The sequence below is a fragment of the Rhodoblastus sp. 17X3 genome (genome assembly GCF_030056575.1).
Lineage (GTDB): Bacteria > Pseudomonadota > Alphaproteobacteria > Rhizobiales > Beijerinckiaceae > Rhodoblastus.
The window spans coordinates 1-56,742 of sequence record NZ_JASHHX010000012.1; the positions used below are offsets into that span (position 1 = coordinate 1).

General features: G+C 61.8%; 55 protein-coding genes, 1 pseudogene and 1 riboswitch (1 of these 57 only partly in view). Of the genes and pseudogenes, 42 read left to right on the forward strand and 14 right to left on the reverse strand.

Translation table 11 applies throughout. The features are described from left to right. Positions 1–101 precede the first annotated feature (101 nt). On the reverse strand, positions 102–902 hold the full coding sequence (locus QM467_RS12105) for a sulfite exporter TauE/SafE family protein (RefSeq protein ID WP_283366588.1): 801 nt from the start codon (positions 900–902) through the stop codon (positions 102–104). Between the two features lie 291 nt (positions 903–1,193). Here QM467_RS12105 and QM467_RS12110 point away from each other — a divergent pair, with 291 nt between their 5' ends. From QM467_RS12110 to QM467_RS12140, 7 genes are all read left to right on the forward strand, one after another. Continuing rightward, the gene (locus QM467_RS12110) at positions 1,194–2,522 is read left to right on the forward strand and encodes an OmpP1/FadL family transporter (RefSeq protein WP_283366589.1); all 1,329 of its coding nucleotides are present in this window, start codon (positions 1,194–1,196) and stop codon (positions 2,520–2,522) included. A 183-nt stretch (positions 2,523–2,705) separates the two neighbouring features. Continuing rightward, positions 2,706–3,167: a HyaD/HybD family hydrogenase maturation endopeptidase gene (locus QM467_RS12115; protein WP_283366590.1), complete on the forward strand. Its 462-nt coding sequence runs from the start codon at positions 2,706–2,708 to the stop codon at positions 3,165–3,167. 23 nt (positions 3,168–3,190) lie between these two features. Then, complete coding sequence (locus QM467_RS12120; protein ID WP_283366591.1) at positions 3,191–3,583, forward strand: hydrogenase expression/formation C-terminal domain-containing protein; 393 nt, start codon at positions 3,191–3,193, stop codon at positions 3,581–3,583. After that, on the forward strand, positions 3,580–4,653 hold the full coding sequence (locus QM467_RS12125; RefSeq protein ID WP_283366592.1) for a hydrogenase small subunit: 1,074 nt from the start codon (positions 3,580–3,582) through the stop codon (positions 4,651–4,653). The genes QM467_RS12120 and QM467_RS12125 overlap by 4 nt, the downstream gene beginning before the upstream one ends. A 3-nt stretch (positions 4,654–4,656) precedes the next feature. After that, positions 4,657–5,316: a hypothetical protein gene (locus tag QM467_RS12130; protein ID WP_283366593.1), complete on the forward strand. Its 660-nt coding sequence runs from the start codon at positions 4,657–4,659 to the stop codon at positions 5,314–5,316. Then, positions 5,313–6,620: a (Fe-S)-binding protein gene (locus QM467_RS12135; protein WP_283366594.1), complete on the forward strand. Its 1,308-nt coding sequence runs from the start codon at positions 5,313–5,315 to the stop codon at positions 6,618–6,620. Before QM467_RS12130 ends, QM467_RS12135 begins: the two co-directional genes overlap by 4 nt. 51 nt (positions 6,621–6,671) lie before the next feature. Next, complete coding sequence (locus tag QM467_RS12140; RefSeq protein ID WP_283366595.1) at positions 6,672–8,411, forward strand: nickel-dependent hydrogenase large subunit; 1,740 nt, start codon at positions 6,672–6,674, stop codon at positions 8,409–8,411. A gap of 116 nt (positions 8,412–8,527) precedes the next feature. On the opposite strand, the gene QM467_RS12145 is transcribed toward QM467_RS12140, so the two are convergent. The 4 genes from QM467_RS12145 to QM467_RS12160 all read right to left on the reverse strand — a co-directional run bounded on the left by QM467_RS12145 (position 8,528) and on the right by QM467_RS12160 (position 10,781). Continuing rightward, positions 8,528–8,839 carry a TusE/DsrC/DsvC family sulfur relay protein gene (locus tag QM467_RS12145; protein ID WP_283366596.1) on the reverse strand — a complete coding sequence of 104 codons (312 nt, stop codon included), beginning with the start codon at positions 8,837–8,839 and terminating at the stop codon, positions 8,528–8,530. 246 nt (positions 8,840–9,085) lie between these two features. Then, positions 9,086–9,382 carry a HypC/HybG/HupF family hydrogenase formation chaperone gene (locus tag QM467_RS12150; protein ID WP_283366597.1) on the reverse strand — a complete coding sequence of 99 codons (297 nt, stop codon included), beginning with the start codon at positions 9,380–9,382 and terminating at the stop codon, positions 9,086–9,088. Positions 9,383–9,564: 182 nt separating this feature from the next. Continuing rightward, positions 9,565–10,188: a class I SAM-dependent methyltransferase gene (locus QM467_RS12155; RefSeq protein WP_283366598.1), complete on the reverse strand. Its 624-nt coding sequence runs from the start codon at positions 10,186–10,188 to the stop codon at positions 9,565–9,567. Positions 10,189–10,307: 119 nt separating this feature from the next. Next, complete coding sequence (locus QM467_RS12160) at positions 10,308–10,781, reverse strand: methyltransferase family protein (protein WP_283366599.1); 474 nt, start codon at positions 10,779–10,781, stop codon at positions 10,308–10,310. 242 nt (positions 10,782–11,023) lie between these two features. Here QM467_RS12160 and QM467_RS12165 point away from each other — a divergent pair, with 242 nt between their 5' ends. Next, complete coding sequence (locus QM467_RS12165) at positions 11,024–11,509, forward strand: copper chaperone PCu(A)C (RefSeq protein ID WP_283366600.1); 486 nt, start codon at positions 11,024–11,026, stop codon at positions 11,507–11,509. A gap of 225 nt (positions 11,510–11,734) precedes the next feature. Beyond that, positions 11,735–12,772 carry a class I SAM-dependent methyltransferase gene (locus QM467_RS12170; protein ID WP_283366601.1) on the forward strand — a complete coding sequence of 346 codons (1,038 nt, stop codon included), beginning with the start codon at positions 11,735–11,737 and terminating at the stop codon, positions 12,770–12,772. On the opposite strand, the gene QM467_RS12175 is transcribed toward QM467_RS12170, so the two are convergent. After that, positions 12,760–12,996, reverse strand: coding sequence for a hypothetical protein (locus QM467_RS12175; protein WP_283366602.1), 237 nt, complete (start codon positions 12,994–12,996; stop codon positions 12,760–12,762). The two genes, QM467_RS12170 and QM467_RS12175, sit on opposite strands and share 13 nt — an antisense overlap. 122 nt (positions 12,997–13,118) lie before the next feature. Between QM467_RS12175 and QM467_RS12180 the strand changes: the two genes are divergently transcribed. The 4 genes from QM467_RS12180 to trhA all read left to right on the forward strand — a co-directional run bounded on the left by QM467_RS12180 (position 13,119) and on the right by trhA (position 15,806). Further along, entirely contained in the window at positions 13,119–13,319 is a 201-nt protein-coding gene (locus QM467_RS12180; protein ID WP_283366603.1) for a hypothetical protein, read from the forward strand. A 366-nt stretch (positions 13,320–13,685) separates the two neighbouring features. Then, positions 13,686–14,390 (forward strand): GTP cyclohydrolase I, encoded by a 705-nt coding sequence (folE, locus tag QM467_RS12185; RefSeq protein ID WP_283366604.1) that lies wholly within the window; start codon positions 13,686–13,688, stop codon positions 14,388–14,390. A gap of 7 nt (positions 14,391–14,397) precedes the next feature. Beyond that, complete coding sequence (locus QM467_RS12190; RefSeq protein ID WP_283366605.1) at positions 14,398–14,826, forward strand: BLUF domain-containing protein; 429 nt, start codon at positions 14,398–14,400, stop codon at positions 14,824–14,826. A 308-nt stretch (positions 14,827–15,134) separates the two neighbouring features. Beyond that, positions 15,135–15,806 (forward strand): PAQR family membrane homeostasis protein TrhA, encoded by a 672-nt coding sequence (trhA, locus tag QM467_RS12195; RefSeq protein WP_283366606.1) that lies wholly within the window; start codon positions 15,135–15,137, stop codon positions 15,804–15,806. 54 nt (positions 15,807–15,860) lie between these two features. On the opposite strand, the gene QM467_RS12200 is transcribed toward trhA, so the two are convergent. Beyond that, entirely contained in the window at positions 15,861–16,886 is a 1,026-nt protein-coding gene (locus QM467_RS12200) for a bile acid:sodium symporter family protein (RefSeq protein ID WP_283366705.1), read from the reverse strand. Between the two features lie 115 nt (positions 16,887–17,001). On the opposite strand from QM467_RS12200, the gene QM467_RS12205 reads away from it, so the two are divergent. Beyond that, positions 17,002–17,886, forward strand: a complete 885-nt coding sequence (locus QM467_RS12205; protein ID WP_283366607.1) for a LysR family transcriptional regulator — start codon at positions 17,002–17,004, stop codon at positions 17,884–17,886. A gap of 131 nt (positions 17,887–18,017) precedes the next feature. Here the strand turns inward: QM467_RS12205 and QM467_RS12210 are convergent, their stop codons facing one another. The 3 genes from QM467_RS12210 to QM467_RS12220 form a co-directional block, all read right to left on the reverse strand. Continuing rightward, positions 18,018–20,690, reverse strand: coding sequence for a glycosyltransferase (locus tag QM467_RS12210; protein ID WP_283366608.1), 2,673 nt, complete (start codon positions 20,688–20,690; stop codon positions 18,018–18,020). Positions 20,691–21,096: 406 nt separating this feature from the next. Further along, positions 21,097–22,578 carry an HlyD family type I secretion periplasmic adaptor subunit gene (locus tag QM467_RS12215; protein ID WP_283366609.1) on the reverse strand — a complete coding sequence of 494 codons (1,482 nt, stop codon included), beginning with the start codon at positions 22,576–22,578 and terminating at the stop codon, positions 21,097–21,099. Next, a complete protein-coding gene (locus QM467_RS12220; protein WP_283366610.1) occupies positions 22,575–24,740 on the reverse strand; it encodes a type I secretion system permease/ATPase in 2,166 nt (721 codons plus the stop codon). The genes QM467_RS12215 and QM467_RS12220 overlap by 4 nt, the downstream gene beginning before the upstream one ends. 344 nt (positions 24,741–25,084) lie before the next feature. On the opposite strand from QM467_RS12220, the gene QM467_RS12225 reads away from it, so the two are divergent. From QM467_RS12225 to atzF, 8 genes are all read left to right on the forward strand, one after another. Next, entirely contained in the window at positions 25,085–26,767 is a 1,683-nt protein-coding gene (locus QM467_RS12225) for a SulP family inorganic anion transporter (RefSeq protein ID WP_283366611.1), read from the forward strand. A gap of 182 nt (positions 26,768–26,949) precedes the next feature. Continuing rightward, positions 26,950–27,060, forward strand: a riboswitch (guanidine-I (ykkC/yxkD leader). 77 nt (positions 27,061–27,137) lie between these two features. After that, on the forward strand, positions 27,138–28,208 hold the full coding sequence (locus QM467_RS12230; protein WP_283366612.1) for a putative urea ABC transporter substrate-binding protein: 1,071 nt from the start codon (positions 27,138–27,140) through the stop codon (positions 28,206–28,208). Between the two features lie 30 nt (positions 28,209–28,238). Continuing rightward, positions 28,239–29,057, forward strand: a complete 819-nt coding sequence (locus QM467_RS12235; protein ID WP_283366613.1) for an ABC transporter permease — start codon at positions 28,239–28,241, stop codon at positions 29,055–29,057. Continuing rightward, positions 29,054–29,869 carry an ABC transporter ATP-binding protein gene (locus tag QM467_RS12240; protein WP_283366614.1) on the forward strand — a complete coding sequence of 272 codons (816 nt, stop codon included), beginning with the start codon at positions 29,054–29,056 and terminating at the stop codon, positions 29,867–29,869. Before QM467_RS12235 ends, QM467_RS12240 begins: the two co-directional genes overlap by 4 nt. 9 nt (positions 29,870–29,878) lie before the next feature. Next, entirely contained in the window at positions 29,879–30,694 is an 816-nt protein-coding gene (locus tag QM467_RS12245; RefSeq protein WP_283366615.1) for an urea amidolyase associated protein UAAP1, read from the forward strand. A gap of 11 nt (positions 30,695–30,705) precedes the next feature. Beyond that, the gene (locus QM467_RS12250; protein WP_283366616.1) at positions 30,706–31,359 is read left to right on the forward strand and encodes an urea amidolyase associated protein UAAP2; all 654 of its coding nucleotides are present in this window, start codon (positions 30,706–30,708) and stop codon (positions 31,357–31,359) included. 144 nt (positions 31,360–31,503) lie between these two features. Further along, positions 31,504–35,049, forward strand: a complete 3,546-nt coding sequence (gene uca / locus QM467_RS12255) for an urea carboxylase (RefSeq protein ID WP_283366617.1) — start codon at positions 31,504–31,506, stop codon at positions 35,047–35,049. Then, on the forward strand, positions 35,049–36,851 hold the full coding sequence (gene atzF, locus QM467_RS12260; RefSeq protein WP_283366618.1) for an allophanate hydrolase: 1,803 nt from the start codon (positions 35,049–35,051) through the stop codon (positions 36,849–36,851). The genes uca and atzF overlap by 1 nt, the downstream gene beginning before the upstream one ends. 11 nt (positions 36,852–36,862) lie before the next feature. On the opposite strand, the gene QM467_RS12265 is transcribed toward atzF, so the two are convergent. Continuing rightward, a complete protein-coding gene (locus QM467_RS12265) occupies positions 36,863–38,002 on the reverse strand; it encodes an AI-2E family transporter (RefSeq protein WP_283366619.1) in 1,140 nt (379 codons plus the stop codon). 253 nt (positions 38,003–38,255) lie between these two features. On the opposite strand from QM467_RS12265, the gene QM467_RS12270 reads away from it, so the two are divergent. Continuing rightward, positions 38,256–38,492 (forward strand): hypothetical protein, encoded by a 237-nt coding sequence (locus QM467_RS12270; protein WP_283366620.1) that lies wholly within the window; start codon positions 38,256–38,258, stop codon positions 38,490–38,492. Positions 38,493–38,548: 56 nt separating this feature from the next. On the opposite strand, the pseudogene QM467_RS12275 reads toward QM467_RS12270, so the two are convergent. After that, a pseudogene (locus QM467_RS12275) lies at positions 38,549–38,998 on the reverse strand (transglutaminase-like domain-containing protein); the annotation flags it as partial. Positions 38,999–39,248: 250 nt separating this feature from the next. Here QM467_RS12275 and QM467_RS12280 point away from each other — a divergent pair. The 9 genes from QM467_RS12280 (at position 39,249) to QM467_RS12320 (ending at position 45,578) form a co-directional block, all read left to right on the forward strand. Beyond that, positions 39,249–39,461: a cold-shock protein gene (locus QM467_RS12280; protein WP_283366621.1), complete on the forward strand. Its 213-nt coding sequence runs from the start codon at positions 39,249–39,251 to the stop codon at positions 39,459–39,461. A 261-nt stretch (positions 39,462–39,722) separates the two neighbouring features. Next, positions 39,723–39,857 (forward strand): hypothetical protein, encoded by a 135-nt coding sequence (locus QM467_RS12285; protein ID WP_283366622.1) that lies wholly within the window; start codon positions 39,723–39,725, stop codon positions 39,855–39,857. A 10-nt stretch (positions 39,858–39,867) separates the two neighbouring features. Beyond that, on the forward strand, positions 39,868–40,131 hold the full coding sequence (locus QM467_RS12290) for a hypothetical protein (RefSeq protein WP_283366623.1): 264 nt from the start codon (positions 39,868–39,870) through the stop codon (positions 40,129–40,131). Positions 40,132–40,136: 5 nt separating this feature from the next. Then, positions 40,137–40,367, forward strand: coding sequence for a hypothetical protein (locus tag QM467_RS12295; RefSeq protein ID WP_283366624.1), 231 nt, complete (start codon positions 40,137–40,139; stop codon positions 40,365–40,367). Between the two features lie 404 nt (positions 40,368–40,771). Continuing rightward, on the forward strand, positions 40,772–41,344 hold the full coding sequence (locus tag QM467_RS12300) for a retropepsin-like aspartic protease family protein (protein ID WP_283366625.1): 573 nt from the start codon (positions 40,772–40,774) through the stop codon (positions 41,342–41,344). After that, on the forward strand, positions 41,341–42,249 hold the full coding sequence (locus QM467_RS12305) for a J domain-containing protein (protein WP_283366626.1): 909 nt from the start codon (positions 41,341–41,343) through the stop codon (positions 42,247–42,249). Before QM467_RS12300 ends, QM467_RS12305 begins: the two co-directional genes overlap by 4 nt. Positions 42,250–43,249: 1,000 nt before the next feature. Next, on the forward strand, positions 43,250–44,050 hold the full coding sequence (locus QM467_RS12310; RefSeq protein WP_342395125.1) for a metalloprotease: 801 nt from the start codon (positions 43,250–43,252) through the stop codon (positions 44,048–44,050). A 174-nt stretch (positions 44,051–44,224) separates the two neighbouring features. Further along, a complete protein-coding gene (locus QM467_RS12315; protein ID WP_283366627.1) occupies positions 44,225–44,794 on the forward strand; it encodes a tetratricopeptide repeat protein in 570 nt (189 codons plus the stop codon). Between the two features lie 73 nt (positions 44,795–44,867). Beyond that, positions 44,868–45,578 (forward strand): methyltransferase family protein, encoded by a 711-nt coding sequence (locus QM467_RS12320; RefSeq protein ID WP_283366628.1) that lies wholly within the window; start codon positions 44,868–44,870, stop codon positions 45,576–45,578. A gap of 57 nt (positions 45,579–45,635) precedes the next feature. Here the strand turns inward: QM467_RS12320 and QM467_RS12325 are convergent, their stop codons facing one another. Then, on the reverse strand, positions 45,636–46,094 hold the full coding sequence (locus tag QM467_RS12325) for an A24 family peptidase (RefSeq protein WP_283366629.1): 459 nt from the start codon (positions 46,092–46,094) through the stop codon (positions 45,636–45,638). Between the two features lie 208 nt (positions 46,095–46,302). Between QM467_RS12325 and QM467_RS12330 the strand changes: the two genes are divergently transcribed. The 7 genes from QM467_RS12330 (at position 46,303) to QM467_RS12360 (ending at position 53,151) form a co-directional block, all read left to right on the forward strand. Further along, entirely contained in the window at positions 46,303–46,578 is a 276-nt protein-coding gene (locus tag QM467_RS12330; RefSeq protein WP_283366630.1) for a Flp family type IVb pilin, read from the forward strand. Positions 46,579–46,817: 239 nt separating this feature from the next. Further along, positions 46,818–47,648 carry a Flp pilus assembly protein CpaB gene (cpaB, locus tag QM467_RS12335; RefSeq protein WP_283366707.1) on the forward strand — a complete coding sequence of 277 codons (831 nt, stop codon included), beginning with the start codon at positions 46,818–46,820 and terminating at the stop codon, positions 47,646–47,648. 713 nt (positions 47,649–48,361) lie between these two features. Beyond that, a complete protein-coding gene (locus QM467_RS12340) occupies positions 48,362–49,849 on the forward strand; it encodes a type II and III secretion system protein family protein (RefSeq protein ID WP_283366631.1) in 1,488 nt (495 codons plus the stop codon). Next, a complete protein-coding gene (locus QM467_RS12345) occupies positions 49,846–50,187 on the forward strand; it encodes a hypothetical protein (RefSeq protein WP_283366632.1) in 342 nt (113 codons plus the stop codon). Before QM467_RS12340 ends, QM467_RS12345 begins: the two co-directional genes overlap by 4 nt. Positions 50,188–50,417: 230 nt before the next feature. Then, the gene (locus QM467_RS12350) at positions 50,418–51,875 is read left to right on the forward strand and encodes a pilus assembly protein TadG-related protein (RefSeq protein ID WP_283366633.1); all 1,458 of its coding nucleotides are present in this window, start codon (positions 50,418–50,420) and stop codon (positions 51,873–51,875) included. A 111-nt stretch (positions 51,876–51,986) separates the two neighbouring features. Beyond that, on the forward strand, positions 51,987–52,502 hold the full coding sequence (locus QM467_RS12355) for a TadE/TadG family type IV pilus assembly protein (protein WP_283366634.1): 516 nt from the start codon (positions 51,987–51,989) through the stop codon (positions 52,500–52,502). 1 nt (position 52,503) lies between these two features. Continuing rightward, entirely contained in the window at positions 52,504–53,151 is a 648-nt protein-coding gene (locus tag QM467_RS12360) for a TadE/TadG family type IV pilus assembly protein (protein WP_283366635.1), read from the forward strand. 118 nt (positions 53,152–53,269) lie between these two features. Here the strand turns inward: QM467_RS12360 and QM467_RS12365 are convergent, their stop codons facing one another. Continuing rightward, complete coding sequence (locus tag QM467_RS12365; protein ID WP_283366636.1) at positions 53,270–53,719, reverse strand: hypothetical protein; 450 nt, start codon at positions 53,717–53,719, stop codon at positions 53,270–53,272. Positions 53,720–53,803: 84 nt separating this feature from the next. On the opposite strand from QM467_RS12365, the gene QM467_RS12370 reads away from it, so the two are divergent. From QM467_RS12370 to QM467_RS12380, 3 genes are all read left to right on the forward strand, one after another. Next, positions 53,804–54,343 (forward strand): hypothetical protein, encoded by a 540-nt coding sequence (locus QM467_RS12370; protein ID WP_283366637.1) that lies wholly within the window; start codon positions 53,804–53,806, stop codon positions 54,341–54,343. A gap of 120 nt (positions 54,344–54,463) precedes the next feature. Continuing rightward, positions 54,464–55,864: a CpaF family protein gene (locus QM467_RS12375; RefSeq protein WP_283366638.1), complete on the forward strand. Its 1,401-nt coding sequence runs from the start codon at positions 54,464–54,466 to the stop codon at positions 55,862–55,864. Between the two features lie 11 nt (positions 55,865–55,875). Further along, positions 55,876–56,742 carry the 5' portion of a type II secretion system F family protein gene (locus tag QM467_RS12380; RefSeq protein WP_283366639.1) on the forward strand. 87 nt of this gene lie beyond the right edge of the window, so 867 of the gene's 954 nt are visible here — the first part of the coding sequence; the start codon lies at positions 55,876–55,878; its stop codon lies off the right edge, out of view.

Here is a 56,742-nt window from a genome sequence, read left to right on the forward strand (position 1 = left end):
GATGAAACGGGCGAAGGGATGCGGCGTGTGAGGCATGGCGTTTAATCCCGGAATTTCTTGTTTTGCTAAGGCTCGATATTTTCCTGGTCGCAGGCGGAGCGTTACGGCCTGATGAGAACGAGCGCGCCTCGATAGATGACATAAGCGCCTACGCCGGCGACCAGGGCGGCGAAGATGCGGGTGAGAGTTTGTTTGCGAACGGCGATCCGCTGAGCCAGCATTCCGCCGAATGTGCCGCCAACCACGCCGCCTGTGAGCAGCAGCGCCGCGACGCGCCAGTCCACAAGACCGGAAACCGCATAATTTGCGGCTGTGGCGGCGCCGAAGGCGGTCACTGAAACCAGCGACGAACCGATGGCCGATATCATCGGCATTCCGGTCGCGGCGAGAATGCCCGGGACGACGAGGAAGCCGCCGCCAATCCCGAAAAACCCGGCCAGAACTCCGACGGATACGCCGAAAAAGAGAAGGCTTGGGACCATGGCGCGAGCGTTGACGGAGGTCATGTCTACGTCCATGTTCGTTTGCGCCGGCCGCTTGAACGCCATCTGGATGGCGACCACGAGCATCAGTGCCCCAAACAGGAGCAGCAGTTTCTGGCCGTCGAAAACTTTGCCAAGGGAGGAGCCGATGACCGCACCCAGCACCCCCGAAGCCGCGAAAACAACGGCGCAAGGCCATTTGACATGTCCAGATCGCGCATGGCCGAAGAGATTGAAGAGGGCGTTGACCGCCACCGCCGTGGCGCCCGTGCCGATCGCGACATGCGGATCGCGGACGCCGACGAAATAGACAAGAAGCGGCGTCGCGAAAACGGAGCCGCCGCCGCCAATCAGGCCGAGGACGAACCCAACCAGTACGCCCGAAAGCAGGGCGGCGCCGTCGCTGTACGAAATTAGCAAGCGTTCCGCTCCCCGGAGCCGTTTTTCTATATATTTATAAAAACGAATATATTGAGAGATCGCCGATGCGGTCAAGTCGGCAATCGCACTTTCGAAATCGGGGAGCGATGCGGCTGGCTGAAATTCGTGAAGGCGGGTCAAGCGGGTTCGCGATTTTCGCGCGAATAGCTGTAGGTGTTGCAAAAACGCTGCATCGCCTTACCAATTCCAATGCTATCATATCACAAAATGAGAATGCTTGGGCTGGCGACATCGAAGCGCCACGTCGACGAGCGAAGCGGGGGGAACATAATGCAAAAACTGCGGCACCTTTTCGGCGTGAGTTTATGTGCGTTGGCCTATTGCGCGGCGGCGCCTGGCGCGCGTGCGACAGAGGGATATTTTGTCGAGGGCAGCAGCGCGCGCGAGCAATCGCTGGCTGGCGCGGGTTCGGCCAATCCCGCCGACGCCCTGACGGTCGGCAGCAATCCCGCCGGCCTCGTCGACGTGGGGCGCCAGTTCAACGGCGACATTACGCTGTTCATGCCCTGGCGCGGCTATGAAGCCACGGGAACTTTCCTGACCGCGCCCGGAAAGGTGGATAGCTACCGCGAAGCCTTCCCGATCCCGGCCATCGGCTATTCGCAGCCGCTGAACGCCGAATCGGCATTCGGCGTGGCGATGGTCGCCAACGGCGGCATGAACACCACCTATGCCGGCGGCGTCGCCAATCCGATGTGCGCCGTTTACGGACTTCCCAAACAGGGCGTGTTCTGTGGCGGCCGGACGGGCGTCGATCTCAACCAGGCGCTGATCTATGCCGGCTACGCCCAACGCTTCGGGAATTTCTCGCTTGGTATTGCGCCGGTCCTGGGCGTTCAGATTTTTTCGGCCTATGGCCTGAACACGTTCAGCGCGTTTGGGCTGTCGTCCAATCCTTCGGCCGTGAGCGATCACTCCCCAAACTATTCGGTCGGTGGCGGATTGCGCGTCGGCGCGCTCTATCATGTCACGCCGGATTTCACGTTTGGCGTATCGGGTTCGACGCCGATCTGGAGCACCAAATTCTCGGACTATAGCGGCCTCTTCGCTGGAAGCGGCAGCTTCGACATCCCCGCCACGATCGGGGGCGCCATTTCCTACAAGCTTTTGCCGACCCTCGCCATGATGGTCGATTACAAGCATATCTTCTATTCCCTCGTGCCGTCGATCGGCGATTCGATGGCCCCGATCCTGCCCGGTTCGATGGGAACTGCGAGGGGGCCCGGTTTCGGCTGGCGCGACGTCGACATCATCGCTGTCGGGTTTGAGTGGCGTTATTCGGACAGGCTGACGCTGCGGGCAGGCTATAGCTATAATACGCAGCCCGTTACGGCCGCCAATGTGATGCTGAACGTCCTGGCCCCCGGCGTCGTCACCAATCACATCGGCACGGGCTTCAGCTACGCTTACAACCAAAATTCGGCGATCGACTTCTCCCTCCTTTATTCGCCGCGCACGAGTGTCTCCGGTCCTGAATACCTCCCGGGAATGGGGTATAATCCAGCTTCCAACATCAAGATTTACCTTGAGGAGCTCGCGATTACGCTCGGATATACCTATCGCTTCGACGTGCCGCCGGTGGTGGTGGCGAAATATTGATCCTCTCCCGACGCCTGGGCGCCTTCGAGGCCGGCTGACGCCGGCCTCGCTTTCGCCCTGGCCGCCCGGGAGGGCGACGAGCAAGACGTGATCGCTCCCGTGCAATTTAATCCAGGTCAAGGCGGCGGGAGCGAAACGAGATAACATATTATTAAATCCTGATTTTAAGGGATATGCATGTCCATGGCGCATCCCGTTCTCGTCCTCGGAATCGGCAACGTCCTGATGCAGGACGACGGCGCCGGCGTTCACGCGGCGCAAGAGTTCGCGTCCGAAGATGATTCGGTGCGCGTGCTCGACGGCGGCACGCTGGGGCTGTCATTGTTGCCGGACGTGGAATCCTGCCGGGCCTTGATCGTCTTCGACGCGGCGATGTTCGGAGCTGAGCCGGGCTCCGTCAGAACATTCGCAGGCGCGGAAATGGACGCGCAGCTTTCCGGCAAAAAGAACACCGTGCACGAGGTTGCGCTGTTCGATCTTCTGGCGACGGCGGAACTGCTCGGGAGCAAGCCGGCGCTGCGGGCGCTGATTGGCGTTCAGCCCGAATGCGTTGACTGGGGACTGAAGCCAACGCCCGCGGTGGCGACGGCGATCCCGCATATGCGGCGCGCAGCGCGCGAACTGATCGAGAGGTGGGCGTCGTGAGCTTGGCATGCGAAGCGAAACAAATGCTGGAAGACGACGGCGCCTTCGTCGACGCCCTGTTGTGGGAGACGCACGCCCGGCTCGCGCATTTCGCGGAGACCGGGGAGATCGCATCCATCGATCTGGGCGGACTGCCGATGTCAGGACGCGACCGCGAGGCGCTGGATTCCATTTTGGGGCGCGGCGAGGTGAGCGCGGCAGTCGAGGTCGCTGGCCGCTCCGAGGTCTGGGAAACGGGATTTTCCAGCGTATGGCGCGTACGCCATTTCGGAGACGGGACGATCGCGGCGGACCTGATCGAAATCACGTCCTGCCCTTCGATATTAGCCGCCGACCGGCGCGACGCGGACAATGCGGCGCGGCGCCTGGCGGAAGCGCTTGAAGCGAAACTCGGGAACGCGGAGACACTCGCATGAGGCATGACGAGACCCTTGCCGCCGAAATGCAGCGACGCGGCGTTTCACGGCGCGCGTTTCTGAAATACGCGTCCTATGTCGCGTCGCTCATGGCGCTGCCGCCCTCGGCGGCCGAGGCTCTGGCGGAGGGGCTGGCGGCGGCGCGGCGGCAATCCGTCATCTGGCTTTCCTTCCAGGAATGCACGGGTTGCACGGAGTCCATCACGCGATCGCATTCGCCGACGCTGGAAAACCTGATGTTCGATTTCATCTCGCTCGACTACCATCACACCTTGATGGCGGTGTCGGGCCAGGCGGCGGAACAGGCCCGCCTGGAGGCGATGGCGGCCAATAAGGGGAAATATATCGTTGTCGTCGACGGTTCGGTGCCGACCAAGGACGGCGGCGTCTATTCGACCATCGCCGGAATCAGCAACCTGAAGATGCTGGAGGAGACGCTGCGCGATGCTTTCGCGGTGGTTGCGGTCGGCTCCTGCGCCTGTTTCGGAGGCATTCCCGCGGCGAAGCCCAATCCGACCGGCGCCGTCGCGATTTCGGAACTGGCCGGCGGCAAGCCGCTGATCAATATTTCCGGCTGTCCGCCAATTCCCGAGGCGATGACCGGCGTGCTGTCCTATGTGCTCTCTTTCGGCAAATTGCCGGAGTTGGACCATCTGGGGCGTCCGAAGGCTTTCTTCGGCGAGACCATTCACGACCGCTGCTACCGGCGCCCGTACTATGAACGCGGCCTGTTCGCTGACGGATTCGACGACCATGGCGCCCGGCAGGGCTATTGCCTGTACAAGCTCGGTTGCAAGGGGCCGGTCACCTATAACGCCTGCGCGACGCTAAAGTGGAATGGCGGCGTCTCTTTTCCGATCCAGTCCGGCCATGGGTGCCTGGGCTGCTCGGAGCCTGATTTCTGGGACCAGGGCGGCTTCTACCGGCCGCTGCCGACGCCGCTCGGCGCGATGGGGCCGGCGCTCGCCGGCGCCGCCGTCGCCGGGGCGGCGCTGGGCGTCGGCGCGGCGCTCGCTGCGCGCAGCCATCAGAAGACCTATCTCGCGGCGAGCGAAAAAGAGAAGGATTGAGCCATGGATCTTCTCGCATTCGCGCGCGGCCCGGCGCTGACTTTTGCGACGGCGATTTTCGTCGCCGGAACCTTGTGGCGCCTGGTCGGCGTGCTGGCGCTGCCGCCATGGCGCGACCTGTCGCCGGCGCGGGAGGGAGCTCCGCCGAACTGGCTCGGCGCGATCGAGACTGTTTTCCGCAAGATGATTCCGCACAAGACCTTCCTGAAGGCGGGAATGTTCACGACGGTCAACGGCTATGTCTTTCATATCGGTCTGGCGCTCTGCGTCTTTGCCTTCGCACCGCATATTCTCTTTCTGAAGAGCCTGTTCGGCTTCAGTTGGCCCGGCCTTCCGAACGGCTTCATTTTCGGAGTCGGCGCCCTGACGGCGGCCTCGCTCGTGGCGGCTTTGGCCTATCGGCTGACCAGCCCCGTGTTGAAGCTGATCTCGCGGGCCGATGACTACGTCAGCTGGCTCCTGACCTTCCTGCCCGTCGTCACTGGCCTTGCCGCAGCGAGCCATATCGGCGCTCGCTACGAGATGCTGCTGGCGCTGCATGTCCTGAGCATCTGCGCCTTCCTGATCTGGTTCCCATTCGGGAAGCTGATGCACGCCTTTCTGTTCGTCTTTTCACGCGGCGCGACGGGAGCCCGGTTCCGGCACAGAGGAGCGCAGTTATGACCGCCAAGACGACAGTTTCGGGCGTCGCCTTTGACGCGCAGGGCGACCGCAACGATACGGATCGGCGCGACGCAGCCATGCAGGGCTTCGTGCGCGACTTCGCGCGCACTGCCGCGATCCATATGGAATCCTGCGTGCGCTGCGGAATGTGTGCGACGGCGTGCCAATATTACGTGACGACCGGCGATCCGAAATATACGCCGATCAACAAGCTGCGACCTTTCGAGCAGGCCTATCACCGGCATGTCGGCCCCTTCGCGCCGCTCTATCGGTTGCTCGGAATCAAATCCAACGTGTCGATCGATATGCTCCAGGAATGGGAGGCGCTGCTCTACGACGCGTGCAGTCTCTGCGGGCGGTGCACGCTCGCCTGCCCGATGGGGATCGACATCTCCGAATTGATCAAGGAGGCGCGGCACGGCATGTACAAGGCCGGGCTGGTTCCCGACCGCCTCGAACTGATGGACCGCACGACGAAAGCCTGGGGGAGCCCGGCGACGCCCGCCGATGATTTCTCGGACATCATTCGCGAGGCTGGCGAGGAGAACGGCGTGCCAGTGAACGTCGACCTGCCCAAGGCCGATTACGTCGTCACCACGGCTCCGGCGGAGCTCACGGAACATACCAAGGCGCTGACAGACGTCGCGAAAATCCTCAACAAGATCGGCGCGAGCTGGACCTATAGCAGCGCCGGCTTCGAGGCGTCCAACATCGGCTACATCAATGGCGATGTCGAGCTTCAGGAAAAGATGACGCGCAAGATGATCGACAATGCGATCGCCGTCGGCGCGCATACGCTCATCCTGCCCGAATGCGGCCACGCCTATGGCGCCGCGCGCTGGGAGGCGTCACGCTGGTATGGTCGGGAAATTCCGCTGCGCATCATTCACATGACGGAATTTCTGGGCGAGGTCGTCCAAAGCGGCAAGATCAAGCTGAAGAAAATCGGCGAGTCGACCTCCTTCCACGATCCCTGCCAGCTCGTTCGCCGCGGCGGCGTCAACGACGCTCCGCGCGCCGTGCTGAAAGCGCTCGGTCTGGAGCTCAAGGAGCTCGAAGATCATGGCGCGCTTGGCTGGTGCTGCGGCGGCGGCGGCGGCGTGGTGTCGAATACGCGCGCCGATCCGCTGCGCTTCAAGGCCTTCGAGCTCAAGCGCAAACAGGTCGAAGACGCCAATGCGCAGCATTTCGTCACGGCTTGCGGACAGTGCCGCATCACCCTGACGCTCGGCGCGAAGCACTTCAAATGGGACCAGAAGGTCGAGAGCCTTCTCGAACTGGTGGCGGACAATCTCCAGGACTGATTGTTGCCCGCTGACCGATTTTGACCGAACATTCCGATCGAGGAAAACGCCATGAGCAAGCGCGTCGTCGTGGACCCAATCACCAGGATTGAGGGCCATCTGCGAATCGAAGCCGAACTGGGCGAGGACCAGTCGATCCGCAACGCCTATTCCTCGGGCACCATGGTGCGCGGCATCGAACTGATCCTGAAGGGCAGGGACCCGCGTGAAGCCTGGGCCTTTGCGCAGCGCATCTGCGGCGTATGCACGCTGGTTCACGGCATTGCGTCGGTGCGGGCGGTGGAAAACGCGCTGGGATACGATATTCCCGCCAATGCCCAGCTCATCCGCAACCTGATGATCGGCGCGCAATATGTGCATGACCACGTCATGCATTTCTATCACCTCCACGCGCTGGATTGGGTCGATGTCGTTTCGGCGCTGAAGGCGGATCCGAAGGCGACCTCGGAACTGGCGCAGAGCATTTCATCCTATCCCAAGTCGAGTCCCGGCTATTTCGCCGAGGTGCAGAAGCGCCTCCGGACCTTTGTCGACGGCGGCCAGCTTGGCATATTCGCGAACGGTTTTTGGGGACATCCGGGCTATAAATTGCCGCCGGAGGCCAATCTCATGGCCGTGGCGCATTATCTCGATGCGCTCGCCTGGCAGCGCGACGTGGTTCAGATCCATACGATTTTCGGCGGAAAGAACCCGCATCCCAATTTTCTGGTCGGCGGCGTTCCAGCCCCCATTAGCGCCGGTCCGGGCGACGGCAGCGCCTCGACCGCCGTGAATATCGTCACGCTGAACCAGATTCGCAGCATCATCAAGACGATGCGCGACTTCGTGGACCAGGTCTATGTTCCCGACACGCTCGCCATCGCAGGCTTCTACAAGGACTGGTTCGCGCGCGGCGAAGGCCTCGGCAATTTCATGACCTATGGCGATTTTCCCGCCGACGGCCGCGCCAACACGGGCTCGCTGCTCATTCCATCGGGCGTGATACTTGGTCGGGACCTGAGCCGCATCGAGCCGGTCGACCTCAACGATCCGGCGCAGATTCAGGAATTCGCCGCCCATAGCTGGTATGATTACAGCGCGGGGAAGACAGCCGGTTTGCATCCCTATGCCGGAGAAACCACGCTCGCCTATAGCGGTCCGAACCCTCCATTCGACCAGCTCGATGTGGAGCAATCCTATTCCTGGATAAAGTCGCCGCGTTGGCGCGGCAAGGCGGTCGAGGTCGGCCCCTTGGCGCGCGTGCTGATGCTCTATGCCAAAGGCCATGAACAGACGCGGGACCTCGCGAACATGGCGCTGAAGAAGCTCGATCTGCCGCTGCCCGCCATGTTTTCGACGCTCGGCCGCACGGCGGCGCGCACGCTGGAAACGAAGATCATCGCCGACCAGATGGAGGGCTGGCTCGACGCGCTGGTGGCCAATATCAGGAACGGCGACCTCAAGGTCCATAACGATCGCCTCTGGGATCCCTCGACCTGGCCGCGCGAAGCGCGTGGCGTCGGCGCGATGGAGGCGCCCCGCGGCGGGTTGGCGCATTGGGTTGTGATCAAGAATGGCAAGATCGACAATTATCAGGCGGTGGTGCCGAGCACCTGGAACGCTGGCCCGCGCGACGCGACGGGCCAGAGCGGTGCCTATGAGGCGGCTCTGCAGGACCGCCACTCGCTCTATGACGTGAAACAGCCGCTGGAAATCCAGCGCACCATCCATTCCTTCGATCCCTGCATCGCATGCGCCGTGCATGTGGTCGATCCCGAGGGAAGAGAGATGTCCTCGATCGAAGTTGTATGAGCGAATTGCTGAGGAATTGACGCTGTCGCCCGGATGCGGAAGCGTGGCGGGCGTGCGCCGAACAGTGCATTTCGTCGTCGGATCGAAACGGACCAGGCGAACTCAGCCCGTGCTCCTCAGCCCGTGCTCCATGTGCGCGGACGCCGCATGCCTGCCAGTTTGCAGGCCTGGCCGGCATAGCCATAAGGAAAAAGCTCGAAAAGGCGATTGCGACCGGCGCCGCGCGTGTCGGTCAGGTGGCGCATGACGAAACGCGCGTCCGGCGCAACCTGATGCTCATCGAGAAAGGCGCGCATGTAGCGCAGCGCCGCCCAATGATCGTCGTTCAATTCAATGCCGAGTTTGCGGGCCTGTTCGGCCGCCCAATCCTCGCTCCAGTCCGCGGGATCGGTCAGGTAGCCTTCGACGTCCGTTTCTGGCGCGCGCATGATCTCCTCCGATGGCGGGTATCATATGATAAAATATGAATTTGTTAAGTCGTCACGGCGTCGGAAATGACCAAAATTCGGATTTTAAGTTGCGCTTGAGCAAATATTGCCGTTGTCGGGCCACGAGGCTCATAGGCCTGTCGACGAAATCTGGCTCGTGGGCTCCGTCCACGCATCAATAGTCATCGCCCTTGCGTAGGCCGCGATCCTGCGAAAAGGATGTTCGCAGCACTAATCAGCCGCTTGTCAGCGTTGCCGCAAATGTTCCGGCAATTGCGGCTCGCGATTCAAGAGATCCGCGAAGGCGGATTCGAAATCCTCGCCGCGCATCGCGGCGGCGAGGCCGTCCAGCGCGCGGTCGATCAGCGCAGCCTCGTCAGGCTCGAGCAAGCGGACCGCCGTGTCGATATGAACGAGAACCTGCGTCCCGACAGGCTGCGGGCCGATGAGCAGCAGCGAAACCCGACGCTGCACGTCACCGCGCACGCACAAAGCCGACATCTCGTCGCCTTCGATAATGCGCATTGGGACGCCGAGGCACATGGTTTTGGTCCTTGCGGGTGGGGCGGTCCCCCGAGCCGCGCCGAGCATCCGGACACCGCTCAGCGCGATGTTCGCGCCGCTGACGCGAGAAAGCAAGGGCCGGAACCGCGATCATTCCCGTCGTCGGCCGGGGGGCTTTAGTGAAATTGCAGTCTCGAAAGCCGCAGTCCGGAAAGCTCGATTCATTCGACGCGCCGGAATGTGCTGAAATGGAATATTTGGGTCGCTCCCGTCGGCGTCGTATGGTTGTAGCGGCGGCTGTCGACCAGCGCGAAGCCCGGCCCGAGGACCTTCTGCAGGCTTGCGGCGTCGTACCGCATGACGGGCAGGCCGCTGCATTTCTCAGGCCCATCCGGCGCAAACGTCCCGATAATGGCATGGCCGTCTTGGCGGAGGGCGCTTCCAAGGCGCGCGACATAGGCCGCTTGGTCCGCCCTGTCGGTAAGAAAGTGGAACGCGGCGCGGTCGTGCCAAACGTCGTAGGTGCGCGACGGCTCCCATTCGGTGATGTCGGCGGCGATCCAGGCGACCTGATCGGATTGGGAGCCGAGGCGCTTTCTGGACGCCGCGAGCGCCGCCGGCGACAAGTCGAGCACCGTCAAATCCTTGAAACCGCGGGCGAGGAGGGCGTCCACAAGACGGGAGGCGCCGCCGCCGATATCGATGATCGCGGAATCGGGCGTCGCCCCGACAAGCTCCATCAATTCCACCGAAAGCGCCGGCGTTTCCTGAAACCAGCTCACATCGGCTTCGCCCTTGGTGGCGTATACATTTTCCCAGTGACTCTGCCGGATCGTATTGGTCATCTTTCATCCACCCCTCTATGACCGCCGTATGGCGTTCCGATCAAATTGCCGCGCGCGAAGCCATTTCGTCGGCATCGCCATTCAGGAAACGGACGCCGCCAGAGCATCCCGATGGGCGCCTAATAAAGCCAACGCGGCGTGCGCGCCGAATAGGCGATCCATGCTTCTCCAAAACGAGCGGCAAGATGAGCTTCCTCGCGACGAATCGCCAGATGATCGACGGTGATCGCAGCGCCGAGTCCGAGCACCGAGAACCAGCCATTGTCGAAAGTCGCCGACAAGCCCAGCATCGCGATCGTGTTGCCAAGATAGATCGGATTGCGCGTGAAACGAAATGGTCCCGAGGTTATCAGCGCGTCAGCTCCCCTATGCGGAAGAATGTTGGTTTTCGCCCGCCACATCGTGGCCATCGCCCAGAGGTCCAGCGCGACGCCGGCAAGCAGGACGGCCGCCCCGGCCATGCCGACGGCGCGATCTCGCACGAAGGCGAGCGGGACAAGCCGCCCGAGTCCATAGGCCGCCAGAGCCGCGGCCACGTATATAATCGGCGGCCAGGGCAGGATGTTGGGTCTGACGGCGATATCGAATTTCATGGTTCGGCCCCAAGCCGCGTAGCGAAGCAGGCGGCGCGCTGGTTCCCCTCATGCCGAAGGCGAGTTTGAACCATGCAGGAGGATATTACTTTGAGCCCGCTGCGGACTCCGGCGCGGGAAAGGCTTATTTCCAAGCCCGACCATGTCAATTCTACCCCCCTGCGGCGAATTGCAAAATGGAATTCTCGCGCGCTTTGGCGCAATCTGAATCGCGTCCATTTTGGACGTTGAGGAATTGTCCCATGAGATCCGTTCTTCGTGCGGCGTCTCGCCTCTCGGGCTTTGCGGTTCTCGCGGTCACGTTTTTCGGCCCTGTCGCGGAATGTCACCGGGCGTGGTCAGCAGACATTTCCGTTCAACATGCCTGGGCGCCGGCGACGCCGCCGAAAGCCACGATCGGCAACGGCTATATGACAATCGTCAATTCATCGGCGGAACCCGATCACCTGATCGCCGCGACGGCGGAAATTTCCCATACGGCCGAGATCGATAGACTCAGGAGGGCCGACAGTTCGCCTCATATGGAGCAATTATTGAATCTGGACGTCCCCGCTGGCGGCAGCATCGAACTCCAGCCAGGTTCATATCATGTCCTGCTGCGGAATTTGAAAAAGCCGCTGACGACCGGCGAAACTTTCAGGGGCGCGCTGACCTTTGCGAGGTCAGGCGTCATATCCGTGGAATACAAGGTCGAAGCGAAGGATTACAGGGCGCCAGCCGCGGAGTGACGCGCGACCGTCCGACGTCCGTCGTCGACGACGATGTCGTTGGGCCGAAGCCGGCCGTTTGACGGAGCGGGCGGCCGGCTGTGGTCCCGCCGCCGACATCGCAATGCGCGGCGGGGGCGATTGCGCCTCAGGCCGCGCTGTTTTGACGATTTGCAAGGGCGCACGGGCTTGTCCTGCGAGCGAGGACTTCGCAATCTGCCACGCAACAACCGAGGGATGAGCGCAATGTCGGCGGAAATCAGACAACCAGACTTGAAGCAGCAATTTCGTGCGATGGCGCAAGGCGCCCAGAGCCTCGCAATCGCCTATGTCGGGGTGGTCAATGCGCTTTTCCCGACGCTGCGCCGTCTCGGGTCGGCGGATTCGGACGGTCTGGCGGCTGCCGCCGGGATGGATGCCGGCTATGTGCGGCGCTGGTGCGACGCAGCCTTCGCCTTCGACTTTTTGGAAGCCGACGGCGAAACCTTCCGTCTTTCCAGGTCCGGCGCGGCGATGCTGCCGGACGCGCCGGAGAGTTTGATGCCCTTGGCGGTTCAGGCGGCGCTGAACATGCATATGGCGGAGCGTGCGACAGCCTTGATGCGGACCGGCGAGCGCCCGGGCGAAAAGGTCATGGCGGAGCGCGAAACCCTGTTGCCCTGGTTCGGCCCGATGCTGGAGAGCAGTTTCGCCAGCTTCTTTGAACAGACGATCTGCCCGGGCGTTCCGGTTTTCGCGGAAGTGAATGCGCGCGACGGTCTGGTCGTCGATCTCGGCTGCGGCAATGGCTGGTACCTGCGCGCGCTCGCCCGGCGCTTCACATCGACGCGCGGCCTCGGCGTCGACGGCTTCGACGAGAACATCGCCCAGGCGACCCGGCTCGCCGAAGCTGAAGGATTAGGCGAGCGGCTGAGCTTTATCAGCGGTGACGCTCACGATTTCTCGCTGAACGAGCCAGCTGACATCATCGCCATGAACCGCGCTTTGCATCATGTCTGGGAGGCCGGCGGCGGAGCCTTCATTCGCCGCCTGCGCGACAATCTGCGTCCGGGTGGCGCAGCGGTGATCTGGGAGCCGGACTGGCCCGCCGACCGCAACGCCCTGCGCGCGCCTGCGCGGCGCGGTCTCGCGTTTCAGAACTTTTCCGAACATGTCCAGGGCAATCACCTGTTGGGCGCCGACGAGATCGCCGCGGCCTTCGCGGCGGAAGGCATGACGCCGGAAGTGTTTCGCTTTGCCGAAGGCCAGGAAGCGATCATCGTCGCGCGCCGTCATGCCGACTGACGCCCCTTGTCGCGTTGGACGATTTTGCCGCCGTCAAGCGTGACCCCTTCATCCATGAACGCCAGTCCATCCGGGCGGCGGGTCAACAGGATCATGGTCCTTCCCGCCGTTCGCCGCAGTCCGTCCAGAACCGGCCGGGCTGTTTCCGCATCGACGCCTTCCGTCGGCTCGTCGAGCGCCAGGATGTTCGCGAGGCGTCCGATCGCCGTTTCGAGGCGCGCCAAGCCGGACGGCGGCCGAGACTCTCGGGCTTTTTGATCCGAATCAATTGTTATATTTCAGATATATGTTTTATTCGCCCGACGCGTAAGGCCGTTCAGTTGGTCATTAAGGCAGGAGGGCCGTCATGTTGAAAATTGCTATCCTTATCTGGATCATTCTTGGAGCGACGCTGGCGGGTTCCGCGCTCACAGTCGTTCTCGCAACGCCTGCTCTCGCCAATCAGGCGATGCAGTTGATTCCGTGGGCTGCGCTCGCGGGCTTTGTCCTCGCTATACCCATATCCGGGCTGATCGCCTTCCGTCTCTCGGATCGCCGCGTTCATTGAAGCAAGGCGTTTCGCGGTGGATTGATGGAGGCTCGCGCCTATCCGGCTTGGATGTCGCGCGGCCTGACCGCGATACTGAAGACGAGGCTTTGGAGGGGCTGGCGTTTGTTCGCACCCCGTTCGAGCAGGATATTTCTCCGCGTTCGGCATCGATGCTGGCGGAAGCCGGATTGTCGTGGCTCTCGTGGTCGCGGCGATGATCGTCGCGCGCTCCGCTCGGTTTAGACAAAACCAACACGGCCATGGAACGCGATTGGCCATGGAACGTGATTGAATGAATATGAACTGCGGAGGCGCCCGTCATCCGCGAATGATGTTAGAACATAGGCGTCGCCCCGATGCTGGGCCGAACGAACGAGAGAGCCCGTGACACGTCCGGATCCCCCGCCTTCCACCGAACCCGTCTCCATGCGCGTGCGGCGGCGGCTCGTGCAGGCGAACAAGCGGTTCAACGCCAACGACAATATTTCCGCTTTTCTGGAGCCGGGCGAACTCGAGGCGCTGCTCGAAGAGGTGGAAAGCAAATTCAAGGGGGTGCTGGAAAGCCTGGTGATCGATACCGAAAGCGATCACAACACCCAGGAGACGGCGCGCCGGGTGGCGAAAATGTATTTGACCGAGGTTTTTCGCGGCCGTTACATGACGATTCCGCAGGTCACCGAATTCCCCAACGCCGAATTGCTCAATGAGCTGATGATCGTGGGGCCGATCACGGTGCGTAGCGCCTGCAGCCATCATTTTTGCCCAATCATCGGGCGGCTGTGGATTGGGCTGATGCCGAACGAGCACTCCAACCTCATTGGCCTGTCGAAATATTCGCGTCTGGCGGAATGGGTCATGTCCCGCCCGCAGATCCAGGAAGAAGCCATAACCCAGTTGGCCAATCTGCTGATGGACAGAGTGCGGCCCGACGGTTTGGCGGTCGTCATGGAGGCCGACCATTTCTGCATGCACTGGCGGGGCGTGAAGGACGATCAGACCAAGATGCTCAACAGCGTCATGCGCGGCTCGTTCCTGAAGGACCATAATTTGCGCGCTGAATTTCTTTCATTGTTGAACCTGAAGCCGTGAGGGCCAGATGCTCGTTCGTTGTCTCTACGCCAGCCGCCCTTCCGCTTCTTGCGACGGCCGCGCCCTGGACCGCATCCTCGAACAGGCGCGAAAAAACAATCCCGCGCTCGGCTTGACGGGTCTGCTCTGCGTTTCGAACAATCTCTTCGTGCAGGTTCTGGAAGGCGGGCGCGACGAGGTTTGCGAGATTTACAACGCCATCGTTCAGGATGGCCGCCACCAACAGGTGCGGCTGCTGATTTACGAAGAAATAAGCGAGAGGCGGTTCGGGAACTGGACCATGGGCCAGATCAATATTGACCGCCTTAATCCCACTCTGCTCCTGAAATATTTCCGCAGGGCCGAGTTCGATCCCTTCGACTGCTCCGGTCAGGCGACCTTGTCGCTGCTGGCTGAACTCGTCGCCACGGCTGCGATCACGCCTCGCGGCGAGTGAGCGCCATGCGAGCGATCGACTCGCCCCCGGCCGCTTCGGCCCCGCTCCGCGTGACCGTCGGATACGACGGAAATTGCCTCCTGTGTGTGCGGAAATCGCGCTTATGCTTCGCCTCGTCCGTCGCCGCCGAGGCGCAAATCGCCGCGTGACGCAACTTCGGTCGCAGGTCGGCAGGCGCCAGATTTTGTTAGACGGCTGTTTCGATTTTGCGAATAATCCGGCGAAGGATTTTAGTCGCCATGCCGTCGCCACAAGCCTTTGCTTAGCTGTGGGAAATTTGCGACAATCTTTAGGCGTTGGGGGCCTCAATGACGCTACCCGAAAACCATCCTCGCCTGTTCAAACGCGCCTATAGTCATGCCGAGCTGATCGCCGACGGCTTTGTCCATGCCGTCGCCATCGTCGCGGGGTTGATCGCCTTCGCCGTGCTGATCGGGAGCGTCGTCCGGCAGGGCGGCCTTTCCGACGCCCTCGCCATGGGCGTCTATGCGGCGGGCTTTTTCCTGCTGTTCGGTTTTTCCCTTGCCTACAACATGACTCCGCCATCGCATCTGAAATGGCTGCTTCGGCGGTTCGACCACGCCTCGATCTATTTGATGATTGCCGGCACCTATACGGCGCTGCTGTCGCAGTTGCCGAACGGCGCCCTGGCCTGGACGCTGGCGGCGATCGTCTGGATCGTTTCGCTCGGCGGCGCGGCGGTGAAAATCTTGCTGCCGGGACGGTTCGACCGCGCCGCGATCGTCGTCTATCTGGCGCTCGGCTGGGTGGCTGTTTTCGCTGGAAAACAATTGGCAGCCATCCTGCCCGCGCCGACGATGATCCTGCTCGTCGTCGGCGGCTTGTTCTATTCGATCGGCGTGCTGTTCTATAAATGGAACAGTCTGAAATATCAGAACGCCATCTGGCATTTCTTCGTCGCCATCGCCGCCGCCTGCCAATATGCCGGCATCGCCCACGCGATCGGGCGCAGCGGCTAGAGCATATTTCACAAATTGCAGAGTTTGCCTGCGCGGCGGATGTTCCGAACTCGGCTACTTAAGCGAAGGCGGGGCCGCTATAGCGACGGCGCCTGCGGTGCGCTCGTCAAGTTCCCGCGCGTCCGCCAATGTTTCGTGAGACCATCTTTTGGCCAGAACTGCGCAAACCATCAGCTGCATCTGATGAAAGAGCATGGTCGGAAGGATGATCATGCCGAGGTCCGGACCGGGGAAAAGCACGCCGGCCATCGGCACGCCCGCCGCGAGGCTTTTCTTCGATCCGCAGAACACGATGGCGATCTTGTCGGCGCGATTGAAACCGAGCCGGCCGGCGGCGAAATGCGTGCCCAGGAGCGCAGCGGCCAGAACAAGCGCCTCAAGCGCAAGCATGGCGACCAGAGCGCCCGGCGGCAGTGCGCGCCAAAGGCCGGCCCGAACCGCATGGCCGAAAGCGGAATAGACCACCAGAAGGATCGACCCACGATCGGTCGCGCCAAGCAGGGCCCTGCGCCGCGCCACGAAGCCGCCGATCCAGGGCCGCAGCAATTGCCCGGCAAGGAGGGGGACGACCAGGAGAACGACAATCTCCCGTATGGCGGCTCCCGCCGGCGCTGCGCCATGAGCCGAAGCGAGGAGCGCGACAAGGATCGGCGTCAGCACCGTGCCGGCAAGGCTCGACAATGTCGCGGAACACATGGCGGCGGGGACATTCCCGCCCGCGATCGAGGTGAAGGCGAGCGACGACTGAATGGTCGAGGGCAACAGGCACAGGTAGAGCATTCCCAACGCCAGCGGCGCCGGCATGACCTGCTGCGGTAGGCGCCCCAGGACAATTCCGGCCAAGGGGAACATCACGAAAGTCGAGGCAAGCACCACCAAATGCAGCCGCCAATGCCCGATCCCGGCGACGACATTCGCCGTGGCGAGGCGGGCGCCGTAAAGGAAAAACATCAAGGCGATCGCGACGTCCGTCGCAATCTTCACCGGCGTCTCGAAAGCCTCCGAGGGCGGCGCCACGCTCGCCAGCGCGACAGCGCCGATGAGGAGAAGTGTGAAACGATCTGGCGATATGCGAAGCAGGAACTGGTGCATGGGTCTGACGGAGCCTGTGACGGGAGGGCCCGACAATGCCGCAGTTTTCGCTCATTCTGAACGGCTCTATGGAAGGTATCAGTTATCATGTATCATGATGACCATGGCTTATGACCCGGACCTGCTCGTCTCCTTCCTCGCCGTTTCGGAAGCCGGCTCCTTTTCGGAGGCGGCTCGCCGCCGGGGCTTGCGGCAATCGACCGTGAGCCAGCATGTGCGGCGGCTCGAACAGGCGACGCGACGGCGTCTGTTCGACCGCGACACGCATAGCGTCGCACTGACCGTCGACGGACAGGCGCTGACCCTGCTCGCGTCAGATATTCTCGCCGCCCATTCGCGCGCCGAACGTTATTTCTCCCATGCCGAACTGCGCGGCCGCGTGCGCTTCGGCGCGTCGGAGGATTTCGCGCTTTCCCCTCTTCTGCCGCAGGTCCTTCGGGCTTTTGCGTCAAGACATCCCGCGGTCGATCTGGAAATGACCGTCGGACTGGCGGCCGATCTTTACGAGCGGATGGATCAGGGATCGCTCGACCTCATTTTCGCCAAGCGCCGGGCTGGCGACGAACGCGGGCGCAGCGTGTGGCGGGAAGACATGATCTGGGTGGCTGCGAAGAACTGGCGTCGCGATCCGGATCGGCCTTTGCCGATCGTCGTCTATCCGCCGCGCAGCATCACCCGCGAAGCTGTTCTGATCGCCCTCGAAGGCGCCGGCATTCCCTGGCGCATCGCCTGCACTTGCGGTTCGCTCTCCGGTCTGGTGGGCGCCGTCGCCGGCGGCCTCGGCGTTGGCGCGCAATCGGCTTGCCTGAAGGCCGATGGCGTCGTTGCGTTGGGGCCGGAGGCCGGCCTTCCCGCCCTTGGCGCGACAGAATTCGTCGTCGTTCCAGCCGTGCGTCGGCCCAGCGCTCCCATCGAGGCGCTGGCCTGCACGATTGTAGACCTGGGCAGAGCGCACCACTCCGCATTCCAGGGCGATCGCCGGATCTAGCCGCGCATTCTTCAATTGCGGAATCGCGATCGACCTTGAATTCCCGTGTCGTTCTCTCGGCTTTCTCGCGCTCGAGCCGAGCGCAGCCGCTCGCCTGTCAGCGTCGGGCGCCCCCGCGCGTGAAAACGTGTTTACAGGAAAGTCGCGAGCCTTTGCTCCAGCTTTTCAAAGTTTGTCGGGCTCGAAAGCTCCTTCCGGAGCGCGTTGGCGATTTCCGCCGCCGAACGTCCCCAGCCGTCGTTGACCATCGACTCGATATCCGGCCAGGGGCCGTCAAAAGCCGCGGCTGCGCGAATGGCTTCGGCAATGTTACGAAAGTCATCGAAGAAGAAAAAGGACTGCGGCCGCCCAAGACGTCGATGGAGCGTCCTGTTGAGCTCCGAATCGAGCAATACGATCGGCTTCTGCTTGACGACGGCCTCCAGGATCGGGAAGCCGAAGCCTTCGTAGAACGACGGAAAGACAAAAACGTCGCAAGACGCCAGCATCCGGGCCAGCGTCTCGTCCGAAACTTGCCCTCCGGAAATCGATTTGACGTCGTTCCGTCCGAGATCGACGCCGAACACGGTAATGTCCAGATCGGTCGCGGCGAGCGTGCTGAGCGCCGGAACAAGTCCCTTATGCTCGTAATGGTTTCCGAAAATCAGCACCGAGGCGCGCGCCGAGGCCGCCTTGCGCCGTCGCGGGCTTTCCCGTTTGTCCTGCGCATATTCCATCGGGTTCATCGAATGAAGCGAGGGCAGCAGCGCCGCGTCCGGCGCGAAGGAGAACCGTTTCGTGAAGCGGTCCATCGTATATTCGCTATTGAACACGAACAGGTCGCCGCTGCGGCAGACGCGCTCCCACAGGCGCACCAGGCCGTCGCTCTGGATGTAAAGGCAATCCACCGCGATCGTGTCGAGCAGGAAGACGCCGATTTTCTCGCACACGCAGGCGAGCCGATCGAACACGATGTCTGCGAAGGGCTGAGAAAAAAGGAAACCGACCCCGGCCTTGACGTTCGCCGCCTCTTCTTCATCGGTGATGAGGCGGACGCCCGACGGAAGGTGAACGCCAAAAAAGTCCAGCACGTCGTCGTCAGCGACGATCGCCAGCCTGACGTCGCTCAATTCCCGCAGGAGAAAAGGAAGAAGGGCGCAGATCAGCTTATTGGTGCCATTCCTGGTCTTTGACGCCGTCCTGATGTCGAACAGCACATCGACATCATTGCCGCGCTCGATCAGGCGATGGGCGTGATATTTTGGCGATGAGAAATGACGAATGATGGCCGGCTTGAATTCCGGGTAGCGCGTCAGCAGGACGGCTTCGTTTTTCAGATGCTCGTCGTCGGCATAGTCGCTGAGAATGGAGAAAGACGCCTTGCCCAGATGGGCGACATAAGCATGGTTGGCGAGCACGGAAGAATAGCCGCGCCGATTGGCGCGCATTATGTAATCATTCTCTTCGTTGTAGCCCATGCCATAAATGGAATCGAGATAACCGAAATAGCGGACGATCTCCGCCCGGATCAGCAGGCAGAACCCCACGACAACGGGAACGACCTGGTATCGCGGCAGCAGCTGATGCGTCCGGCTGAAGGAGGAATAGCCATCGACCGGCGTCGCGGGCTTGGCGCCATAGGTGGCGATGGTCGCGTTATTTGTCCGTGGATTGACGAAGCCGAATTTTTCGTCGGATTCCAGCACCGAAAGCAATTCAGCGATGGCCCCGGGATAGACGACGGTGTCAGAATTCAGCAGGAGACAATGGGCGCCAAGCTTTTCCGCCACCCAAATTCCGCAATTGCTTGAATAGACGAAGCCGCGGTTCCTGGAATTGCAAAGATAGAGCGTGTCAATGCTCTGGGCGTCCAGCTTGGAAAACCAGGAGCATATCGCCTTGTCGAGCATCGCATAGTCGGGAGAATCATTGATGAGCACGACGACGGCGCCAATTTTTCTCAACTCGCCTGTGCAGGCGATGAGAGAGCTCAGGACCGTCTCGACGAGGTCTTCGCGCTTGTAAAAGGGTATGACGATGACCAGGTTTTTCTTTTCGCCGAAGGACAAATGGTCGAGCGGAAAATCGGCGGGGCCGTCGAAGCCGACATAGGCCTTGGGGCCGGTATCGCTGAGCGACTGATAGCGCACAGCCAATTCGTAGTTTTTTGTGAGAGCGACGTAACGGCCTTCTTCATGCCCGAAATTAGCATAGTGCAACAATGGGTTAGACCCGCTCTCGCTCACATCGTCGAAATGTTCGAGATAGGTTCTGGTGCAGAATTGCGGCGATGGGTCGCGCGCTTCTTTCCAGCCTGACACCAGGTAATGGATCAGCGGGTTTTTCTTGTCCGAAGATACATCCTTATAGGCGATGTTATACCATCGGGAGGAGAAGAAGTCCGATTCAAGAGGGTTCTGGTTTTTTGAACTCGTGACCGCGCTGAAAAAACGATGCGGGCTCATGGACCGATGTTCTTCCTGCAGGAAGGCGCCCGGCACCAATTCGCTCAATTCGGACGCAGCGATCCAGTCGCTCAGCGCGACGGGCCAGTTCCGGCGCCGGACGAACGCCTTTACCCGTCGGAGCTTCAGCAAAGGATGTGGCGGAACGGTCAGCTTCCTGGAGAAATATTGTTCGACAGTCGCGTTTTCGAACTGCTCGCGCACCCAGCTCCACATGAAGTAGGGCGAAGGGTTAAGGCCCAGCGTTTGTCCGGTCTTGATGAAATGGTCGCGCGCGTCTTCTCGTGTCTTGAATGATTTCCCCGATTCGACCTTGTAGAAGTCCAAGTCGAGAAAAATACTGGACTCGAGCTGCTTCACTGCCGACGTTCCCAAAATTTCGAACGCAGTTGCGCCTGGAGGGCCGCACATAGCCGTTGGCGCGCTCTTCGCCGTTCTGAGAGGCGCCAGTTTCCAGGGCGACGATTCGATAGCGTCATGCTGAACAAGTGATTGATACCGACCGCCCTTACCCACGGCAAGGCCAATTGGCGTCGTGAGAACGACGAATTGATCCTGCGCCCGTCAGAGGCGGGGGATCGAGACTTTTTGTGTGAATCGCCGGGGGTGGCCGGCGCGCAAACCAGCTCGGCTTTGCCGAGGGCCGCCAACCGTAAAATCGTGATGGCGAGAAGCAGAAGCTCTTGCGAGGCGACATCCCATTCGCCATCCGACAATCGCTCTGGCGTCCGCGTCTATGCCGGCCAAAAGCCCCGGTCGCCCACACTCACCGCTCTTTCATCGCTCGGGCGCCGGTCTCGACCAGCGGCGAGAAGATATATTCGAGGATGCGGCGGTTTCCGGTGGCGATTTCGACGGTGACCGCCATGCCGGGCGTCAGCCGCACGATCTGGCCGTCAATGTCCATGGTCGTGCGCTCCGGCTTCAGCGTCACCGGGAAGACGAGGTTCTGGGTGCGTTGAGCGCCGGCGAAGGTCTTGTCGCGGCGAGCCCGCGCGGGATCGCCCTCGACCTGCTGCGCTTCCGGTTCGGGGATCGCATCGCTGGCGACGCGCTCGACCGTCGCGGACAGCGCGCCATAGCGTGTGAAGGGGAAGCTCTCGATCTTCACGACAGCCTTCTGGTCCGGCTTCACGAAGCCGACGTCCTTATTGGCGAGATAGGCTTCGATTTCGAGCGCAGCGCCTGTCGGCGTGATCCGCATCAGTTCTTCGCCGCTGGAGACGACTTGGCCGACGGTGGTGACGGAGAGGCCATAGACCGTGCCGTCGATCGGGCTGGTCAGGCTCATCCGCCCGGATTTCAGCTTGGCCTTGGCGAGCTTCTCGCGCCAGTCGTCGGCCTGGCGCTGCGCCTCGGCCATTTTCTGGGCGTTTTCCGCGATGAAATTCGAAAAGGTCTTGTCCCTTTCGCGGGCCAGCACGTCGAGATTGGCGATGGCGGCGTCGCGCTGGCCCCTTTGCTGGGCTAGCTGCGTCTGGTGATATTGCAAGGATTCCTCGGCGTCGATCACGGCCGATTTCGCGCCCGAGCCCGATTTGACCAGGCTCGAACGCATGTCGACGCGCGATTGCAGGGTCTCGACCAGCCTTTGCTGCGCCGCCATGGTTTCCGTCAGGCGATCGCGCTCCACTTCCTTCTGGCGGATCTGCGCGTCGAGACCGGCGGCGAGATCCGCGAGCCGGCTCAATTCGCCGGCGAGCACCTGGTCCTCGCGCGCCCGGATGCCGGGCGGGGCGTCGGCATCCCAGGAAATCGCGGGCGGCGGCGTCAAGCGTCGCGATTGTGCCGCTTCGAGCGCGGCGGCCCGGCGCCGGGCCTCGGCGCGGTAGGCGTCAAAGGCGGCCTGTGCGTCCGCTTGATCGGCATTGGTGTCGCCGCGCTCCAGCTCCAGCAGAACCTGGCCCGCGCTGACGTGCTGGCCGTTCTCCACCGTGATCGCGGCGATCTTGCCCGTTTCCAGCGGCTGGATCACCTTGACCCGCCCGGTCGGCTGAATCTTGCCCTGGGCCTCGGCGATGATGTCGATGCGGCCGAACCAGCTCCAGACCAGAGCTGCGACGAACAGCCCGCTGATGAGCAGGATCAGCGCCATGCGGACAGGCGAAGGCGGCGTTTCAAGGATTTCCAGATCGGCCGGCAGGAATTCGCGATCGGCGACGAAGGGCAGCTCCCTCTTCGCCTCCAGTTGCCGCGGGGGCGCCGCCTCCTTGACGTCTTCCTTGGCCGCCTCTTTGACCTGGCTCATGTCCGCGCTCCCTCATTTTGCATCGCCCAGAGGCGCGCATAGAGTCCCTGCGGGTTCTTCAGCAGCTCGGCGTGGGTTCCAGCCTCGACCAGTCGCCCGTCGACCATGCCGATGATGGCGTCGCAATCGCGCACGGCGGCGAGACGATGGGCGATGATGAACACCGTGCGGCCCTGCACGATCTGCCGCATGTTCTGCTGGATGATGCGCTCGCTTTCGTAATCGAGCGCGGAGGTCGCCTCGTCGAAGATCAGAATCGGCGGATTGGTCGCGAGCGCGCGGGCGATGGCGATGCGCTGGCGCTGGCCCCCCGAAAGATTGGCGCCGCGCTCTTCGATCATGGTGTCATAGCCCTGCGGCAGCTTGCCGATGAACTCGTCGGCCCCGGCGAGCCGCGCCACCGCGATGATCTGGGCGCGCGGCATGGCCGGATTGGCCAGCGCGATATTGTCATGGATCGAGCGGTTGAAGAGCAGGTTGTCCTGCAGCACCACGCCGATATGGCTGCGCAGCCAGGCGGGATCGGCCTGGCTCAGGTCGCCGTCATCGAGCAGGACCTGCCCTTCCTCGGGAATGTAGAACCGCTGCACGAGCTTGGTGAGGGTCGACTTGCCGGAGCCGGACGGGCCGACGATGCCGACCGTCTTGCCGGGCGCGATGCGCAGCGTGATCCCCTTGAGCGCCATCGGCGCATTGGGGCGGTATCGGAAGGAGACATTGCGGAATTCGATCTGGCCGCGCGGCGGCGGCAGCTGGATCCGCACCGCCGGCGTCGGCTCGACCGGGGAATTGAGAATGTCGCCCAGCCGCTCGACCGAAACCTGAACCTGTTGGAAATCCTGCCATAATTGCGACAGCCGCAGCACTGGCTGCGCCACCTGGGCGGCGATCATGTTGAAGGCGACGAGTTCGCCGACCGACAATTCGCCGTCGATCACGGCCTTGGCGCCAAACAGTAGCAGCGCGGCGGTCGAGAGCTTGTTCACATATTGGATGGCGTTCTGGCCCTTGGCGCCGAGCATCGCGGTATGGAAGGCCGAGCGGACATAAGCCGCGAGGCGCTCCTCCCATTGCCGCGAAACCACCGGCTCAACCGCGGCCGCCTTGATCGTCTGCATGCCGACGATGGATTCGACCAGGAATTGCTGGCTCTCCGCGCCGCGGTTGAATTTTTCATTCAGCCTCTCGCGCAACATCGGGCGCGCGATGGCGGCGATGATGAGATAGAGCGGAATGGTCGCCAGCACGATCAGCGTCAGCTTCCACGAATAGGCGAACAGGACCGCGATGAAGACGAAGGTGAAGAAGAGGTCGAGCGCCGAGAACAGGCCCTGCCCGGTGAGAAAGGAGCGGATCGTCTCCAGTTCGCGCATGCGCGCCACTGTCTGGCCGGTCGGCCGCGTCTCGAAATAGGAGACCGGCAGGCGGGTGAGGTGCCGGAACAGCCGTTGCCCGAGTTCGACGTCGATGCGGTTGGACGTGTGCGACAGGGCGTAGGCGCGCAGATATTGCAACGCCACGTCGAACAGGCCGATCGCCGCGAGGCCGCCGACCAGCACGAACAGGGTCGAATAGCCGCGATGGGTCAGGACCTTGTCGATCACGACCTGGAAGAAGATCGGCGAGACCAGCGCGAAAATCTGCACGAAGAAGGACGCGATCAGCACATGCATCAGCGGCTTGCGGTAGCGCCAGAGCGAGGGCGCGAACCACATGAAGCCGAAGGTGCGGGGATCGACCCCGGCGCCGTGGAACCGCCGCCCGACCAGGATCAGGACCGGCGCGATGGTTGCGACGAGCTCTTCCAATGTGGTTTCGGACGCCGCGCGGCTGATCGGATCAACCACACGCCAGAGGCCGTTCGGGCTTTTCCCGCCGAACACGATATAGCCGCCGTCGCGCCGCCGCAGGATCGCGGGAACCGGCGCGCAGGAAAGGCGCTTCAGGGTCGGGTTCTCGATGACGCGCGCCTTGAGGCCGATCGCCTGCGCGGCGCGCACGATGTCGCGATCGTCCGCCTCGTCATGGCGCAGGGCCAGTTCCTTGGCGAGATGTGTGGGATCGGCGGCGATGCGGTAATAGGCGGCGATTCCGCACAAGGCGGAAAGGCCCGAAAAATGGCTGGATTGGACGGCCTGGGCCGGAGACGCTGCCTGGTTCATTGGCTCAATGCTAGTTTGAATTCCTTTACCGGGCGTTGCTCCATGAGAAGCGCCGCCAAGGGGAAGTCGTTGATCGGGCGTGGCGTTGATCGAGCCGGCCTCGTGAATTCGTGAGGTTGGCCACAACCATACACGCTCTTCGCGGCGGCGCTAATACGCAGCCTCGATTTGCCGCGCGCCTTCGCCTCATGCTGGAGCGGATGTGATGCGCCCCCGGCGGCGCCGGCTTGAGGCCGATGGCGATCGGGACTAATCTCGACGGCAATCAAGAAGGCCGGCGGGGCGCGGCCCTTTGTCCGAGCGTTACGCGACCGGCGCTTCCCCGCATGATGGCGAGGCCCAGTGTGAATGAAACCTTCCGGAAGGCGGGAAGCGTCCTGAGGCGATATTTCGCCGCGGACCTGATACCTGGGCTGACGACCGCCGCCGTCGTCCTGCCCAAGGCGCTGGCCTATGCCACGATTGCGCAGCTGCCGGTGCAGGCGGGGCTGTTTTCGGCGCTGGTCCCGATGGCGATCTACGCCGTGCTCGGCACCTCGCGGCTGCTGAGCGTCAGCACCACAACGCCCATCGCGATCCTGTGCGCAAGCGCGATCGGGGAGGCGCTCGCCGCCGATCCCGCGCTCGACCCGCTCCTCGCCTCGGCCACGCTGTCCGTTCTCGTCGGGGCGATGCTGCTGGCCGCGCGGGCCTTGCGCTTCGGCTTCGTGGCCAATTTCATTTCCGAGCCGGTCCTGACGGGGTTCAAGGCCGGCGTGGGCCTCGTCATCATCGTCGATCAATTGCCGAAATTGCTGGGAATCCACTTCCAGAAAGCCGGATTCTTTCGCGATGTGGCGTCGATTTTCACGCATCTCTCCGCCATCTCATGGCCGACGCTCGTGGTCGCTCTGGCGACCCTGGGCATTATCGCGTTGTCAAAACGCTTCCTGCCGAAGGCCCCCGCGCCGCTGCTCGCCGTGGCCGTGGGGATCGCGGCTTCCGCGCTCGTCGGCCTTGAAGCCACGGGCGTCAGCGTCGTCGGGGCGATCCAGGGCGGTTTTCCCGCGCTGAAGCTGCCGCAGCCCTCGTTGTTTGAGGCGATGTGGCCGGCGGCGGGCGGCATCGCCCTGATTTCCTTCACGGAGTCTATCGCAGCTGCGCGCGCCTTCGTCCGGCCGAGCGATCCGCCGCTCGACGCCAATCGCGAGCTGCTCGCGCTCGGCGCCGCCAATGCCGCGGGCGCCTTCATCGGCGCCATGCCGGCCGGCGGCGGAACCTCCCAGACCTCGGTGGCGCTCAACGCCGGGTCGAGTACGCAGGCGACGTCGATGGTGGTCGCGGCGGCGGCGCTGGCGACGCTGCTCTTCCTGGCGCCGGTTCTCGGGCTGATGCCCCACGCCACCCTGGCGGCGGTGGTCATCGCCTATTCCGTCGGGCTGGTCGATTTCGCGGGCATGGCGGCGATCCGCAAGGTTCGCAGCATCGAATTTCATTGGGCGGTGGTCGCCTGCCTCGGAGTCATGACGCTGGGAACGCTCAAGGGGGTCGTCGCGGCCATCATTCTTTCGATGGGAAGCCTGATCCGGCTCACCAACGATCCGCGCGTCGACGAAATCCTGCGCATTCCCGGCTCTCATCGATTTCGGGCGCGCGAATCCGACCACCCTGACGACGAGAGAATTCCCGGCCTGCTGATTGTCCGACCGGTGGGGCGCATCTATTTCGGCAATGCCGAAAACGCGGGCGGGAAAATCAAGCTCCTGGTGAACGCCTCGTCGCCGCGCGTCGTGCTGCTCGATTGTTCCGCGATCCCCGGCTTTGAATATACCGCTCTCAAAATGCTGATCGAAGCGGAGGAGAAATGGCGCGACGCAGGGCTGGAGCTGTGGCTCGCCTCCCTCAATCCCGAGGCTTTGGAGTTGGTCCAGCGATCGGAGCTGGCGGAACATCTCGGACGCGCGCGGATGTTCCGCACGGTGGAGGAGGCGGTCGCCGCCTTCGAGGCGCGGGGAGCAACGGCCGACACGAAATCCTTCGAGGCGTAGAGGGTCCGGCAGAGGCTCCGGCAGACGGCGCCAATTGTTCGAGCTTGTTGGGCGCATATTCGGGCGAATTTCGACCAAAGTGACAATCAGCCGCCATTGCGATTAAAAATTGCGCAGCCACTGCACAGAATTTGTGGCGGAAGAGGCTTTCACGGAGGCCGAAAGTGTTGTGTAGTTCACAAAGAGTTGGCGGCTAGGGTTCCGGTCTCTGCAAAGAGACGCTGGTCCGAGAGTCGCCTCCCGGGCGGGGAGACATCCACCCGGGCGCACGGCGGGACAAAAGCCCGGGAGACCTCGTTAGCCAAGGGATTGGTAAAACGATGGTCCGCGCCAATCCCTCATCTGAAGCAATTTGCTGAGGGATAGCCGCATGCGAAATCGTTCCTTCCTCCGTTCGCTCGTTCTGGTCGGGTCGGCGCTTGCGCTGAGCGTCAGCGTCGCCGCCGCCGCGCCCAAGAAGGACTTCAAGGTCGGCTGGTCGATCTATGTCGGCTGGATGCCCTGGGGCTATGCCGCCGATTCCGGCATCGTCAAGAAATGGGCCGACAAATATGGCGTCACGATCGACGTCAAGCAGTTCAACGACTATGTCGAATCCATCAATCAATATACCGCCGGCGCCTATGACGCGGTGACGATCACCAATATGGACGCCTTGTCCATTCCGGCGGCGGGCGGCGTCGACACCACAGCGCTGATTGTGGGCGATTTCTCCAACGGCAATGACGCCGTCATCCTCAAGAACAAGACCAAGTTGACCGACATCAAGGGCCAGAACGTCAATCTGGTCGAATTCTCGGTCTCGCATTACCTGCTCGCCCGCGCGCTCGAAAGCGTGAAGCTGGCTGAGAAGGATGTGAAGGTGGTCAACACTTCCGACGCTGACATGGCCGCCGCCTACAAGACGGCCGACGTCACCGCCGTCGCGACCTGGAACCCGATCGTCAGCGAAATCCTCAGTTCGCCCGACGCGCACAAGGTGTTCGATTCCTCGCAGATTCCCGGCGAAATCATGGACCTGATGGTCGTGAACACCGAGGTGGTGAAAGAGAATCCGGCCTTCGGCAAGGCTCTGGTCGGCATCTGGTATGAGACGCTGGCGAAGATGCTGGCCGACAACGCCGACGGCAAGGCCGCCAGGGAGGCGATGGCCAAGGCTTCGGGCACGGATCTCGCCGGCTTCAACGCCCAGCTCGCGGCGACGCGCCTGTTCGCCACGCCGAAGGAGGCCGCCGCCTTTACCGAGAGCAAGGACGTCGCGATCACCATGGACCGCGTGCGCAACTTCCTGTTCGCCAAGTCGCTGCTCGGCAAGGACGCGAAAAGCGCCGACGCGGTGGGCATCGAACTGGCCGACAAGAAGGTTCTCGGCGACGCCAGGAACGTCAAGCTGCGCTTCGATCCGAGCTTCATGACGCTCGCCGCCCAAGGCAAGCTCTGATTCCATCGGCGCTTCAGCGCGAGGGCGAACATGCGTTTTCTCAACGTCAGACCCAATCGGGGTCAGGCCATGCTGCTGGCCGCGCTCCCCTTCGCGCTGACCTGCGGGGCCTATCTGCTGTTCTCGCATCTGAGGCTGGCGGAGAATCCCAACGACAAGCTCCTGCCCGCCGTCGGCTCCATGGTCGAGGCGGTCGGCAATCTGGCCTTTCATCCTGATCCGCGCACCGGCGTCTATATCTTCTGGGCGGATACGGCGGCGAGCCTCCAGCGCCTGCTGCTGGCGCTGGCCATTTCGACCGCCGCCGCCGTCGTGCTTGGCGTCGCCATGGGCCTGCTGCCCCTGATGGGAGCCTTGCTTGGGCCGTTCGTCTCCGTCGTGTCGATGGCGCCGCCGCTGGCGCTGCTGCCGATCCTGTTCATCGTGATGGGGCTCGGCGAGGCGTCGAAGGTCGCGCTGATCGTGATAGGCTCGCTGCCATTCCTGGTGCGCGACCTCGCTCTGCGCGTTTCGGAATTGCCGCGCGAGCAATTCCTCAAGGCGCAGACGCTCGGCGCCTCGACCTGGCAGATCGCCCTGCGCGTCGTGCTGCCGCAAATGCTGCCGCGTCTGGTCGACGCCCTGCGGCTGACTCTCGGCCCGGCCTGGCTGTTCCTGATCGCCGCGGAGGCGATCGCCTCCGATTCCGGCCTCGGCTACCGCATCTTCCTCGTGCGGCGCTATCTCGCGATGGATGTGATCCTGCCCTATGTCGCCTGGATCACGCTGCTGGCCTTTCTCTCCGACGCCGCCCTGCGCTGGATCCAGACGCGCGCCTTCCCCTGGTTCGCCGCCGCGAGGGCCTCATGAGCTTCATCCAAGTCGAAAAGGTCTGGAAGGAATATGACGACCAGATCGTGCTCGAAGACCTGTCTTTCGAGATTGAGGCGCGCGCTTTCCTGATGCTGGTCGGCCCCTCGGGCTGCGGCAAGACGACTTTCCTGCGCATGCTGCTCGGCGAGGAAGCGCCGACGCGCGGGCGCATCCTTATCGACGGCAAGCCGCTGGTCGCGGAGCCGGACAGCGATCGCGGCGTGGTGTTCCAGCGCTATTCGGTCTTTCCGCATCTCACCGCGCTGCGCAATGTGATGTTTGGCGCGGAACTGGCGCAGGCGCCTCTGCTTGGCCGCCTGTTCGGGGCGAAGCGCCGTGCGGTCGAGGACAAGGCGCGCGTTTTGCTCGCCGAGGTCGGCCTCGCCGGCTCGGAAGACAAATATCCCGCCGCGCTGTCCGGCGGCATGCAGCAGCGCCTCGCGCTCGCGCAGGCCCTGATGCGGCGCCCGAAAGTGCTGCTGCTCGACGAGCCCTTCGGCGCGCTTGACCCCGGCATCCGTTCCGACATCCAGGCGCTGATGAAGCGCTTGTGGAACGAGACGCACCTGACCGTGGTGATGGTGACGCACGACCTGCCCGAAGCCTTCCGGCTCGGCACGCGCATCCTCGCCTTCGAGCGCAGCCGCAATCGCCCGGAGGAGCGCGCGCGCTATGGCGCGGGCATCGCCAAGGACATCGAGATCTGGCCGCCGCGCATCGCGGGCGGCAAACCCTTCACCAGCCCCGGCCGGGACGACCCGGCCGCCAGAGGGGCAGAACCGGGACGGCCCGGGCTTCAAGCCTCGTGAGGAAAGGTCATGGTTCTCACCGAAGAGCAGAAGGCGGAAATCGCCGTCAACCGCGCCCATTATGAAAAGCTCAAGGCGGCGGGGCAGGGCGCCGCGCCGCGCGCCTTGCCGGAGCTGACGAAAAAGGACGGCGCGCCAGTAGCTGCGGATAAGGTCATCGCGCGCGAAAAAATTCCCGGCGGCTGGTATTGGCATGGGCGGATCGCACGCGGCGAAACCCTGCGCCTGTTCAACGCCGATGGCCGCTCCTCGGCTTCCGTCGTCGCCTGGAACGCGCAGGACGTCTCCGAGCGCATCAATCACGCCGACAGCGTGAAGGTGCAATGGAGCGCCGCCTTGCGCAAAGGCCGGCTCATCCTGTCCGACATGGGCAAGGTGGTCTTTTCGATCGTCGAGGACAGCAGCGGCGCGCATGACGCTCTGGTCGGCGGCTCGACGGCGGCCTCCAATGCGAAAAAATATGGCGGCGATTTCCGCAACACGCGCGACAATTTCATCCTCGCCGCCGGCAAGCTCGGCTTTTCCCGCGCGGACATTCCGCAGCCGGTGAGTTTTTTCGCGCCCGTCGATGTCGACCCGCAAGGCCGCTTCGTCTGGAACGAAGCGAAGCGCGCGAAAGGCGATTTTGTCGATCTGCGCGCGGAAATGGACCTACTCGTCGCGATTTCCAACTGCCCGCATCCGCTCGATCCCGCGCCGGAATACGCGCCGGGGCCGCTGGAGCTGACGCGCTTCCGCATTCCGGTCGCGGCGGATGATTTCTGCCGCTCCGGCAGCGCGGAAAGCATCCGCGCCTTCGAAAACAACGCCGCCGCTTTGGCCTGAGGGAGGGGAAAATGAGCCAGTTCACCTGCGTCCCGGCCGCGCGCGACGCCGCCGACGCCGTTTATGATTTCGAAATCCCCGCCCAAAAACCCTGGTCGCATGTCGTGCGCAAGGGGCAGACCTTGCGCATCGTCGACAGCTATGGCCAGCAGGCCGTGGACACCCTGTTCTATCGCGCCGACGATTTCGCCGAGCGCTACAGCGCTCAGGATACCTTGCGCGAACAGGGCTCGGCCTATGTCGTCGAGGGCACGCGGCTGATCTCCAGCGAAGGCCGCGTGATGGCGCGCATCGTCGCCAATACCGGCGGCGCGCATGACACCTCGGCGGGGGCCTGCTCCTGCGAAAGCAACACCGTGCGCTTCGGCCATCATGTGAAATACCAGCACGCCTGCCGCGAGAATTTCGTCATCGAAGTGACGAAGCACGGCATGAGCAAGCGCGACATTCCGCCCAATATCAATTTCTTCATGAATGTGCCGGTCGAGCCGGGCGGCAATCTCGCCATCGTCGATGGCGAGTCGAAGCCCGGCGATTATGTCGAGCTGGTCGCGGAAATGGACATTCTCTGCGTCATTTCCAACTGCCCGCAGATCAACAATCCCTGCAACGGCTTCCATCCGACGCCGGTGCGGGTGTTGATCTGGGACGTCGCGGAGGCCTGACGCCGGTTCTCGCTTGCGAGAGCCGGCTAGGAGCGAATGCCGATAGGGCGTCGCCTGACGCCCGTCCGAAGACGGGCTGTTGGCCGAGCAAATGCGAGGGATTCGTAGATCGCGACACGTCGCGATCTACGAGAAAGGATAAGAATGTTCCACAAAGTTCTGATCGCCAACCGGGGCGAGATCGTCGGCCGGATCGGGCGGACCTTGCGCAAGATGGGCGTCAAGAGCGTCGCCGTCTATTCCGACGCCGACCGCTTCGCGCGGCCCGTGCTCGACGCCGACGAGGCGGTGAGGCTCGGCCCGGCGCCCGCGAGCGAAAGCTATCTGCGGATCGACGCCATCCTCGACGCCTGCCGCAGGACTGGAGCGCAGGCGGTCCATCCGGGCTATGGCTTCCTCTCGGAAAATGTCGGCTTCGCGGAACAGCTCGCCGCCGAAGGAATCGCCTTCATCGGTCCGCGCCCCGAACATTTGCGCGCTTTCGGCCTCAAGCACACGGCGCGCGAGATCGCCCAGGCCAGCGGCGTCCCGCTGCTGCCCGGCTCGGGCCTACTCGACAATGTCGAACAGGCGCTGGTGGAGGCCGAGCGCATTTCCTATCCGGTCATGCTGAAAAGCACGGCGGGCGGCGGCGGCATCGGCATGCAACTCTGCGAGGGGCCTGAATCCCTGCGCGAAAAATTCGAGAGCGTGCAGCGCACGGCGCGGGCGGGCTTCGGCGACGCCCGCCTTTATCTCGAACGCTTCGTCGCGCGGGCGCGCCATGTCGAGGTGCAGATTTTCGGCGACGGCAAGGGCCGCGTCGTCGCGCTCGGCGAGCGCGATTGCTCGCTCCAGCGCCGCAATCAGAAAGTGCTGGAAGAAACGCCGCCGCCGGGCCTTTCCGACGACATGCGCCGGCGCCTGCGCGAGGCGGCCATCGCGCTCGGCCGCAGCGTGAATTACGAATCCGCCGGCACGGTGGAGTTCATTTATGACGTCGCGCGGCAGGACTTCTCCTTCCTGGAGGTCAACACGCGGCTGCAGGTCGAGCATCCCGTCACCGAAAGCGTCTTTGGCGTCGATTTGGTGGAATGGATGATCCGGCAGGCGGCGGGCGAGGACGTGCTGGCGAAGGCGGACCAGTTGGCCCCGCAGGGCGCGGCGATGGAAGTCCGCATCTATGCGGAAAATCCCGCCGCCGGCTTTCGTCCCAGCGCGGGCCTGCTCACGGAGGTGGAATTCCCGTCCGACGCGCGGGTGGACGGCTGGATCGAAAAGGGCGCCGAGGTCACGGCCAATTACGACCCGATGCTCGCCAAGGTCATCGTGCATGGCGCGACCCGCGACGAGGCGCTGGCGAACATGCGCGCCGCTTTGGCGAAGACCCGGATCAGCGGCATTGAGACCAATCTTTCCTATCTGCGGGCCATCGTCGCATCGGAGTTTTTCGCGCGCGGCGAAGTCGCGACCAATGTGCTGCCGCATTTCGCCTTTGCGCCGCGCTCGATCGACGTGCTCAGCCCCGGCGCGCAATCGACGGTGCAGGAATTGCCGGGCCGCCTCGGCCTGTGGGACGTCGGCGTGCCGCCGAGCGGACCTATGGATGAGAAGAGCTTTCGTCTCGCCAATCGCGTCGTCGGAAATGAAGAAACGACGACGGCGCTGGAACTGACGGCGCGCGGCCCGGTGTTGCGCTTCAATGTCGACGCCTTGTTCGCGCTGGTCGGCGCGCGCATGAAGGCGAGGCTCGATGGCGTCGAGGTTGCGAACAATGCGCCCATCGAGGCGCGGGCGGGGCAGGTTCTGGAACTCGGCGCCGTCGAGGGGCCGGGCCTTCGGACTTATCTGGCCTTGCGCGGCGGCTTCGACGCGCCGGAATTTCTGGGCTCGCGCGCGACCTTCACGCTCGGCGGCTTCGGCGGCCATGCGACGGGCGCGCTGAAGGCGGGCGACGTCCTGCATATTGGCGGCAAGGCCGGCGCCGCGCCGCGCGCGCTCACGCCGGACGAGGCCCCCGCGCTGACCCATGACTGGCGCTTGTCCGTGGTTTATGGCCCGCATGGCGCGCCGGATTTCTTCCTCGACGAAGACATCGAGACGCTGTTCTCCGCCGAATATGAAGTCCATTTCAATTCGGCGCGCACGGGCGTGCGGCTCACCGGCCCCAAGCCGAACTGGGCGCGGCGCGACGGCGGCGAGGCGGGCCTGCACCCGTCCAATATTCACGACAACGCCTATGCCGTGGGCTCGATCGACTTCACCGGCGACATGCCGATCATTCTCGGTCCCGACGGCCCGAGCCTCGGCGGTTTCGTCTGCCCGGCGGTCACCGCGCGGGAGGACATGTGGAAGCTTGGCCAGCTTAAGCCCGGCGACAAATTGCGCTTCGTCGCGGTCGCGCGGGCGGGCGATCCCGTCGCGGGTCCGACCGTGCTCCGCGCCCCGAAGGAGCTGGGCTCGCCCATCGTCGGGCGCGACGAAACCGCGCCCGTGCCGGTGGTTTACCGCCGCAGCGGCGACGACAACCTGCTGGTCGAATATGGCGCGATGACGCTCGACATCGGCCTGCGCATGCGTGTGAACCTGCTGGCGCAGGCCGTGCGGGCGGCCGGTCTGCCCGGTCTGGTCGACATGACGCCGGGCATTCGCTCGCTGCAGATCCACTACGACGGAACGCGGCTGTCCCGGCATAAGCTGCTCGACGCCCTGCGCGAGATCGAAACTGCGCTGCCCTCCATCGAGCGCATGAAAGCGCCGAGCCGGATCGTGCATCTGCCCTTGTCGTGGAACGATCCGCAGGCGGAACTCGCCATGCGCAAATATCAGGAGCTGGTGCGCCCCAACGCGCCCTGGTGTCCGTCGAATATCGAATTCATCCGCCGCATCAACGGCCTCGACGACGAGGCGGCGGTGAAGAACATCATCTTCGACGCCTCCTATCTGGTGCTGGGCCTCGGCGACGTCTATCTCGGCGCGCCGGTGGCGACGCCGGTCGATCCGCGCCACCGGCTGGTGACGACGAAATATAATCCGGCGCGCACCTGGACGCCGGAGAATGCGGTCGGCATCGGCGGCGCCTATATGTGCGTCTATGGCATGGAGGGCCCGGGCGGCTATCAGCTGTTCGGCCGCACCATCCAGATGTGGAACAGCTGGCGCCGCACGCGCGAGTTTGCGCCCGGCACGCCCTGGCTGCTGCGCTTCTTCGACCAGATCCGCTTCTTCCCGGTCAGCGCCGAGGAATTGCTGGAAGCCCGCGCCGCCTTCCCGCATGGCGGCTATCCGGTGAAGATCGAGGAGACGGAATTTTCCTACGGCGACTACACGGCCTTTCTGGCGCGCGAGGCGGCGGGCATCACCGCCTTCAAGAGCCGCCAGCAGGCGGCGTTCGAGACCGAGCGCCAGCGCTGGCGCGACATGAAGATCGACGAGGCGCCGCTGGATGACGCCGCCGCCGCGCTCGGTTCCGGCGGCGAGGTTCCCGACGGCTGCGTCGGCCAGTTCAGCGAGGCGCCGGGCAATGTCTGGAAGCTGATGGTCGAGGAAGGCGCCCATGTCGAAATCGGCCAGACCCTGGTCGTGATCGAGTCGATGAAAATGGAGATTTCCATCGCGGCGACGGCGCGCGGCATCGTGCGCGCGATTCAGGCCAGGCCGGGCCAGACCCTGCGCGCCGGCGATCTGGTCTGCGCTTTGGAGGAAGTTTGATGACCCCGCCGCTTTTCACCCTCGACGCCCTGCACGCTATTTACGCGATGCGTCCGGAAGCCGTGCTCGAAATCGTCGAGGAAGTTCTCGCGCGCATCGAGGCCAGCACGGACCCGGCCATTTTCATCTCACGCGTCGCGGCCGACGATCTGCGCGCCGCCGCCCGCGACCTGCTCGCCCATGCGCCGGATCCGGCCAGCCTGCCATTGTGGGGCGTTCCCTTCGCGGTGAAGGACAATATCGACGTCGCCGGCATGGCGACGACGGCCGGCTGTCCCGATTTCGCCTATCGGCCGGGGGAGGACGCGACGGTCGTCGCGCGGCTCAAGGCGGCGGGCGCGCTGCTGGTTGGCAAGACCAATCTCGACCAGTTCGCCACCGGCCTCAACGGCACGCGCTCGCCTTATGGCGCGCCGCGCAGCGTCTTCAACGCCGATTACGTGTCCGGCGGCTCCAGCTCTGGCTCGGCGGTCGCCGTCGCGTCGGGCCTGGTCGCCTTTGCGCTCGGCACCGACACGGCGGGTTCGGGCCGCGTCCCGGCGGCCTTCAATAATATCGTCGGGATCAAGCCGACGCCGGGCCTCGTCAGCGCGGCGGGCGTGGTTCCCGCCTGCCGCAGTCTCGACTGCGTCAACATATTCGCCTCGTCGGTCGCGGATGGCGTCGCGGCGCGCAAGGTCATCGAAGGAGACGACCCGCGCGACGCCTATTCCGTGGCGCCCGCGCCGAAGCGCCTTCCTGAAAAGCCGCGCGTCGGCGTGCTGGCGGCGAAGGATCGCGAATTTCATGGCGATTCCGATTGCGCCGCGCTCTACGATCAGGCCGTGGCGCGAGGGCGCGCGCTCGGCTGGGACGTGGTCGAATTCGATTACGCGCCCTTCCTCGCCATCGCCGCTCTGCTTTACGAAGGGCCGTGGCTGGCCGAGCGGCTGGCGGCGATCGAGCCCTTTCTCGACGCCCGGTCAGAGGCGCTCGATCCGACCGTGCGAGGCCTGATCGAAAGCGCGCGGCGCTTTTCGGCGGCCGATTGCTTTCGCGGGCAATATCGCCTGAAGGAGCTTTTGCGCGACACCGCGCAAGAGGCCGGGAAATTCGACTTCATGTTGCTGCCGACATCGCCGACGATCTACACGGTCGAGGCCATGCGCGCCGATCCCGTGCGGCTCAACGCGCATTTTGGCCGCTATACCAATTTCGTGAATTTCTGCGGCATGGCGGCCATCGCGGTCCCGTCCGGCTTCCGCCGCGACGGACTGCCCTTTGGCGTGACCCTGGTCGCGCCGGGGCAATGCGATGACGCCCTGGCCGGTTTCGCGGCGGCTTTTCACGATATTTCCGGCTGCGGCGCCGGCGCGGCGCGGCAGGACGTGTCGTCCGCGGGCGTCGCGCCCGTGCCGGAGGAACGGATCGAAATCGTCGTCGTGGGGGCGCATCTCACGGGCCAGCCGCTGAACTGGCAGCTGACCGACGGCGGCGGGTTTCTGGTCGAGGAGACCCGCACGGCGGGCGATTACCGGCTGTTCGTGCTGCCCAATTCCACCCCGGCCAAGCCCGGGCTGGTCCGCGAGCCGGGCTATGCGGGCGCAGGGCTGGAAGTTGAGGTGTGGTCGCTGCCGCCCGCCTCCTTCGGCCGCTTCGTCGCCGCCATTCCCGGGCCGCTTGGCGTCGGCAAGGTGACGCTCGCGGGCGGGCGCGCGGCGACCGGCTTCCTGTGCGAAGCCCACGCCCTGCAAGGCGCGCGGGAGATCACCGCTTTGGGCGGCTGGCGGGCCTATCTTGCGGGAGAGGGCGGAAAGGCCTGATGCGGCGTCCGTCAGCCAGAGAGGAAATGGCCGAGCGCGGCGAAGGGCCTGATGCGGTCGCAAATGATTTTAAGGATCGCCATCATCGGCACGGACAGGATCGCGCCGGGGATGCCCCACATCCAGAACCAGAACACCAGTGAAAAGATCACGAGCACCGGATTGAGGGTGAAGCGTCGCGCCAGAAGCAGCGGCGTCAATGTCTCGCCTTCGACGAAATGGATCGCCAGATAGAGGCCGGCGGGCGCCAGCGCGTTCCAGAACACGTCCTGCGTGAGCAATCCGGCCAGCAGGAACACGAAGGCGCACAGCGCCGGGCCGATGATCGGCGCGTAATTCATCAGGAATGCGAAGGCGCCCCAAAGGATTGGGTCTCCGACCCCGGTGAAATGCATCACCAGCGCCGTGGCGAGGCCGACGATCACATTCATGACGGTGATGGTCGCCAGATAGGCGGAAATATCGCTTTCGATCTGTTGCGTAATGTCGATCGCCTGGCGCTTGGCGCCGAAGCGCGGCAGGATTTCCACCAGCCGCCTTAGGAAGCTGTCGCCCGACAAGAGCAGGAAATAGAGAAACAGCACCGTGGTGAACAGCCCGTCGGCGAAGCTTCGGGCGCCGGCGAATATGACGGACAGCAGCCCCGAGCCCGCGAGCGGGCCGCTCGAAGCGTTTGGCGCGCCGGTCGAGCCAATATTCTCCACCTCGTGGAAGAAGGTCAGCAGCGCATTGACCGGCCCCTGAAAGAATCCGAGCCGTTCCTGCAATTTGGCGACGCCTTCCGGCAACTTGGCCGCCCAGGCCCCCGCGGGGCCGGCGATGGCCGCGCCCAGGCCGACAATCGCGCCCAGAACGGCCAGGATCATGAACAGCGATGCGATGGGAAGCGGAATATGCGCCCGCTCAAGCAGGCGCATCACCGGCTGCAGCAGGAGCTTGAATGTTATGGCGAAAGCCAGGGGGAGGAAAATGTCGCGCGCCACATAGAGGGCCGCCAGTACGGCGAGCGTGAACAGGCCGCCGAGGAAAATGACCTGCGGGTCGGACGGCAATGGCATTTCCGTCGGCGTCTCGGTTTCTTCAGCGACCGTTGCGGTCTCCGGCTCTATCTCCGTCATGCCTTGATCCTGCGCCGATTGAAGCGTGCTCATAAGTCTCTCTTTCGTCGGATCCGGCCTCCGACCCGGCTTGACCCCGTGCTGACCGACATGTCTCCGTCCATCGTCGAACAACACGCGAGGGACCCAAAAGATCATTGCGCCGCGTAATTAGGTTCGAAGGGCTGTCCGGAGCGAAGGCAGGGTTCGGCTATGCGGGAACTTCGGGCGCCTCTGAACGTATTATATTTGGAGGCATTGTTGGCTGGCGTTTGACCGGCGGAATTGTTCCGAAAGGACTACTAAAATGACAAGGTTTTTTCTTGTGCTGGCGCTGCTCACGGGAGTCGCATTGACCGGCGGCGCCGCGACGGCCGGAGAGCGGTTGAATGAAGGTTTGATGGGAGCGGGCGCCGGCGCCATCGTCGGCGGACCGGTGGGCGCTGTCGCGGGCGGGGCGATCGGCTACACGGCGGGACCGTCCATCGCGCGCGGGTTTCATCACCACAGCTACTATCATCGGCATTATCATCACCGCTATTAAGCAGCGCGGATTACAGGCGCGCAACAGGGCCGCCAATTGGCGGCCCTGTTGCGTTTTCAAGGCGGCGCCGTGACCTCGACCTCGACTTCCATGCCCATGAAGGCGTCGCTGGCGCCGACGAAACTCCCCGCCACCGGCATGGCCTGCCTTATGTCGCGCGCGACCGTGATGGGGATCAGGTTGAAGCCGCCGAAACTGCGGTTGGTTGGATCGAAGGTGATCCAGCCGGCGCCGGGGACGTAGATTTCCGCCAGGCGTGGGTCGAACCGGCGCCGGCCGAACCGATCGCGGCCGCTTCGGCTCCATGCAGATAGCCGGAGACGATCCGTGCCGAAGCCGAGGCAGCTGGCCGCCTCCACGAACAGCACCGCGAAATCGCGGCACGAGCCCTGGCCCCAGTCGCGCAGGCGGCCCGTCGGATCGGCATGCTGCTGGAACATCAGGGCGCCGAGATCGGTCCGCTCGTCCTCGGCATATTGAAACGGATAGAAAATCGCCGAGGCGGCGTTCGAGCAGGAGCACTTCGGCCATTGCGCGTCCGCCGGCTTAACCTGCGCCATGTCGATATAGTTGTCATCGTCACTTGTTTCTGGACAGAAAATCGCCAAATCCAGAAAGTCGATAGACGGCTCGCTGGTTGCGTTTCTGTTTGGAAAACGACAACAGCTCCTCAAGAACATCTTGCCTGAAAACGTGATTTCGACAACCGGCGGGTCTGCCGGCAAGCATTTGCATCTATTTTGAAAAGCGGTTTCCATGTCCAAGGGAACCGTAAAGTGGTTCAACGCCGAAAAAGGTTTCAGCTTAATCGTGCCGGATGACGGCAGCAAGGACGCTTTCGTCCATATCAGCGCCGTCGAGCGCTCCGGCCTGAGCCAGTTGCGCGAAGGCGACAAGATCTCCTTCGAACTGGTCGCCGACCAGAGAAGCGGAAAGCTTTCGGCCGAAAAGCTGGAAATGCTCAGCTGACCCTATTGCCGCGGGGCTTGATCTTTTGAACATTGCGGCCTTCGCCGCGTCTTTTCAGGTCGACCACGGATGTACTGGCGATCTGGCCCGCGATGGCCCCCAGTCGCGGGAGGCGGCTTTTTTCCAGAGAATTTTCTCACCTGGCGGAGCGCCCTGCGCTTCCAAAGCCCCGCGCCTAGTGAAGGTTGCGGGGCTTTGCGCTTGCGCATGTGCGCAGCGCTATCACGCCAGCGCGCCGAACGCGCGCGACAGGAGATCACCATGGTCAAGGAACGCAAGCACGGCAACCGCGAAGCCAAGAAACCGAAAGCGATCAAGCCGCCGACCGCTCCAACCGCATCCTCGATGCTGACGGGCAGCCTGACGCCGGTCAAGCCGATCAAGAAAGCTCAGTGAGGGACAGTCCATGACCGTTGGCGCCACGGAGACGACCGTCACGTTCAAGCGTTCGTTCTCCCTGCCTGAACTGGACCAGCCGCAGCCGGCGTGGACCTGTCGCGTCATCACCGACGAGGAAGAGATTTCAGGACTTTCATTCGTCGCTTTTCGCTGTATCGCGACCATGCTGCGGTTTCCGTCGCTGCCGACCGCGGGGCGGCGGGAAGAAACGGTCAACATCGACGCCAATGAGTTTTCGACCGCACTGACGGCAGATGAAAAGAGCAGATGAGAGCGATGAATCACAAGACCAAGGAAACGCGCCGATTGCGAATTGGCATAGATTATTTGGATCGACCACTTGGACTTGCGGGTCATCTGCCCTGCGAAGGCAGAGGCGACAAGGAAAGCTTCCCCGCCCATTTGCGTGAGCTTGAATACGACCTGAAGAGCGGCGCTGTCGTTCCGGTTGGGAAGTCGCGAAAAGGGTCGCCGACGAATATTCCATTGTTTACAATCGCGTTCTGAGCATCTCGGCGGAAGTTGCGCCGCGCGTCGCCATTTTTCGCTCAGCCGAGGACGTGCAGGCTTTGCTGGCGAAAGAAATCGCGAAAGTTCTCGAGGAGTTGGTGGTCGACCAGGCGCTAGCCAGCTGAAGCGCGCGTTGACAAACCTTGCGATAAGGCGAAGATCGAGGCATCCAGGACGCGGAGACGCCGATGCTGAAACCGCGTTGCATTCGCCTTGCAGCCACCGTTCTGTCCGTCACCGGGCTGCTCGCCAGCGTGACGATAGTCAACGCTCAAGCGCCGACTGGATATCGCCGCGGGGGCGTTTCCGATCCTGTTGGCGCGTCGACTGCGCCGCCTGTTCCCCCGGCGTCTGCGAACCCAAAAATTTACATGCGGCATCGCAGTCCATTGAGGGATCACGTGGGAGTTGTACGCGCGCGCGCCGTGCCAAAAAAGGCGCAGGCGTCCTCCTCGGAGGACGCCACTCTCGGCGGCGCGAATGTCGACATTCCTCTACCGCCCGGCTACGTCCCGGCGCCGCCCCATGCGCGCGCCGGCGCTGCGCCGCCTTCCCCGACCCGGGAGAGCGCGCCGACGCGCGCCGCGACCTCGTACCCAAACTATGGCGTGGCCGAGATCAAACCAGACCGCAACGGCCAATACCAAACTGACATGGAAATCGACGGGACGCCTGTCCGTGCGCTTGTGGACACCGGCGCGACTTTTGTCGCCCTGATGGCGGAAGACGCGCGCCAGCTCGACATCGACCCGCCGCCCTCGGCCTTCAATATTCCGGTGCGGACCGCCAATGGGACCGCTATGGTCGCTCGCGTTCGCCTGCGCAGAATCAGCATCGGCGACATTACGGTCGATAACGTCGACGCCGTCGTCGCCCAGCCCGGCGCGCTGCGCATCAGCCTGCTTGGCATGAGTTTCTTGAGGAAGCTCTCGGGCTTCCAGGTCAACGACGGGCGTTTTGTGTTGAAGCAATGAAAAAGGCGGCAATCGTGCCGCCCTCCTTGTTTCCCGAGCGATGGATTTTCGCCGCCGACCGCCGTCCGACTGGCATGAGCCACCCCCTGAAAGCCCCGATTGACAAAATCTCAAGCAAACGCAGGGCTTCCGAATTGGTGGGCGCACCGCACGAAGCCATGATCGTTGATGTATGCGACCGACTTTCAATTCGGCGCGAAAGCCCCCCATCGCCTCCGACGACCCTGACAAAGAAAGCTGCGCGTTTTGATCCGCACTGTTATGAATGTACCATTTGTTCTGGAAGCCAGTTCTGCAACCGCCGATCCTCGAAACAGCGCCCGTGCCGTCAATTTATGGAAGTCTCGATGTTTTCCGACTATTACGAAATCCTGGAAATCAGCCCAAACGCAAACTCGGAAACGATAGATCGGGTATTTCGTTTTCTTGCCATGCGCTACCATCCGGACAATCAGGACACCGGCGATCGGAGCCGATTCGACGATATTTTAGAGGCCCATAATACACTCAAAGACCCGATCAAGCGCGCACAATACGATATTCAGCATAAAAGCCATTCGGACTTGCGCTGGAAACTGGCCGAGGAAGCTGGTGACGGGAAAGCCCTTGAACGCGACGCCGAAATTCAGGCGAAGATGCTGTCGATCTTTTATGTCAAATGCCGGCAAGACATCAACGATCCCGGCGTCGGCAATATCGATCTTGAGCGCTTGTTAGACTGTCCGCCTGAGCATCTGGAGTTTCATCTCTGGTATCTGAAAGAAAAAGGCTGGGTCCGAAGACTTGAAAACGGCATGCTCGCGATCACCGTGGAAGGCGTCGATCGCGTCAATTCCGATCATCATGGTGACGCCACCAAATTACTGAGGGATCAGACCCACGCAGGCTTTGGCCAACGCCGGTGAGTTAAGTGACCAAAGAAACCAACTGAGCGCGGCGGCGTTGGGTATGAGATGCGTAGCCACGCTGATGTCGCGTGGTGGCGGCTTTGCGGACGAATGAGGCGTTTTATGAAAGGCGAACAGCATTTCGACGTTTTTCCGCCGAAGGCAAGAGGTCTCATACTCCGGCGAGGATTCGGTCCTTTTCGTCGCGGCTGTTGCCTGCCTGGGTCGGTTCTCACTGGAAATCAATACTCACGATAAGCGCGGGTCTTTGCCAGCTCAGCGCTAAACACAAATTAACCCAGCGCTTCTAACTTAAAGAAACCGAGGTGCTGTCATGGTCGTTTCGTTTTGGTCGGTTGCTGCGATTGTTGTTCCGGCGGCGGTGTCGTTCGGAGCCTTCTGGCTCTTCTTCTATATGCCGCTGGGAAGGCGGAGAACCGTCGCCGCCAGGACAATAAGCGCTTCCAACGACGACGTTTGGCGGCTGACCGATCCACGAAATCTTAATTTTTCGTGGAACCCGCATTGGGAACAGCGAGACGTTCGGAAAGTGGCCGACGATCCGCTGACGGTCGAATATCTCGCCCGCCCCCGAGGCAGCAAGGGAGAATTCACGCCGCGGCGTGAAATATGGAGCCGGATGATACCGGGCAGGGGCCTCACTAGCCACGAAACAAATTCGGACCATTCTGGCGCTGGTGGGACCGTCCAAAGCTGCGAACATCTTGATTTGACCGAGACCTCCGAGGGTGAGACCCGCGTCGTCCTGACTGCGGAAGGACCGCTGCGCGGCTTTTTCGGCTATGAAATGCGCCGAATGGCGCTTCAGAAATATCTCGCTGCGCTCGATGCGGCGGCGCGAGGCCAGCCAGCCCCTCGGCAGCCGTTCATCCGGTTTGCCGGCTGGCGCCTCGCCGCTCTGGCCGTTCTCTCCATTTTCGTTTTGATCAACGGATCGCTGTTCTGGAAACCCTTCGACGGTGGAGCCTATTTCACGGCGTCCCTAGTGACGGCGACCTTGGTTTTCGCCATCCTGCTCCATGAATTAGGCCATGCCTTGGCTCTCGTCTTGATGGGACATCGCAACGTCACGATCAGCTTGATTCCCTTTGTCGGAGGCGTCGCAGCCAGTTCACGAAACTATACGGACGCCTTCGAGGCCGGAGTCGTGGCTATAGCAGGGGTGGCGTTCAGCACTGTTGTTTGCCTCGCCTTGTTGCCCGCTCTTCCTTACCTTGAAAGCATGATGGCGGGATTGATGTTCTCGCAAGGCGAGGATAAGGCCACGACCGTCGCCGCCTTGCGCCAGAACCCGCTTCCCTGGGTCGCGCTTTGCGCGTTCGGCGTTACCGCTTGGCAATTAGTCGTAAATACGTTCAACATCATGCCGTTCCCCGGCTCGGATGGTTGGCGGCTGCTCCGGTCGATCTTTACCAGCCGGGTTTTGCTTCCGGCGGCGGCGGTCTGCGTTTGCGTAGTGTTCGCCGCGATTTTGGGTTCGTCGACCGTTCTTGTCGTACTGGCTGTCTTTTGGGTGGTTGCCTTGCTCGCCCGTTGGCGCTCCGGGAAGCCGGCGGCGGAGGACGAGGTTGTCTGCAGCCAGCATCAAAAATTCGCGCTCGCGACCGCCTTCGCTCTCGCCACGCTGTGCCTCGGATTCGAATTCAGCGTGACGCAGGCTTTCATGAGCAACGCTAAAAGCATGGTGGGCCGCCGGCAAGCTCTTGACGCGCAATTGGCGGAGCCGGCGCATGTCGAATTCACCCGCGCAGCCGATGAGAATCGGGAGCCGAGAATGCCCTTCGTTCAAGGCATTTAGCTCGGAGGTCCGCGCCGAGCATAATTTTTCGCGTGCGGGTCTTGATTTTCTATCAAGAAGCGGCAATCGAATTGAACACAATTTTGAAGTTGTGCGCGCCACGCTTTTGATCGTTGCCCAAACCGTATCCAATAAGGCATTGTGCGTTAGCGTTGGTTTTGTAGGAGGCACAGAATGGCGGGCCGTCTCAAATTGGCGAGCATGGGTTTCATCGTCGCGGCGGCGCTTTTGAGCGTGATGTTCGCGACGCCCCGCGCCCATGCGGAGAGCTGGGGCTTTATTGAAAACGAATATGACCCCCGCATTTTCGGCGGCGACGAGGACTCTCGTGTCGCGCGGGCGCATTTCATCCATGGCGACTACGGGCTCGCCCAACTCCATTATTTGCGCGCCGTCGACGCTTCGCCCGAAGATAGCGCGGCGTGGACAGGCCTGGCCGCGAGCTATGATCGTATTGGCCGCTTCGACCTGGCCGCGCGTGCCTATCGTCAAGCGGAGCGCCATGGCGCCGTCCGATATGTGATTTTGAATAACCGCGGTTACGAGCGCCTGCTGCGCGGTGACCGGCGCGGCGCCTTGCGCCTTTTCTATGAGGCGCGGGCATTGGCGCCGACGAGTCCGACCATCGCCAATAACATCGCCATCGCCCAGGCCGGTCAGAGCTATTTCTGGAAAGGGCACGGCGCCATTCCGCTGCCGGAGGGCGCCGGACAGCCTTTTTACTGGTTTAACAGTCTGCGGTGACGGCGCCGCGGCGTTTCAATCCAACGCGCGGAACAGCGCCGGTTCGTGGCGCGGTTCGGGGTAAGAGGCGTCGATGACGGACAGTCTGCCGCAAAAATTGCGTCGCGCGCTTACTGATGATCGTTTGCTGCGCATACCATTGGTTTTGGCCTTCGCTGCGATGGCGCTGTCGAACGCCAAACGCCTCTATGGTCTGCTGAGCGGCGCGCTGGATCCGGGCGTATCGTCGAAAACGCTGGCCGTCGCGGCGACTTGCTCGAACCTGCTATTCATGGCGCTTCTGGTTTGGCTGACTGTCGTTCGCAGCATGCCAATTAAATCCGCCGATGGATTGGCGCCGCGCCTCTACGCATTCTGGGGAACCTTTTCGGTGATGTTGGTGGGCGCCCTGCCATATGCCGATCTTGCCGACGCGGCGCGCGTATTCTCGATCAGCTTGGTGACGATCGGCGCGCTTCTTTCCGTCATGACGGTGAGTTGGCTCGGGCGTTCGTTCAGCATAGTTCCCCAGTCGCGGCAGCTGGTGACCGGCGGTCCTTACTCGATCGTCAGGCACCCACTCTATGTTTGCGAAGCAATCGCAATTATCGGAGTCATGCTGGATCATTTGTCATGGGCGGCCGTCGTCATTGTTGCAGGGCAATGGTATTGCCAGCTCCAGCGCATGAAATATGAGGAGCGGCTTCTCCGCGAGACTTTTCCGGAATATGAAGCCTATGCTATTCGAACGCCGGCCCTCATCCCGGCGATCTGGTCCAATAGGACAAGTTGGGCGAAGCCCTAAAGAAGAGCGAGAAGAGCAGGAGCCTGCTTTCAAATTGCTTCGAGGCCCCCGCGCGGGTCATGCCGACATTTGCAACGCCATCGTCCCGATCCATGCTGATGCGATGCACGGACCATAAGGGATCAAGGTTTTTCCATTCGGGCCGGGCTTGCCGGGCAGAATATGGCCGAACCGATGCAATATGTAATAGATCGCCGCGGCAAGGGCCAGCAGGATGCAGAAGAGCGACGTATTTTCCCATCCCATCCAGAGAAAGGCCACGGAAAGCAATTTGGCGTCGCCGCCGCCGATGACGCGGAAAGCGTAAATCGCGAGAACGACAGCGAACATGACCAGGCCGAACAGGACGTGCCAAAGCGCGGGCAGGAGCGCTCCCGACGCCAACGCGGCAATGAGAAACAAAACAATCAAAATAACAATGCTTTCGTTTCGGATCTTGAATTTCAACATGTCCTCGATCGCGATGTAAATGAGCACCATTCCTGTAACAAGTTGAATTAATTGACTGGTTTGCATCGCCTGCGGCCTTGGCGCTCATGTCGCAAATGAAGTGAACATAAGACGACCGTCGTTAGACGTATAGCCCTGTGGCGCTTTCCCGATGACTCCATTTTATCGCCGGAAGCTTGAACATGCGTGCAGATTTTCGATGATTAAAAAGCAGGCGTTACCATAAAATTTTAACCGTGTTTATCACATTTCCGCCGCAAACGAATCAGTTCCGTTGACCCCCGCAGGGTTAGTCCTTAACATTCAATTAACGACATGCGACCGCGCGGCTGTGGGGCTGTCGTTCAACCCATCAGGGAAGGATTTTGTCATGCGTAATCTTTTGCAGAAATTCCGTCGCGACGAAGACGGCGCGGCCATGGTCGAATATGCCGTTCTTCTGGGCCTGATCACGGCTGCCGTCATCGCGACAATTACGTTGTTGGGCGGCGATATCGCCGGTATTTTCTCGACCGTCGAAGCGGCGATCAAGGCCGTCCCTGGCGCCTGATCAAAAAGACGACGACGCTTCCGCCCGTCGCATGACGACGGGCGGAGTGTCACATAGTCAGGCGCCAGGTCGAAAACAAGCGAAGCGCCTTATCTTGCGAATTCATCTACGCGGCGAAAGAGAGATGGGATTTGGGAGGCGAACCCCACTCATCCTGAATTTCGTGAGCGAGTTGCGCGCGGTTTCCGGCGCAGTTTTTGTCGCACGAGGGTGATGTCATGCGGTTGGGAACCCTCTTGGTGCTTCTGGTTGCGATCCTTGCGGGCGCTGTCGCGGTTCTATCGGCCCGGTCGATCATTGCGCGCCGCACCACTGCGCCGGTTGGCACAACGATTGTTGTGGCGGCTCTGCCCCTTGGCTATGGGACGGAAATCACCAACGACAATATCGTCGAAATTCCGTGGTCGACGAATGTCCTTCCCGATGGCGCTTTCAAATCGAAAGCCGACCTCTTGAAGGACGGCAAGCGCATCGTCCTGTCCAGGTTCGAAACGAATGAGCCGATCCTGACATCGCGCGTCACCGGGCCTGGCCAGCGCGCCTCGCTTTCGACGCTGATCGATGCCGGCATGCGCGCGGTCACGATCCGCGTCGACGACGTGCGTGGCGTCGCGGGATTCGTCATGCCGAACGATCGCGTCGATGTCGTATTGAGCCGTCTCGACGGCAACGACAAATCCAATTCCTATGCCGACGTGCTGTTGCAAAACGTCAAGGTTCTCGCCGTGGACCAACTGTCCAACGAAGGCCAGGACAAGCCCACCGTGGCCAAGGCCGTCACCGTCGAAGTCAGCACCGAGCAGGCGCAAAAGCTGGTTCTCGCCGCCGGCGTCGGCAATTTGTCGCTGGTGTTGCGTCAGGCGGGCGGCGCCTCGGCTGATGTTGCGCGGCGTGTCGGCTTGGTCGATCTCAACTCGGCTGAATATGTCAACGCGGAAAAGAAGGCCCCGGAAGCCGCGCCTCCCGTGGAGGCGCCCGCGAAACCAGTTGTGACGCGGTCTTCAAGCTCCAGCATAACAGTAATCCGGAAGGCGAAGCCGCAGGATTACTCTGTTTACAGCGAGGAATGACGCTCTTCGCGAGATGAGGCGGGAGGGCCAAGGTCAAGGTTCTCGCCCTCATCCCTGTGGCGCCTATGCAACTCGACGCGCGAATCATGACCATGGAAGGCGTTAATGAATTTTTAACTTTGTTTCTATCCACAAAAAAATGTTAGCGAATTGTAGGAATTATGAACGCAATTCTTTCGAGGTGCGACAGGCTGCAGTTAGTTCGCGTTTGTTGTAGGGGGGCGGCTCAAGTGGACTCTGCAATAGTTGGTGGATTTCGATCCGGTTCTGGCGTGTCAGTCACGTCGCGTTTTCATTCCATGATGCTGCGGCACGCCAAGGCGCTGCTGGTCGTTGGAGGTTTTTTCGGCTCTTTTCAGGCTTTTGATTCAGCAGGCGCGCAACAAGTCTTGAGTCCGGCGTCGCTCTCTATTTTCGGGGCGCTTCCTTCCGTTGTTAAGGCGCCTGAATCCGGTGGGGCCTGGATGTTTGCTCCCGCGCCGACCGTGGCGCCCGGCGCGATGAACGCGGCGCCGCCAGCATCGAGTTTCACGCGTCGGGAGGCGGCGTCAAAAGCGTCAGACAACTCGCCTACGCAAGCCGCGGTTCTCGAACTGCTCCGGGAGCGCGGCAATGACTCGGTTCCCCCATCGGCTTTCGTCGCGACCGCCGAGTCCTCTCTGTCCCTGACGCAATCCGGGTCTCCGTCGAAACCGTATTCAGCCAAAGGCGGAATGGTCCAAAACGAGCAGGCCGCGCCGCCGCCCGGCTCCATGCATCAGGTTCCGCCGCCGGCAACAATTCGGGGAGCCGATCCGATTCCGCTTGAAAAGCGCATCGGCATCGTCGTGAATAAATCCAAGAATATTCGCGTGGCGGTTCCGTTCGCAGAGGCCGCGGTCGGCGACTCCGACATTGCGGACGTTGTTCCGATCAGCGATCGGCAGCTTTATGTTCTCGCCAAGAAGCTCGGCTCGACCAATGTCATGCTTTACGATCAGCAGAAGCGACTGATTGGCGTGGTCGATGTCGATGTTCGTCTGGACACCGGGGCGATGGGCGCGGAAGTGCGCACAGGTTCGGGCGGCGGCGGCATTCGCGTCGGCGAAGTCAACGGCAATATCGTGTTGAGCGGAAGCGTCAGCGACGCAGTGGCTGCGGATCGCGCCATGCGCGTCGCGGCCGGTCTGGCGCCGGAAGGAAAGAACGTCGTCAACAACCTTACCGTCACTTCGCCGCAGCAGGTGCTATTGAAGGTGCGCTTCGTCGAGGCGGACCGTCAGGCGGTTCGCAATCTTGGCGTGCGGTGGAACGCCCTCTGGAACAATAACAGGAGCGCCGCGATCATCGGGCGGCAGGAAAACACGAGCAATGTGGGCGCCATAGGGGGCCCCATTGTCGCGGACGCCATTCCAGCCCTTTCCGGGGCCGCCCCCTTTGCGACAATTCTCGCGTCGCTCATTAATTCCAGAACGGGCAGCCTGGATGTGGTGCTGAGCGCGCTGGAGGAGCAGCAGGTCGTGCGGCGGCTCGCGGAACCAAATCTGATGGCGTCCTCGGGCGAGTCGGCGGACTTTCTGGCCGGCGGCGAATTTCCCGTTCCCGTCAGTTCGACGACGGGAGTCGGCGGCGCGCCGACGGTCACCATCCAGTATAAGGAATTCGGCGTGAAATTGCGCTTTACGCCGACAGTGCTGGCGAATGGCGTCATCAGCCTGAAGCTCGAGCCGGAAGTCAGCGATCTCGACCCCACAATCGTCGTCCAAACTGGGGGCGTCGCGGTTCCAGGCATCATCAAGCGTCGCGCCAGCACCACGGTCGAATTGCGTGACGGGCAGGCGTTTGGCATCGCCGGCATGTTGAGTTCGAAGTCGCAGCGTCAACTCGACGCCTTCCCCTGGCTGGGCACGATTCCCTATCTCGGCGCGCTGTTCAGCAGCAAGCAGTTCCAGCAGCAGGAAACCGAACTGGTCATGCTGGTGTCTCCTTCGCTCGTCAAGCCCTTGCCTCCGGGCAAGAAGTTGAAGACGCCGCTCGACACCTCGCTCGCGTCCAATGATATTGACCTCTTCCTGCGGAATCAGCTCGAGGTGCCGAAGTCGCCGCCGACTTACGTGAATTCGGCTGGCCATGCGCAGACTCTCGACGCGGGTATGGCGCCGGGCGCGCCCGGGATCCAGGAAGATCCGAACAGAATTCATTGGCCCTGGGAGCAGAGATGAAACGCCGATTCTTCGCCTTCGCCGCCCTGGGTCTCGCGCTGTCGGGTTGCAGCAACCAATATTTCGAGCGCAAGGATACAGTCACTTTCAGCGCGGGCGACGCCGTCGCCTGGAACAATGCGCAACAGATCCCAGATCCGGCGCCGCGCGTCGCCTATAATACCAATATTCCCACCACCGGCGAGAAGGCGGTGAATGCGGTGAGGAACGATAGCGAAGGGCGTCACAACTGGTTCAGGGGCTCGGACGACAGTTTACGTGAAACTGTGGTTACAGGCGCGCAGCCGCCCCAGCCGCAATCGGGCGGGACGGGCGCTCCCAGTGGCGGAGCGCACTGATAAGCCGTTGAAAAATGCTGGAAATTGGTGCGCGTTTGGGCGGCGTGTTTGAAATATGCATCGCCTCATGACCGGGAAAGAGGCCTTATGGCGTCGGATCTCGAACGACGCAGAGGGAAGATTTGGAACCTGAGCAAACGTGAAACCGAACTTGAACGTTACGCGCTGACAGAACGGCGCAGCCTAGGATTGGCAAGGCGAAATGCGGCGGCGACTTTTGAGGGGCGGCCATGTTCGAGGAGATTTTTAATTCGGCAAAATTTCGCCGCGCCGCCAAGACCTTTTACGGCGACGAGTCTGGCGTGGTGCTGCCGCTGGTCGGCATAATGATGGTCGCACTGATCGGCCTTTCCGCCCTCGCTCTGGATATGCCCCGCTATTTCGATCTCCAGACGCAACTGCAAAAAGCGGCCGACGCCTGCGCTCTTGCCGCGGCGGCCGAACTTGACGGACGCTCGGACGCGATTACTCGCGCTCAAAACGCCATTACCACCCTTGTCGCATCCAATTCGTCCCAATGGGCGGGCGTGGCGCAATGTTCCAATCCTCCCGGCTTTTACGCGAGCCTGCCAAGCAGCGACGCGTCCGCCATGGGTGCGACGACGGCCAACGCCAATCAGGCCCGTTTTGTTCAAGTGACGGCCACGACGGCCTCCACAATGAGCTCTTTTTTTCCGCTCACCTTATTGGGTATGAAAAATAACAATCTCCCGGCGCAAGCTTTGGCAGTCGCTGGATTCACGCAAGCGATTTGCAAGGACACGCCGATTTTCGTTTGTACGGGGACAGGTTCGCAAGACATGACGAACGAAGCGGCCATGAAGGGAAAGGAAGTCATGCTGGTCGCGCCGCCGGGCTCAGCTTATTCCCCGGGTAATTTCGGCTTTTTGAACACGGGATGCAACGGCGCTCCATGTCTGAATATGGCGCTTGGCGCAAATGACAATAAAACGTGCGTCGACGTGAACCAAATTGACACGTCCACTGGCCAAAAGGCGACCTCCGCGAATTATCTCAATACGCGCTTCGGGATCTATGCGCAAAGTGCGAACAACGCAGATCCAACAGTATATTCTCCAGATGTAAACGTACGTGACGGATATTATCCGAAGAATTCTGGCAAAAATGCATGCAGCAGTATTACGCTAGGCAATTCGCCTAGCACATCATGTCCATATCCTGATGATTCAAATATAAATTCCGGATTTTGTCCGGGATCTCCAAACTATGCGACCGCGGCGATTGGCAATGGGAGTTGGCAGGGCGCAGCTGGCGCAAATTTGACTACATACTGGACGACGAATTACGGAAGCGGTGGCAATGCGCCCGCCATGCCGGCGGCAAGTTCAGTGTCTACACGTTATGATTTGTATCAATATGAAATCAATACGACTTTTAAGGGAGCGCCGCTGACCCAATTTGCGAACAAAAGTAATGCTACGGGCGCGCCAACTTGTAACCCAGCCAAAGCTCAGGCAGATCGCCGTCTCTTGTACGCTGCCGTGGTCGATTGTACGCAGCTCGGTAACGGCAAGACAACCGCGCGGCCCATGGGCGTGGTCACTTTTTTCCTGCTTCAGCCGGCGGAGGGCAGCGGTTTCGGCTCCCTTCCCTCCGAATATGTTCGCTATTCGGCCCCGAACGACAAGACGGGGATCGTTCATGATGTCGTGAAGCTTTACCGTTGACCCCGCGACGAACTGCGCGCAAGCAGGCTGTCGCGGCGAAATTCGATGGCGGTGGCGCTGAATGTAGCCTAAAATATTTTCAGGTGTGCGATGGGTTTACATGTAAAAAAGGTGGTTCAAGACACAGACGGCGTCGCCCTTGTAGAGACGGCGATTGTCCTACCCTTGTTGATCACTCTCGGCTTAGGCGTTTTTGACTTCTCCAATTTCTTTTATCAGCATCAGGCGGTGACAACGGGCGTGCGCGACGCCGCGCGCTTTCTCGCGCGAAACTCCTGCGCCACCTGGGACCCAAGCGTCGATCCCGCCACGGCGTGCAGCGCGCAGATTGGCTATGCGCAACAACTCGCAGTCTATGGCTGCATTCCAGGGTTCGATGCGAGTTGCAGCACGTCTATGGCTCGCGCGCCGAATTGGACGACTGGCAAGGTTTCCGTGAGGTTCGCCTCAATCGCCAATGCGGTCGACAAGACAACGGGCGAGGCGCCCTATGTCGGCGGCAATCCGATCTACACGGTTACGGTCTCGACCTCTTTCAGTTATAGCCAACTCGGTTTTCTCAACGCGCTGGGTCTGGCTGATCCGACAATCGCTGTCACGCATATCGAACGCGTGATCGGAGGCTGAAATGGGCGCGATTTTACGCCGACTGCGCAAAGACGAAGCGGGCGCGACCATGGTCGAGTTCGCGGTCGCTGTCCTGCTGGTTCTGACGCTTATCGGCGGCGTCATCGATTTTCTGCTCGCCTTCTGGCAATGGAACAGCGCCGTGAAAGCCGCTGAAATCGGCGCCCGTATAGCCGCGGTTTCCAATCCTGTCGCGGCAGGCATTAACCCCAGCAGCTATACGGTCCCGGTTACGACTACCACGGGCCAGCCGATTAGCGGCAGCGCTTTCGGCGCGATCACCTGCGACGGCGCCGCGCATACTTGCTCGTCGGGCGGCTACGACGCGACCGCCATGAACTGGATTGTTTACGGGCGTGGCAACGCGTCCTGTGTCACGGCGGCTTCAGTTTACAGTCTCGGTATGTGCCAGGTGCTCTCGATGCTCAATCCGGCGCTTAGCCCGGCCAATGTTATGATCGAATACAGTTTTACCGGCTTGGGGTATCAGGGCGGCGTAGCGGCGCCGACCATCACCCTCTGGCTTAAGAACGTGAAATTCCACTTTTTCTTTCTTTCTGGTCTGCTTAGCTTCGCAAACATCACCATGCCGACTGTAAAATATTCGATTACCGGCGAAGATATTTCGTCGTCTGCGCCCGTCAACTGAACCAACCTAACGAGACGGAATGATCGCCTACCTAATTCATCCAGAGACGGTCAATCAACGAGTCGTCCTGCTTTGCAGTTTTCTTGAGAAACTCGGCTATGAGTTGACCCGTCTGCCCTCACTCGAAGCTGCGGCGGCGGAGCCATCGCTCCAGAAGGGTGGCGATAATATCGTGGTTGTGCCGACGACGCCCGAATGGCGTCCCGAGGCGAATAATGTCGTCGAACTTGCCAGGGCCCTCGAGGGACGGGCCTTCGTCATTTACATTTGCGACGAAATCCGGCCGGAGGATTACAAGGCGCTGCTTCGAACGGGAGCAGGAGAATGCGTTGACTGGGCCAATGCGCCGAAGGAAATCAGCGGGATAAACTTGCGTCTGCGGGGTGCGGCCTCGCCCATGTTGCCCTTCGTCGAATCGGATGTCTCGAAAAATCTGATCGTGGGTATGGTTCCTGCTTGCGGCGGCGCCGGCAATACGACGGTCGCTCTGGAAGCTGGCGTTTATTTCGCAAAGCTGAAAGGTAAGGACGCGCGGCGGTCCGGCGTCGTCGAGCTCGACTTCAATCACGCTACAATATGCGACTATGTCGATCTCGCGCCGCGCCTCGACATTATGGAATTAGCTCGGAACCCACGGCGGCTCGATGATTACATGCTCGACATTTTCCGGTCGAATCATTCCTCTGGCCTGGATTTGTTTTCGGCGGCCGAGGCGCCCGCCGATTGCGCCTCAATTGACGGCGCCGCGGTGTTCGCGCTGCTGAACAAGCTGCATGATCGCTACCAAATTCTACTTCTCGATTTTCCCGATTACAGGCCGTCCTGGGGCGACGACGCCCTGCGTAATTGTGACTTCGTCTTTGTCACGGCCCGACGCTCGGTGCCTGCTCTCAAACAGGCCGCGCGCGAGTTGAAGCGATTGCGAAATTTGGGCTTTGCGCAGGAGCGTGTCGCCGCGGTCGTGACACATTGCCAGGCAGGACTTTTTGGCCGCATAACGAGCAAACTCGACATTGAGACCGCCTTGCCCGGATATCGCGTGTTTTATATTCGCGACGACAGCGCTTTCGCTACGGAATCCGTCAACAGCGGGATATCGATGGTGGATGCGCGCGCCAGTCGCGGAATCTGCCGGGATATCCAGGCGGTGGCGACGTTCATCCGAACGTTGGCGCCAAGGGAGGTCGCTTGAAAATTCGCCGAGGCTAACGTCCCAGTTCAAATTCGTACGTTGCACGTTTTGTGCTGGGTGGCGGCCAGGCCCGTAGTTATCCCATTTTGGCGCAGCGCCCAGGCTTTGCAGGAGCAGTCAATGTCGAACAGGTTCGTCTTTCCCTCGTTCCGCGCCGAGCCGGCGAAATCCGCGCCCGAACCCGCGTCTCCGCCCCAGGTCGAGGCGCTTGTGCCGATCGTCGAGACGCCGGATTCGAATGCCGGCGAAAGACCAGCGCTGCTGGAACAAAAAGTCCGGTTGCACGGAAAAATCATCGACGAATTCAATCTCGCGTTCATCGACAAAATGTCGCGCGAGGAATTGGTTCGCAATATCAGCAATTACGTCAGTGACTTCGTCGTCGCGGAGCGGATCGTTCTGAATCAAAAAGAGTTGGCGGAGTTCACTGAGGAAATCATCGACGAGATGAAGGGCCTCGGTCCGCTGGAACCGCTGCTCAAGGACAATACCGTCTCAGACATCCTCGTTAATACGCACAAGTTGGTCTATGTCGAACGTTTCGGCCAACTCGAAGAAACGAATGTGCGCTTCAAGGACGAAGCGCATCTGTTGCGGATCATCGCGAAGATCGTCGCTGCAGTAGGTCGTCGCGTCGATGAATCGTCGCCGACAGTGGACGCGCGGCTTGCCGACGGCTCCCGCGTCAACGTGGTCGTTCGCCCGATCGCGGTCGACGGTCCGTTGATGTCGATCCGTAAGTTTTCCAAGCGGCCGTATTCGATGGAGCGGCTCCTCGAGATCGGCAGCATCAAGCCGCAGATCGTGGATTTGCTCACCGCCGCGGTGCGCGGACGAATCTCAGTCGTGGTTTCCGGCGGCACCGGCAGCGGCAAGACGACGATGCTTAACGCTCTTTCGGCCTGCATATCGCCGAAAGAGCGCCTCATCACCATTGAGGATTCCGCCGAGTTGCAATTGCAGCAGCCGCATGTTGGACGCATGGAGACGCGTCCCCCAAATGCGGAGGGCAAAGGCGAGATCCGGCAACGTGAACTGGTCAAAAACGCGCTGCGCATGCGTCCGGATCGGATCATCATCGGCGAGTGCCGTGGCGAAGAAGCCTTCGACATGTTGCAGGCGATGAATACAGGTCACGAGGGTTCGATGACCACGATTCACGCCAATACGCCGCGCGATGCGATCCGCCGCCTGGAACAAATGGTGGGCATGTCGAGTGTTGCGATGTCTCAACAAAGCATCAGGCAGCAGCTTGCCACGGCCATTCAGGTCGTCATCCAACTTCAGCGTCTGAGTGATGGAAAGCGGCGCCTTGTCAGCGTGTCGGAGATCACAGGCATGGAGGGAGATGTCGTGCAGATGCAGGAAATCTTCAGATTCGTGCGCGAAGGCGTAGCCCCAGACGGCAGCGTGATTGGCTCGTTCCGGGCGACAGGAATCCGTCCCGCTTTCCTCGCGCAACTGAAGCCCATGGGTTTCGACCTGCCAGCCTCTCATTTCGATTCGACGCGTCCATTGTAAGGATTTTCGGCATGAGCGAAAACGCGTTCGTCTATCTTCTTCTTTTCCTTTCGGTGACGCTCCTTGTCTTGGGCCTTTACCAATATTATGCCAAGGATCGGGTCAATCAGAAAAAGGTCAATCATCGCCTTTCATTGATCGACCAGATTGCCGACCGAAACGAAGTTCTGAAAATCCTTCAGCAGGAGCGCGGGCTCGGAGGGACTTGGTCGCCGCACGAACTTTTGGGCCTTCAGGATCTCATTGTTCAATCCGGCGTTCGCTTGCAGAATACGCAATTCGTGGTTTCCATGGCGGCATTGTCCTGCGGCGTCACAGTCGTTCTGGCCATCCTATTTGGCTTTCAAATTTTTACCCTGCCGCTCAGCCTAGTCATTACGGTCGTCATTTTGCTTGCCTGGTTGACCTATTTGCGTAGGCGCCGGATCGCCCGGTTTAGCGAGCAATTGCCGGACTGCCTTGATACGATCGTCCGAAGTTTGCGCGCGGGCCATCCTGTGCCTGTCGCATTGTCGCTCGTCGGCCGTGAAATGCCGGATCCCGCCGGCACCGAGTTCGGCGTCGCCAGCGATGAGGTAACCTTCGGCCTCTCCATCCCCAACGCCATGGAGAACCTCGCTTCTCGAGCGGGAGCGCCCGATTTACTCTATCTGGTGACGTCGATTTCGGTTCAGTCGGAGTCGGGAGGCAATCTTAGCGAAGTGCTGAGCCGCCTGTCCAAATTGATCCGCGAGCGGTTTCGGATGCGGCGTAAAGTGAAATCGCTGACGTCGGAAGGCCGCGCTTCGGCTGTGATCCTGACAATTCTTCCGATGGCGCTGTTTCTGCTCATCAACGTGATTTCACCCAAATATTATGGCGACGTTTGGAACGAACCA

What these genes read in the sequence shown, in the direction of transcription:
- QM467_RS12150 (WP_283366597.1), bottom strand. Translation starts at nt 9,382, where the DNA reads ATGTGCCTCGGCGTCCCAATGCGCATTATCGAAGGCGACGAGATGTCG.
- QM467_RS12130 (WP_283366593.1), top strand. Translation starts at nt 4,657, where the DNA reads ATGGATCTTCTCGCATTCGCGCGCGGCCCGGCGCTGACTTTTGCGACG.
- uca (WP_283366617.1), top strand. Translation starts at nt 31,504, where the DNA reads ATGTTCCACAAAGTTCTGATCGCCAACCGGGGCGAGATCGTCGGCCGG.
- QM467_RS12190 (WP_283366605.1), top strand. Translation starts at nt 14,398, where the DNA reads ATGCTCGTTCGTTGTCTCTACGCCAGCCGCCCTTCCGCTTCTTGCGAC.
- QM467_RS12305 (WP_283366626.1), top strand. Translation starts at nt 41,341, where the DNA reads ATGAAAAAGGCGGCAATCGTGCCGCCCTCCTTGTTTCCCGAGCGATGG.
- QM467_RS12205 (WP_283366607.1), top strand. Translation starts at nt 17,002, where the DNA reads ATGGCTTATGACCCGGACCTGCTCGTCTCCTTCCTCGCCGTTTCGGAA.
- QM467_RS12370 (WP_283366637.1), top strand. Translation starts at nt 53,804, where the DNA reads ATGCTCGACATTTTCCGGTCGAATCATTCCTCTGGCCTGGATTTGTTT.
- QM467_RS12215 (WP_283366609.1), bottom strand. Translation starts at nt 22,578, where the DNA reads ATGAGCCAGGTCAAAGAGGCGGCCAAGGAAGACGTCAAGGAGGCGGCG.
- QM467_RS12120 (WP_283366591.1), top strand. Translation starts at nt 3,191, where the DNA reads ATGCTGGAAGACGACGGCGCCTTCGTCGACGCCCTGTTGTGGGAGACG.
- QM467_RS12250 (WP_283366616.1), top strand. Translation starts at nt 30,706, where the DNA reads ATGAGCCAGTTCACCTGCGTCCCGGCCGCGCGCGACGCCGCCGACGCC.
- QM467_RS12290 (WP_283366623.1), top strand. Translation starts at nt 39,868, where the DNA reads ATGACCGTTGGCGCCACGGAGACGACCGTCACGTTCAAGCGTTCGTTC.
- QM467_RS12285 (WP_283366622.1), top strand. Translation starts at nt 39,723, where the DNA reads ATGGTCAAGGAACGCAAGCACGGCAACCGCGAAGCCAAGAAACCGAAA.
- QM467_RS12345 (WP_283366632.1), top strand. Translation starts at nt 49,846, where the DNA reads ATGAAACGCCGATTCTTCGCCTTCGCCGCCCTGGGTCTCGCGCTGTCG.
- QM467_RS12170 (WP_283366601.1), top strand. Translation starts at nt 11,735, where the DNA reads ATGTCGGCGGAAATCAGACAACCAGACTTGAAGCAGCAATTTCGTGCG.
- QM467_RS12295 (WP_283366624.1), top strand. Translation starts at nt 40,137, where the DNA reads ATGAATCACAAGACCAAGGAAACGCGCCGATTGCGAATTGGCATAGAT.
- QM467_RS12270 (WP_283366620.1), top strand. Translation starts at nt 38,256, where the DNA reads ATGACAAGGTTTTTTCTTGTGCTGGCGCTGCTCACGGGAGTCGCATTG.
- QM467_RS12115 (WP_283366590.1), top strand. Translation starts at nt 2,706, where the DNA reads ATGGCGCATCCCGTTCTCGTCCTCGGAATCGGCAACGTCCTGATGCAG.
- QM467_RS12230 (WP_283366612.1), top strand. Translation starts at nt 27,138, where the DNA reads ATGCGAAATCGTTCCTTCCTCCGTTCGCTCGTTCTGGTCGGGTCGGCG.
- QM467_RS12140 (WP_283366595.1), top strand. Translation starts at nt 6,672, where the DNA reads ATGAGCAAGCGCGTCGTCGTGGACCCAATCACCAGGATTGAGGGCCAT.
- QM467_RS12340 (WP_283366631.1), top strand. Translation starts at nt 48,362, where the DNA reads ATGGTCCAAAACGAGCAGGCCGCGCCGCCGCCCGGCTCCATGCATCAG.
- QM467_RS12160 (WP_283366599.1), bottom strand. Translation starts at nt 10,781, where the DNA reads ATGAAATTCGATATCGCCGTCAGACCCAACATCCTGCCCTGGCCGCCG.
- QM467_RS12110 (WP_283366589.1), top strand. Translation starts at nt 1,194, where the DNA reads ATGCAAAAACTGCGGCACCTTTTCGGCGTGAGTTTATGTGCGTTGGCC.
- QM467_RS12280 (WP_283366621.1), top strand. Translation starts at nt 39,249, where the DNA reads ATGTCCAAGGGAACCGTAAAGTGGTTCAACGCCGAAAAAGGTTTCAGC.
- QM467_RS12245 (WP_283366615.1), top strand. Translation starts at nt 29,879, where the DNA reads ATGGTTCTCACCGAAGAGCAGAAGGCGGAAATCGCCGTCAACCGCGCC.
- QM467_RS12350 (WP_283366633.1), top strand. Translation starts at nt 50,418, where the DNA reads ATGTTCGAGGAGATTTTTAATTCGGCAAAATTTCGCCGCGCCGCCAAG.
- QM467_RS12240 (WP_283366614.1), top strand. Translation starts at nt 29,054, where the DNA reads ATGAGCTTCATCCAAGTCGAAAAGGTCTGGAAGGAATATGACGACCAG.
- QM467_RS12180 (WP_283366603.1), top strand. Translation starts at nt 13,119, where the DNA reads ATGTTGAAAATTGCTATCCTTATCTGGATCATTCTTGGAGCGACGCTG.
- QM467_RS12265 (WP_283366619.1), bottom strand. Translation starts at nt 38,002, where the DNA reads ATGAGCACGCTTCAATCGGCGCAGGATCAAGGCATGACGGAGATAGAG.
- QM467_RS12135 (WP_283366594.1), top strand. Translation starts at nt 5,313, where the DNA reads ATGACCGCCAAGACGACAGTTTCGGGCGTCGCCTTTGACGCGCAGGGC.
- QM467_RS12375 (WP_283366638.1), top strand. Translation starts at nt 54,464, where the DNA reads ATGTCGAACAGGTTCGTCTTTCCCTCGTTCCGCGCCGAGCCGGCGAAA.
- QM467_RS12320 (WP_283366628.1), top strand. Translation starts at nt 44,868, where the DNA reads ATGACGGACAGTCTGCCGCAAAAATTGCGTCGCGCGCTTACTGATGAT.
- QM467_RS12165 (WP_283366600.1), top strand. Translation starts at nt 11,024, where the DNA reads ATGAGATCCGTTCTTCGTGCGGCGTCTCGCCTCTCGGGCTTTGCGGTT.
- QM467_RS12315 (WP_283366627.1), top strand. Translation starts at nt 44,225, where the DNA reads ATGGCGGGCCGTCTCAAATTGGCGAGCATGGGTTTCATCGTCGCGGCG.
- QM467_RS12220 (WP_283366610.1), bottom strand. Translation starts at nt 24,740, where the DNA reads ATGAACCAGGCAGCGTCTCCGGCCCAGGCCGTCCAATCCAGCCATTTT.
- QM467_RS12125 (WP_283366592.1), top strand. Translation starts at nt 3,580, where the DNA reads ATGAGGCATGACGAGACCCTTGCCGCCGAAATGCAGCGACGCGGCGTT.
- QM467_RS12360 (WP_283366635.1), top strand. Translation starts at nt 52,504, where the DNA reads ATGGGCGCGATTTTACGCCGACTGCGCAAAGACGAAGCGGGCGCGACC.
- trhA (WP_283366606.1), top strand. Translation starts at nt 15,135, where the DNA reads ATGACGCTACCCGAAAACCATCCTCGCCTGTTCAAACGCGCCTATAGT.
- QM467_RS12325 (WP_283366629.1), bottom strand. Translation starts at nt 46,094, where the DNA reads ATGCAAACCAGTCAATTAATTCAACTTGTTACAGGAATGGTGCTCATT.
- QM467_RS12155 (WP_283366598.1), bottom strand. Translation starts at nt 10,188, where the DNA reads ATGACCAATACGATCCGGCAGAGTCACTGGGAAAATGTATACGCCACC.
- QM467_RS12235 (WP_283366613.1), top strand. Translation starts at nt 28,239, where the DNA reads ATGCGTTTTCTCAACGTCAGACCCAATCGGGGTCAGGCCATGCTGCTG.
- atzF (WP_283366618.1), top strand. Translation starts at nt 35,049, where the DNA reads ATGACCCCGCCGCTTTTCACCCTCGACGCCCTGCACGCTATTTACGCG.
- QM467_RS12145 (WP_283366596.1), bottom strand. Translation starts at nt 8,839, where the DNA reads ATGCGCGCGCCAGAAACGGACGTCGAAGGCTACCTGACCGATCCCGCG.